We start from the raw sequence: 57,671 nt of genomic DNA, 5'->3' as shown, positions 1-57,671 counted from the left end.
CGCGGCGGCTGGCGAAGCTGGCGAATGCGCCTTTCATCAAAATCGAAGCGACTAAGTTCACCGAAGTTGGCTATGTTGGTAAGGAAGTGGAGTCGATCATCCGCGATCTGACCGATACCGCATTCAAGCAAACCCGTGAGCAGATGATGCAGAAAGTGCGCTTCCGTGCTGAAGAGGCGGCCGAAGACCGCATTCTGGACGCCTTATTACCGCCGGCGCAAACATCGAAAGGCGGCTGGGCTGATACCGATCAGCCGGAACAACGTGAACAGAGTAATACCCGTCAGGCATTCCGCAAGAAGCTGCGCGAAGGCCAGCTGGATGATAAAGAGATTGAAATCGATATCAGCATGCCGCAGATGGGCGTTGAAATCATGGCTCCGCCGGGCATGGAAGAAATGACCTCACAGCTGCAGAGCATGTTCCAGAATATGGGCAGCGGCAAAAGCAAGCCACGCAAGATGAAAATTAAGGATGCCTTTAAGCAACTGGTGGAAGAAGAAGCCGCCAAAATGCTTAACCCCGAAGAAGTGAAAGAAAAGGCGCTGCACTCGGTGGAGCAGAACGGCATCGTGTTTCTGGATGAAATTGACAAGATCTGTAAGCGCGGCGATGTCAGCGGCCCGGACGTGTCACGCGAAGGCGTGCAGCGTGATTTGCTGCCGCTGGTGGAAGGCACGACGGTGTCGACCAAGCATGGCATGGTGAAAACCGATCACATTCTGTTTATTGCCTCGGGTGCGTTCCAGATGTCCAAGCCATCGGATCTGATCCCTGAGTTACAGGGCCGGTTGCCGATCCGGGTGAGCCTTGATGCACTGACCAGCGCTGACTTTATCCGTATTCTGACCGAACCCAATGCCTCACTGACCACCCAGTACAAAGCACTGATGGCCACGGAAGGGGTTACGGTGGAGTTTACTGAGAACGGTATCAAGCGCATCGCGGAAACCGCATTTCATGTGAATGAGACCACCGAGAACATCGGTGCCCGCCGGCTGCATACCGTGCTGGAGCGGCTTATGGAGGAAGTTTCGTTTAAAGCGAGCGACCTGCATGGCGAGACCATTACCATAGATGCAGAGTATGTAGACCAGCATTTAGGTAAGCTGGCCCAGAACGAAGATTTAAGTCGTTTTATTTTATAAAGTGAAGTCTGTCAGGCTTTGCTTTTGCCTTGAGCCGTTACCAGCTATACTCTGCTGGTAACTTTCAGGCAGGGGAACGGCAATGGAATACAATACTTCAGAACTTTGCGATTTATACCCCGACATGGTCGACGTGGTTGAACCCATGTTTATCCATTATGGCGGGCAGGTATCCTTTGGCGGTCAGTTGGTGACGGTCAAGTGTTTTGAAGATAAAGGTCTGATTGAAGAAGTGCTTCAGCAGCCGGGCGTAGGCAAGGTTCTGCTGGTGGACGGGGGCGGTTCTACCCGTCGGGCGCTGATTGATATCGGCATTGCTGAGCAGGCGCTGGATAATGGCTGGGAAGGCATTGTCTGTTATGGCTCTGTACGCGATGTGGATGCCCTGGATGAACTCGAAATCGGCATTATGGCGCTGGCTTCAATTCCGGTTGGTGCCAGTAGCGAAGGCGTTGGTGAAACCGATGTCGCAGTGAACTTCGGCGGTGTGACCTTCCTGCCCGAAGATCATATCTATGCCGATGCCACGGGCGTGATCCTGTCGCCTGAACCCCTTGATATTGAATAATCCGCTATGTATCTGAAACCGATTGATCCGGCCGCCTGGGTTAGCCCTCGCGCCGGAGAAGTCCGGTTGGGACAGACACTCGATTGTCTGCCCGAAACCGCGAATCAGAATAACCTCACCGAAGCACTTGAACGGGCCTGGAAACAGGGCCGGCGGATTGCGCTGCTGGGCGTGCCTGAGTCTATTGGCCCGCGGGGCAACCTGGGCCGGGGCGGTGCTGAGCATGGCTGGAACGCTGCGCTTAAGGGCCTGCTGAATCTGCAGGCCAGCCCGGTGGTGCCGTATCAGAATTTACTCATTTTAGGCGCCGTTGATTGCAGCGATCTCGAAGCCGAAGCTGCTGATCTGGATGTGACCAACAGCGATGAGCTGGCGCGTCTGCGCGAGCTTTGTGGCGAGATCGATAAGCGCGTGAGTCAGGTGGTGAAGCCGGCCTTTCGCGCTGGCTTTGATGTGATTCTGATCGGTGGTGGCCATAACAATGCTTATCCGCTGCTGCGCAGTCTGGCCGAGGCCACGGATAAAGCTGTGGGCGCCGTGAACCTGGATCCCCATGCGGATTTTCGCACCCGCGAAGGCCGCCATAGCGGTAACGGCTTCAGCTATGCCTACATGGATGGTGCGCTGGCGCACTACCATGTGGTGGGCCTGCATGAAGGCAAAAATAACGCCACCAGCTTGCAACAGCTGGCAGCCGCACAGTTTACCTACCGCAGCATTCACCAGCTGTATCGCAATAACTGGGCGAGCGAGCTGTCAGCAATCAGTACGCTCGCCGAGTCCTGGCAGGTGCCGCTGGGCATCGAGATTGATGTGGATGCGCTGCAGGGCGTGCCCGCCAGTGCCATTAATTTCAACGGCTTGTCGGTTGCTCACGGTTATAGCCTGATTGAGCGGCTGGCAGGGCAGTCGGCCACGCGCTATCTGCATCTGGCTGAAGCCGCGCCAGGCCTGCATCCCGCCGGCCGCGAAGCCGGCGACGCCGTCTGTGCGCAGCTACTTAGTGAGTTAGTGCTTGCTTACCTGCACGGCTATCAGCGGCGTACGCCCTGATACCAGCAATCGATTAAGGGATTGGTGCCGAACTGGTAGCTAAGTTCGGCGATCTCCTTGCAACTCCATAAACAGATATCCGCCCGCTGGCCGGCGACCAGCTGTCCCCGATCCGATAAACCAAGTGCCTGTGCCGCGTTGACCGTGGCGCCACGCAAGCAGGCTTCCGGCGTCATCCGGAACAGCGTAGCGGCCATGTGCAGCATCAGCTGCATACTCAGAATTGGCGAGGTGCCGGGATTGGCATCGGTGGCAATGGCGATGGGTACCTGATGCTCACGCAGTAATTCCAGTGGCGGCAATTTGGTCTCGCGCAGAAAATAAAAGGCGCCGGGCAAGAGCACCGCAACGGTACCGCTGGCGGCCATGGCTTTCACGCCGTCTTCATCAAGATACTCCAGATGGTCACAGGATAGCGCCTGATAGCTCGCGGCCAGGGCGCTGCCGTGCTGGTTCGTCAGCTGCTCGGCGTGCAGTTTAACCGGCAGCTCGCGTTGCCGGGCGGCCTTAAACACCCGCTCGGTCTGGGCCGGTGAAAAGCCCACTGACTCACAGAAGGCGTCTACGGCATCAACCAGACCTTCGTCGGCCAGCGTGGGTAAAATACGGTCGACGATTTCGTCAATATAGGCATCGCCGCGGCCTTTAAATTCCGGCGGAATGGCGTGCGCGGCCAGCAAGGTAGTCTGCACGGCTACCGGATTGGCTTCGCCGAGGCGCCGGGCGGCTTGCAGCTGCTTGCGTTCATGTTCCAGTGACAAGCCGTAGCCCGATTTAATCTCCACCGTAGTCACCCCTTCGCGCATCAGGGCATTGAGTCGTGGCTGCGCGGCGGTCACTAACGCGTCTTCGCTGGCCGCGCGGGTGGCGCGTACCGTTGCAGCAATACCACCGCCGGCCGCAGCGATATCGGCGTAACTGACACCATGCAGTCGTTGTGCAAATTCATCGGCGCGGGATCCGGCCCATACCAGATGGGTATGGCAATCAATTAAACCGGGCGTAACCACGCCGCCCTGACCATCAATGACTGTCGCATCCGGGGTTTCGGGCGCGTCGGCGGCGGGTCCGGCAAATTCAATTCCGGCCTCGCTGAAAACCAGTACGCCGTTGGCCACCAGACCGCACTCTAAGCCAGCCATAGTGGCAAGTGTCACGTTTTCGATACGCTGCTGCTGGGCTGTTGACATAAATTCTCCGAAAAATGTTCTTGTATATACAATTAGGGTTTCTTACACTCTAGCACATTATGCACTGAACTCCATCGGTGCCAGGAGGACTTATGGCTAAATTCTCGACCATAAAACAGCATCTTTACAGCAAGATTGCATCTGGTGAATGGCCGGAACATCATCCCGTCAGTTCCGAGAATGCGCTGGCTCAGCAATTTAAAGTCAGCCGTATGACGGCGCGGCGTGCGCTGCAGGAACTCGCTGACGAAGGGCTGGTGATCCGCAGTAAAGGGTCCGGCACTTATGTGGCACCGATAAAGTCCCAGACCTCGTTTATGGCCATTCGTAATATTGCTGATGAAGTGCGCAGCCGTAATCACGATTACCGGGCCCATGTTCATGTTCTGCGTAAAGAAGCTGCCACTGCGCATGTCGCTGAGCTGCTGCAGCTGGACGCGGGTAAGCCGGTTTATCACTCGGTAATTACCCACTTTGAGAATGATCTGCCGGTGCAGGTCGAAGAGCGCTATGTGAACCCTGAATTAGTCAAAGGCTATCTCAGTCAGAACTACGAGGAAATCACGCCCCATGAGTATTTGTGCGAGGTGTCACCGCTTACTGAAGCAAGCCACGAAATTGAAGCTATTACGCCATCTCCGCAATTATGCCAGTGGCTGAAGCTCAGCAAACCTGAGCCATGCTTACGCATTAACCGGCGTACCTGGAGCGCGGCCGGGGTGGTCACCTTTGCGGTGCTCACCCACCCGGGTTCGCGGTTCAGTTTAGGCGGACACCTACATTTCGGTTCGGCAAGGGCTTAAGCCGCAACCCACTACTAACAACTATCGAAAATGACGAATAAGGATGTACCATGACGTTTACCAGACTCGACGAGAACCGCAGTATTCGTGCTGACCATGGCAGTGAATTGACCACCGTTAACTGGCAGGTGGAAGCGGCCAAACGTATGCTGATGAATAACCTTGATGCCGAAGTCGCCGAACATCCGCATGCGCTGGTGGTTTATGGCGGAATTGGCCGGGCAGCCCGCAGCTGGGAAAGTTACGATAAAATTGTTGAAGTACTGGAGCGCTTGCAAGCCGATCAGACGCTGCTTATTCAGTCGGGCAAACCCGTCGGCGTATTCCAGACGCATACCGAAGCGCCGCGCGTACTTATCGCCAACTCAAATCTGGTACCTTGCTGGGCCAACTGGGAACACTTTAACGAGCTCGATAAAAAGGGCCTGATGATGTACGGCCAGATGACGGCCGGCTCGTGGATCTATATTGGTTCACAGGGCATTGTCCAGGGCACGTATGAGACCTTCGTGTCGGTGGCAAAACAGCATTTCTCCGGTAGCACTAAGGGCCGCTGGATTGTGACCGGCGGCCTGGGTGGCATGGGCGGCGCGCAGCCTCTGGCAGCCACCATGGCAGGGTATTCCATGCTGGCGGTAGAAGTGGATGAATCACGCATCGATTTTCGCCTGCGCACCAAATACGTCGACCACAAAGCCACCTCACTGGATGAGGCCCTGCGCCTGATCGAGTCGGCGCGGGCTGAGGGGCGGGCGATTTCAGTCGGGCTGCTGGGCAATGCCGCTGACGTTTTTGCTGAACTTGCCGAGCGCAATATTGTGCCGGATGTGGTCACCGATCAAACGTCAGCCCACGATCCGCTGCACGGCTATGTGCCCCAGGGCTGGTCGCTGCCGAAATACCTCGCCCGTCAGGAGACAGATCCCGAGGCCACTGTGATTGCCGCCAAAGAATCCATGGCGGTGCAGGTAAAAGCCATGCTGAAACTGCAGCAGCTGGGCGCGGCGACGCTGGATTACGGCAACAATATCCGACAGATGGCCAAAGATATGGGGGTGGATAACGCCTTTGATTTCCCCGGCTTCGTACCGGCTTATATCCGCCCGCTATTTTGCGAGGGCATTGGCCCCTTCCGCTGGGTCGCATTATCGGGCGACCCGGAAGATATCTACAAAACCGACGCCAAGGTCAAAGAGCTGATTCCCGACGATAAGCATCTGCATAACTGGCTGGATATGGCCCGTGAGCGCATCAGCTTCCAGGGCCTGCCGGCCCGGATCTGCTGGATTGGCCTGAAAGACCGTGCCCGTATTGCCGTAGCTTTTAACGAGATGGTTAAAAACGGCGAGCTGTCGGCGCCGATCGTTATCGGCCGTGACCATCTGGATTCGGGCTCAGTCGCCAGCCCGAACCGCGAAACCGAAAGTATGCTGGACGGGTCGGATGCGGTATCCGATTGGCCGTTACTGAATGCCCTGCTGAATACCGCTGGCGGCGCTACCTGGGTCAGTCTGCACCATGGCGGTGGGGTGGGCATGGGCTACTCACAGCACAGCGGTGTGGTGATTGTGGCCGATGGCACCGACGAAGCCAAAGCCCGGATCAGCCGGGTGTTATGGAATGACCCGGCTACCGGCGTTATGCGCCATGCCGATGCTGGCTATGAGATTGCGCAAAATTGCGCCCGCGAGCAGAAACTCGATCTACCGATGTTGGAGACCAAATAATGGCAACAAATTTTGTACTGACGCCAGGCGCGCTGGCCTTATCTGATCTACGCAACTGGTGGCAACAGGCCACCCCGCTACAACTGCACGACGATGCCGCAGATAATATCGAACGCTCGGCCGCGACCGTTGCTGACGTATTGAAAAAAGGCAAAGTGGTGTACGGCATCAATACCGGTTTTGGCTTACTGGCCAATACCCGTATTCCCAAAGAAAAGCTCGAAGACTTGCAACGCCGGATTGTCCTCTCGCACGCTGCCGGTACCGGTGACCTGGTGCCTGATGCCGTGGTGCGGCTGATTCTGCTGCTGAAAATTAATTCACTTAGCCGTGGTTTTTCCGGCGTGCGCCGGGTGGTGATTGACCATCTGACCACCATGCTCAATCATGAAGTTTACCCCTGCATTCCGGCCAAAGGTTCAGTCGGCGCCTCGGGCGATCTGGCGCCGCTGGCGCACATGTCGCTGCCACTGCTGGGCGAAGGCGAAGTGCGCTATAAAGGCACCCGCATGCCAGCCACCGAAGGCCTGGCCAAAGCCGGGCTGAAACCCCTCGCACTGGCACCTAAGGAAGGGCTGGCACTACTCAATGGTACCCAGGTATCTACGGCGCTGGCACTGCATGGTCTGTTCGCCATTGAGCGGGTGTTCCACGCCGCGCTGGTGAGTGGCGCTATGGCCGTGGAAGCGGCGATGGGTTCACGCGCGCCTTTTGATGCCCGTATTCATGCGGTACGCGGCCAGCCGGGGCAGATTGCCGTAGCGCAAAGCTTCCGGCTGCTGCTTACCGAGACCTCAGAAATCGCCGCGGCCCACGCCGAATGCGAAAAAGTGCAGGATCCCTATTCGCTGCGCTGTCAGCCCCAGGTTATGGGCGCGGTATTCGACCAGCTTGAGCACGCGGCTAAGATCCTGGTGCGTGAAGCCAATGGCGTTACCGACAATCCGCTGGTATTTACTGATAACGGCGACATTATTTCCGGCGGCAACTTCCACGCTGAGCCGGTGGCCATGGCGGCGGATATCATCGCGATTGCCGCCAGTGAAATTGGTGCGCTTTCCGAGCGTCGCAGTGCGCTGTTGATCGACCATCACCTGAGTAACCTGCCACCCTTCCTGGTTAACGAAGGCGGCGTGAATTCGGGCTTTATGCTGGCCCAGGTGACTGCAGCAGCGCTGGCATCCGAGAACAAAACCTATGCCCATCCGGCCTCCATCGACAGCCTGCCGACCTCCGCGAACCAGGAAGACCATGTATCCATGGCCACCTTCGCTGCCCGGCGGCTGACAGATATTGCTGAGAATATCCGGGATATCGTTGCCATCGAATTACTCGAAGCGGCTCAGGGCCTGGATTTTCGCCGGCCGCTGAAAGCCGCCGCTGCCATTGAGCAGGCACACAGCTGGTTGCGTAAAGACGTGCCGTTTTATGATCAGGATCGCTATTTCGCGCCGGATATTAAAGCGGCGGCAGACTTGATCAGCAGTGGCAAACTTGGGGAATTAATTCAGGAAGGGGCACGGTTAGAGGACGCTTAAGCGTCCTCGTCTTCGTCTTTTAATGCCTGGCAATCAACGCAAAGCGCTACTTCAGGCTTTGCGGCCAGGCGGGCGGCGGAAATCTCGTCGCCACATTCCACACAGTAACCGTATTCACCGGTGCGCAGGCGCTGCAAAGCCGCGGTCGCCTGCTCAGCTTTGCTGGTGCCAGCCTGCTCGGCGGCGATGGTTTCGAGTTTTCCGCGGATACGCAACAACTGCTGGGCGGATAGTGATTCACTCATGATGGCGTCCTTTTAGTCCGGTTTCTCTGCTAATACAACAAACTGCCCAGAAAATTCAGCGACTGGCTTGTGCCCGTCAAATACCTGGGACTTCAGATTCACCCTCGCGTTACGACCCTGCGTCAGTGCCGATAAGTCACCAACCATAGAGGCCAGCTGCGCGACTGCCCGCGGTTCCCGCGAGATGGGCTTGTGGTAGTGAATCGAGCCGTCGGCCAGTACCACCGCACCCTGTAATTTTCGTTCGCGCAATTGTAAATGCAACAGCCCCCAGCATGTCAACGTGGCCAGCGAATAAATACTGCCGGCGAACATGGTGCCGTGCACATTAATATTGCGTGACAGCGTCGCCTGGGTTTCAAACTCACGGCCGGTGTACTGACTGATACGTATGCCCATGGTTTCTGAGATAGGGATGTCGTTATGCCAGGTTTGCTGCAGTTCCTGACACCAGTCGGGGCGGTAAATAATGCGGTTATGGTCGGTCAGGGTTTTACGTAACTGGTGCTCGGCCATCGGATTCTTCAGGGTGTCGGCTTCTTCGATAATGTCGTAACCGCATTTCAGATAAAACCCCAGGGTATTGTCGCGCGAATTGATAATGATATGGGTGGCGCCTTCGCGTCGGGCCAGGGTTTCGAGTTCGTGCACAATGGCCACGCCATGGCCGCCGCCACGATGCTCCGGCGCTGACGCCATAAAGCGGATCTGGCCTTCGTCAGGGCTGTTAAAATGCAACCGCCCCACTGCGATAGCCGCGCCGCTATCGTTAATGACCATACGGTGAAAGCCGACCTGATCGTATTCGTCCTGTTCCGAGCCACGCGGCCGCTGAAAGGGCTCGCGCAACACGCGCCAGCGCAAGTCGTAATAGCGCTTAAACTCGTCGTCTGTAGTTGGCGTGATAACCTGAAACATAATTAGGTTTTACCTGTTGAAGTCAGTAGAAAGGTTACCGGGCCATCGTTGGTCAGGGTCACGGCCATATCGGCGCCAAACGAGCCCGTAGCAACCTCAATTCCGCCCGCCCGTAGCTCGCTTACGAATAGTTCATATAATGGCTCAGCCTGCGTCGGCGGTGCCGCGCTCGAGAAGCTGGGTCGGCGGCCGCTCTGGGTGTCCGCCGCCAGGGTGAACTGCGACACCACCAGGCAGCCCCCGTTAATATCTTTTACGCTCAGGTTCATCTTATCATCGGCGTCGCTGAATACCCGGTAACCGGCAATGCGCGCAGCCAGTTGGCGCGCGTCTCTGACCGTGTCGTCACGCTCGACGCCAAGCAACAACAACAGCCCCTGGCCGATTTGCCCGGCAGGGGCGCCATCAATATCAACCCGGGCGCTGGTAACCCGCTGCAATAAAACCTTCACGCCTTATCCGACTCCTGGTCTGTCTCTTCACCGTCGTCCACCACGCCATCGTCCTCAACTTCGTCGTCCTTGTCGTCAAAGAACTCCTCAATACTGACGGTAAACTCAGCGCCGATCAGCACGATAGTCCACGACAGGAAAATCCAGATCAGCAGAATAGGCAGCGCCGCCAGCGCGCCGTAAATGGCCTGGTAGGTGGTAAAGCTGGCAATGTAATAGCCAAAGCCTGCTTTGCCCAGTTCAAATAACGCCGCTGCCAGCAGCGCGCCCCAGATGGCATGGCGTACCCGTACCAGCCGGTTAGGCATAAGTACGTACAGCAGCAGAAAGGCCAGCACCGACATCACAAAAGGCACCACATTGAATAAGAAGCCGCGGATACCGGAAACATACTCTTCGGCAAAAGCTGTGAGCGAAATCACATAGGAGCTGACCAGCACACCGGAGCCGATGAGCAATGGGCCCAGCGTCAGGATCATCCAGTACACCGCCAGTGCCATCGCCAGCCGCCGGCGTTTTTCAGTACGCCAGATGCGATTAATAGTCGAATCAATGGTCGATACCAGATTAATCGCCACTACAATCACAAAGATCGCCCCCACTGCGGTCATATCGGATACATTGGTGATGAAGCGATTCAGATATTCTTCGATGACTTCGCTGGAAGTGGGCACCAGATTCGAGAACAGGAAGGACTCAATCTGATCGCGTACCTCGCCAAACATCGGGAAGGCTGAGAAAATCGAAAACATCACGACAATCAGGGGAACCAGCGCCAGTAAGCTGACAAACGTCAGGTAGCCGGCGATGGTGGTAATATGATCGGTCCCGCAGCGCTGCACAAAGTAACGAACAAACTCCACGGCGCAGCGCAGTTTGGCCCGCCAGTCTATCGATGTGGCGATCTTCATGAGTACTCCCTCTGCGGTCATTTGCCGCTGGTCTAATCCTAAACAGGTTTTATTGCGTAATTGACTTTAACAAACTTGAATTACAGGGAATATAGCATGATTGTCGTGTTTGGTGGCGGCGGTGGATTAGGGCAGGCGCTTATTGATGCATATATCAGGCGCGGCGAGCAGGTACTTGCGGTAAGCCGGCAACCGCGGCCAGCGGAGGGCGCAGCCAACTGGCTGCAGGTTGCCGGCTATGAGTCGCAGCAGCTCACCGGGCTGAAGGAACAACTTGAAGGGGAACGAATTGATGGCGTCATCAGCACCCTGGGGATTCTGCATAACAGTGAATTTATGCCAGAAAAACGCCTGGAAGATATCAACAAAGCGCAGCTCAGCGAGAATTTCTATGTAAATGCGGTACTGCCAGTGTTGTTGTTACAGACTATGTTCCCGGTACTACCGGTAAAACAGCGCTGCTTCTGGATACAGCTCAGCGCTAAGGTGGGCAGTATCACCGATAACTACCTGGGCGGCTGGTATAGCTACCGCGCCAGTAAAGCGGCACTGAATATGTTGCTGAAAACGGCATCGATTGAAAGCCAGCGTACGCATAAGCAGCTGATTATCGCCGCCGTGCACCCGGGCACTACGGATACCGACTTATCGCAGCCGTTTCAGTTGCGGTTGCCAAAGGGCAAGCTCTATTCGCCGGAGCAGTCCGCTGAGCGCATCGTCAGCGTGGCTGAGCAACTGACTATGGAGCAAAGCGGGCAACTGCTACACTGGGATGGTTCGGTTTTGCCTTATTAATAAATCAGACAATGCGAGGATGGCATGACAATATTAATTTTGGCCGGCAGTAGTCGGAAGGAATCTTTTAATAAAAAACTACAAAAGCGGCTGGCTGAGCGGGCCGAAGAACTGGGCATGAACTGCCATGTGTACCCGCCGGAAGATCTTGATGCGCCCATTTATAACGGCGACGATGAAGTTGAAAAAGGCGTGCCAGCCAGTATTCATAAACTGGCAACGGCCATCCGCGATGCCAATAAGATCATCGTGGTGACCCCTGAGTATAATGGCGGGCCGCCTCCACTGCTGAAGAACGCGGTGGACTGGACCTCGCGGCTGGAGCAAATTCCGTGGGAGAATAAAACCGTGCTGTTGGCCGGCGCCTCGCCCGGACGTTTAGGGGCCATGCGCTCAATGAACCATTTGCGTATTAGTCTGGGCGATCTCAAAGCCTGGGTGGCACCGTTTTTTGGCAGCGTGCCGCATGCCAGTGATGAAACCATCGCCGGGCTGGATAATGATTTTCTGGATGAGTTCTTGCGCCAGGGCGACTAAGCTCTGGCAACAATCAGGACAGACGAATACCGGCCAGGTAACTGTCGATGGATTGCTCGGCGACCTGCTCAATGTCAAAGTAGCTGTTATCCAGTAGCCAGTTGTACATCAGGCCGTCGATGAGGCCGAACATGCCAAGTACCACGGCTCTCGCGTTCAGGTCAGGTTTTACCTGGCCTTGCGACATGGCTTGCAGAATGAGGCGCTCACACTCATCAATACAGGAGTTGCGACCCTGCAGGTGGCGGGTATGGATAGGCTGAGTCTCGGCCACGTATTCGCACTTGTGGAACAGAATATTAAGCAGGGCCTGCATGTGGTCGTCGTACTTGACCTGCTGCACAATGCGCATTGAGCGCAGCCGCAGTTGTTCAAGCGGATTATCGGCATAGCTCTGGGCCAGTTTGTCACGCATTTCGTCAACCGGCAGGCGCACGCGTTCGACCAGTGAATCGATAAGATCGAGCTTGTTGTCGAAGTGATGATAAATGGCGCCACGGGTTACCCCGGCGGCTTCGGCCACCTGCATCATGGACGTATTAGCGACTCCCAGGCTACTGAACAGGCGTTCGGCGGCATCGAGTAATGCGGATTTGGTTGTCAGGGCATCTGCTTTGGTACGGCGAACCACAATCGACCTCGTGTTATAATCAGAGGGTACGATTATAAACCAAATCCTATAAACATGCATGCATGTATGTATATGGACAGGATTCTAGTCAATCAGCAAAAAAGGATGAATTTATGGCGCAAGATATTGACCAGCGTATGGTACTTGATGCGTATGAGAAAATTCATGAGCATGGCGAAGCCAAACAAGGCAAACATGTGCTTAACGACATCACCGCGTCGACCGATCACGATGGCTACCGGGTTTATCTGGAGGGTTGTAATGTGAAGCTGACGGTTAATTTCCATAGCTCCTACAATCTGGATTATAAAACAGAGCATGACCTGGATCGCTTCCTGCGTCGCCTGGAAGATATCAGTAAGGACTACCATAAGCCTGGCCGTAACGAATGAAGCACATCAAAGTCTACAGTGCGGCGGAAGAAGTCGCCCACGCCCTGACTCACGGTATTGGCGCCATCGCCAGTATCGTGGGTCTGGTATTTATGATCATATGGGCGAACGCCTATGGTGACACCTGGCACCTGGTCAGCGTCTGTATCTACGGTGGCAGTCTGATCCTGCTGTATTTAGCCTCAACCCTTTATCACGCGTTTCCCTGGCCGCGGGTGAAAGCCTTTTTCCAGCAGATGGACCATGCCGCCATCTATGTGCTGATTGCCGGCACTTATACCCCTTTCGCGCTGGGTAATTTGCGCGGTCCCTGGGGCTGGTCGCTGCTGGCCGTGGCCTGGACCATTGCTATCGTCGGCGTAATTGTTGAGTTAAGCGGCAGTAAACGCAAAGAATGGTTGTCGCTAACCCTGTATCTGGGGATGGGCTGGATGGCGGTCGTGGTGATTAAACCCATGCTGGGTACCGTTGAATTGTCGGGCTTATTGTTATTGCTCGCCGGCGGCCTGGCCTATACTTTCGGCGTTATTTTTTATGTCTGGAAGTCGCTGAAATACCACCACGCCATCTGGCACCTGTTTGTGCTTGCCGGTAGTGTATTGCACTTCTTTTCCGTGTTCTTTTATGTACTGCCGCAACCGGATCTACTCTGATGCTGGTACCCGCCAATCTGAAATTTCGCTGGTTCTTAATCAGTGCCGGCGTCGGGGTCATCCTGACCATAATCATTAGCGCCATCCTTACTCAGGTAGCTACTTCCCGCCTTGAACATCAGGTCGGCAGCGGCCTTGGTGAGGTCGCTTATCAGATGTCAGATAAGCTTGAGCGGGGCATGTTTGAGCGCTACCGCGATATGCAGGTGGCGGCTACCCTGATTGAGCAGATGAGCGTGCGGGAAGATTACCTCAGTGAAATTGACGCCATGCTGTCGATGCTGCAGCAGTCGTATCCCTATTATGCCTGGATTGGCGTGACCGATACAGAAGGCGTGGTAAAAGTCAGCACGGGTGGCTTGCTCGAGGGGGAAGATGTCAGCGCCAGGCCTTGGTTCAGGCAAGCCCGTGATAACTATTTTATCGGCGATGTGCATGGCGCCTTGTTGCTTGAGCAAAAGCTCAATCCTGACAGCGAGCAGCCGCTACGCTTTGTTGATGTGGCGATGCCGCTGCATAACAAGCAAGGCGAGTATATCGGTGTAATTGGCAGCCATCTCGACTGGACCTGGGCCGAAGAAATGCGTGCCTCAATTGCGCCATCGCTGGAAAACTACGATGACGCTGAATTACTGATTGTGAGTTCCGAAAGGCTGGTATTGCTGGGGCCGCCAGAGCTTCGTGAAAAACCGCTACCGCTAAATCTGAGCGAGCAGCTGAGAACCAATAATTATGCTGTTGAGACGTGGCCGGATGGTAATCAGTACGTAACCGGTTATGCGGAAACCACGGGTTACCGCGAATATGAAGGACCGCGCTGGCAGATTCTGGTACGGATCCCGGTATCCAGTGCCTTCGAACCCATTGAAGCATTGCGGGTACAGGTACTGTGGATTGGGTCGGGTATCGCGTTAGTACTGGCACTAGTGGGCTGGCTTAGTGCGGAACGCATGGCGCGGCCACTGGCTAATATCAATAAGCGACTTGAACGTGAAATGCAGGAGCGCACGGCAGAACTGCAAACCACCAATGCCCGGCTGGAGCAACTGGCCACCACCGACTCACTGACCCGGCTGGCGAACCGGCGGGCCTTACTGGTCGGTGCTGAAGCCATGATGGAGCGCGCAGCCCGCAAAGACATGCCGCTGGCAGTGCTGATGCTGGACCTGGACTACTTCAAGAAAATTAACGACAAATACGGCCATGCCGCGGGTGATGAGGTACTGGAGAGCGTCGGCCAGCTGTTATCCAGCACCGTACGACAAATTGATATCGCGGCCCGTACCGGTGGTGAAGAATTTACCATCTTGCTGGAAGACAGTACCCTGGAGGGCGCAGTACTGGTCGCCGAGCGGCTGGTGCAGCGAATGCAGCAGCTATATTTTGGTGCCGATGGTGAAAGCTTTAACGTGACGATGAGTATCGGCGTGACCATGTGGGAGCCGGGTGAGCGTATCGATAAAACCTTTGCGCGGGCAGACGCCGCTTTATATGAAGCCAAACAAAAAGGCCGTAATCGGGTGATTACGGCCTAATCAGTTTCTTACCTTTCAGTGACCCGTGTCAGTGGCAGCTTAGCTGCGGCTGGCGCGCTTACGGTCGTTTTCAGTCAGCAGACGCTTACGGATACGAATCGACTTCGGCGTTACTTCTACCAGCTCGTCATCATCGATAAATTCCAGTGCCTGTTCCAGAGTCAGGCGAATCGGCGGTGACAGCGTCAGCGCATCATCGGTACCAGACGCACGGACGTTGGTCAGCTGCTTACCTTTCAGACAGTTTACCGTCAGGTCGTTGCCACGGTTATGCACGCCGATGATCTGGCCTTCATAAACTTCATCACCGTGAGAAGCCATCAGTTTACCGCGCTCCTGCAGGTTAAACAGGGCGTAGGTCAGCGCTTTACCGGTGGCGTTTGAAATCAATACGCCGTTCATGCGCTGGCCAATACGGCCGCCTTTGTGCGGACCATAATGGTCAAAGGTTTTGTACATCAGGCCAGAGCCAGACGTCAGTGTCATGAACTCAGTCTGGAAGCCAATCAAACCACGGCTTGGTACGGTAAAGTCAACGCGTACGCGGCCTTTACCATCTGGGGTCATGTTGGTCATTTCCGCTTTACGGATACCAAGCTTCTCCATGACCGAGCCCTGATGTTGCTCTTCGATATCCACAGTCAGGTTTTCGAACGGCTCTAAGGTAACGCCATTTTCTTCCTTCAGGATAACTTCCGGGCGTGATACGGCTAATTCGAAGCCTTCACGACGCATGTTTTCAATCAGGATACCTAAGTGCAATTCACCACGACCTGATACACGGAAGCGATCCGGGTTGTCGGTTTCATCAACACGCAAGGCTACGTTGTGCTTGAGTTCGTTTTGCAGGCGCTCAAGGATCTGCCGTGAGGTCACGAACTTACCTTCTTTACCCGCGAACGGTGAGGTATTGACCTGGAAGGTCATGGTTACTGTCGGCTCATCAACGGTCAGTGGCGGCAGCGCTTCAACGGCGGTGGTAGCACAGAGGGTGTCAGAGATTTTCAGCTCACCTAAACCGGTTACCGCGATAATGTCGCCGGCGCTGGCTTTGTCGGTCTCAATCCGGTTCAGACCCAGGTAACCAAATACCTGCGCGACTTTGCCGTTACGCTTGCTGCCGTCAGCACCAATGATAGTGACCTGCTGGCCAACTTTAATTGAGCCACGCTTGATGCGGCCGATACCGATGAGGCCCACGTAGCTGGAGTAATCCAGCTGCGAGATCTGCATCTGTAACGGACCGTCACGGTCAGCGTCAGGTGAGGCAACTTTCTCAATAATGGTATCAAACAGCGGGGTCATATCGCCGCCCTGGTTCTCATGTTCCAGCGTCGCGAAACCGTTCAGCGCTGAGGCGAACACAATCGGGAAGTCCAGCTGTTCATCAGTGGCGTTCAGGTTAACGAACAGGTCAAATACCTGATCGACAACCCAGTCAGGGCGTGCGCCCGGACGGTCAATCTTGTTGATAACCACAATCGGCTTCAGGCCGTGCGAGAACGCTTTCTGGGTAACGAAGCGCGTTTGCGGCATCGGGCCGTCAACAGCGTCAACCAACAGCAGTACCGAATCGGCCATCGACAGAACCCGCTCAACTTCACCGCCGAAATCGGCGTGGCCCGGAGTGTCCAGGATGTTGATGCGGTAGTCTTTGTAATTCAGCGCAGTGTTTTTCGCCAGAATCGTGATACCACGTTCTTTTTCGATATCGTTCGAATCCATGATGCGTTCTTCCGCATCACCACGACTTTCCAGCGTGCCGGATTGTTGCAGTAGTTTATCAACCAGGGTGGTCTTACCGTGGTCAACGTGAGCAATGATCGCAATGTTGCGAAGCTTGGAAAGTTCAGTAGCTGGGATAGTCATTAATTAAAAAGCCTGTAAAACGCGAGAGGGAACCAAGATTGGTTAAAATAGCGGCGCATTATACTCTTTCTGGCGGAGATAAGAAAGCATTATCCATTTAGCCCCTCCAGTCGCCAATAATTGCACTATACTGGTGCGTAAGATGCGCTATAATGGTGCAATAAGCGGGTGCCGATACGGCCCCAAATCGCGGGCAAATAACTAAGCCCATAAAAACTAAGCGTATTAGCGATCTGGCACAGCCTTTGCTTTAAGTCGGTGCAGCAACTACATTTAGCTAAGCTAACAAAATTCATCGACAGCTCGATCGTGGAGGATCACATGTCAACACCACAAGAAGTAATGGAATTTATTAAAGAACATGAAGTTAAATTCGTTGATTTGCGCTTTACCGATACCCAGGGTAAAGAGCAACACGTGACGATCCCACTGTCGCAGATTAACGAAGAGTTCTTTGAAGAAGGCAAAATGTTTGACGGCTCGTCCATCGGCGGCTGGAAAGGCATTAACGAATCCGACATGGTGCTGATGCCTGACTGTGATTCGATTGTGCTTGACCCCTTCACTGACGAACTGACCCTGAACGTGCGTTGCGACATCCTTGAGCCAGATACCATGCAAGGCTACGACCGCGACCCGCGTTCAATCGCCCGTCGCGCCGAAGAATACCTGCAAAGCGCCAACATCGCTGACGCCGCCTTCTTTGGTCCGGAGCCAGAATTCTTCCTGTTCAATGATGTGCGTTTCCACACTGACATGAGCGGTTCGTTCTACAAAATCGAAGCCGAAGAAGCTAAGTGGAGCTCAGGTAAAGAATACGCCGAAGGTAACCTGGGTCACCGTCCAAGTGTGAAAGGCGGCTACTTCCCGGTACCACCAGTTGATTCCGCGCACGACATCCGCAGCACTATGTCCACAGTAATGGAAGACATGGGCCTGGTAGTTGAAGCCCATCACCACGAAGTGGCGACTGCAGGCCAGAACGAAGTGGCCACGCGCTTTAACACCCTGGTGAAAAAAGCCGACGAAATTCAGGTCTACAAGTATGTGGTGCACAACGTTGCCCATTCATACGGCATGACCGCGACCTTTATGCCGAAGCCTCTGGTTGGCGATAACGGTTCAGGCATGCACGTGCATATGTCACTGATCAAAGACGGCAAGAACCTATTTGCCGGCGACCAGTACGGTGGCCTGAGCGAAATGGCGCTGTTCTACATCGGCGGTATCATCAAACACGCCCGTGCCATTAACGCCTTCTCAAACCCGGCCACCAACTCGTACAAGCGTCTGGTGCCAGGTTTTGAAGCCCCGGTGATGCTGGCTTATTCAGCCCGTAACCGCTCAGCCTCAATCCGTATCCCGATTGTCGCCAGCGCCAAAGGTCGTCGTATCGAAGTACGCTTCCCGGACCCGGCCGCTAACCCGTACCTGTGCTTTACCGCCCTGTTAATGGCTGGCCTGGACGGTATCAAGAACAAGATCCACCCTGGCGATGCCATGGATAAAGACCTGTACGATCTGCCGGCGGAAGAAGCCAAAGAGATCCCAACGGTCTGTCATTCACTGGAAATGGCGCTGGAAGCACTGGATAAAGACCGTGAATTCCTGACCCGTGGCGGTGTCATGAGTGATGAGATGATCGATGCCTACATCAATCTGAAGATGAAGGAAGTCATGAAACTGAAAATGACCACGCATCCGATCGAATTTGATCTCTACTACAGTGTCTAATCTGGTATAAACCGGGTTAAACGCTTATAAACGAAAGAAGGAGTGACCATGAGTAAGCCAGCTACATATTCTGTCTTGCTCTGGTCAGCTCTGCTGCTGACCGGAGCCTCAGTTCTGTTGACTGCGCCCGCCGACAGCCAGCAAGTGTATAAAAAACGCAAAGCCGACGGCACCGTGGTGTACACGGATAAACCGACGGCTGACGCCGAAGCTATCACCGTGGATCCCATGGTGACCGAATTTGATATTCCCCCCCAGTTATTGCAAAGCCGCCCAACGGAAACCGAAGACGCTGAAACCTATGAGGGTGTCGAAGTGGATGTGCGCATTCTCACCCCTGAGCCGCAGGCAGCCATCCGCGCCAATGATGGCGAGATCCGCGTAAGCTGGGAGGCAGACGTGCGTAACCTCGACGGTTACCCCATCTATCAGCTGCGGCTGGATGCCGAGCCGGTGTATGAAGGCCCGGCCACCGAAGTGCTGCTGCGTGACGTCGCCCGTGGCGAACGGCGGTTGCAGGTAAGGGTGCTGGCGCCGAACCGCGAAGAACTGGCGCAGACCGACACCATTGAAGTCTATGTGCTGCGCGCCTCGATCCTGTCGCCGGCGCTGAATAACAATAACCAGGGTACTGGTGGTACCAATTAATGGGGCAGGCAACGAGTTGCACCAATTTGGTGCATCCGCATCTGGATACCCTGATGACCGGCGTGGTCACGCTGGACCAGCATTTGCATATCAGCTATATGAACGCCAGCGCCGAAAGTATTCTCGACGGCAGCCTGCGCCGGCTGAACGGCGTGCCCTTTTTCAGTCTGTTCAGTTACACCAGCCTGGACCCGGCCATTCTGCGCCACGCCCTGCAGGACGAACAAAGCGTATCGGACAGCGACGTCAGCCTGATTTTTCATGATGGCCATCGCATCACCATTGAGTTTGTGGCCCAGCCACTGCGCGGGCAGGATGGCGATCTTCAGATTTTGCTGGAGCTGCGGCAGGTGGATCAGATCCGCCGCATTAACCAGGAAAACTCTCAGCAACAGCAGCTGCACGCTGCCCACAGCATGATCCGCGGCCTGGCCCACGAAATCAAAAATCCGTTAGGCGGCTTGCGTGGTGCCGCCCAGTTGCTGGCCGGTGAACTGCAAGACGCTGGCTTGCACGAATATACCGATCTTATTATCAGCCAGGCCGACCGGCTGCGGAATCTGGTGGACCGGATGCTGGGTTCACACCAGTTGCCCGAGCGCAAACCCCATAACCTGCACGCGATACTGGAACGGGTGGTGCAGGTGGCGCAGCTCAGTACCGGCAAGGCGATTAACTGGCAGCGCGATTATGACCCCAGTCTGCCGGATCTGACCGCCGCCGGCGAAGGCCTGGAGCAGGCGTTTCTGAATATCGTGATGAATGCCTGCGAAGCCATGGATAATTGCGGCGCGCAACAGGGCACATTAACCATCCGTACCCGCATTATTCATCAGCAGACGATTTATGGTAATCGCTACCGGCATTGTGCGCTGGTGGTGGTGGAAGATACCGGCTGCGGCATCCCCGAGCCAATCCGCGATACGCTGTTTTATCCGATGGTCAGTGGCCGCGCCGGCGGCACCGGGCTGGGTCTGTCGATTGCCCAGAACATCATTCACCAGCATGCCGGCAAAATCGAAGTGCAGTCGGAACCGGGCCATACCCAGTTTCTGCTGTATCTGCCTTATGCCGAAACCCTAAGTTCCGGAGGGCAGCATGGCGCTGAGTGATGACAGCATCTGGATCCTTGATGACGACAGCTCTATCCGCTGGGTGCTTGAGCGGGCCCTGCAACGCGCCGGGCTGACCAACCGCAGTTTTGCCAGCGCCGCGGAACTGTACGAGGCACTGAAAACCGCGCAGCCCCGGGTGCTGCTGACGGATATCCGCATGCCCGGCGATGATGGCCTCAAAGTGCTGGAATTTGTGAAGCGCGAACACCCGCAACTGACGGTGATCGTAATGACCGCCCATTCGGACCTCGACTCAGCAGTCAACGCGTTTCAGGGCGGCGCCTTTGAATACCTGGCCAAGCCCTTTGATCTGGACGATGTGATTCACACCCTCAGCCGTGCCCTACAGCGTACCCCGGCCCCCGCCGACGAGCCGGTAGCGGCGGTGGATCAGGTCAGCGGTATTATCGGCAACGCGCCGGCGATGCAGGACGTATTCCGTGCCATCGGCCGGTTGTCGCACTCCAGCGTTACCGTATTGATTAACGGTGCCTCGGGTACGGGTAAAGAGCTGGTGGCGCGGGCGCTGCATGACCACAGCCCGCGCGCGCGCAAACCTTTTATCGCGCTCAATATGGCGGCGATTCCGTCGGATCTGGTCGAATCCGAGCTGTTCGGCCATGAAAAAGGCGCTTTCACCGGTGCCACCCACCGCCGTCATGGTCGCTTTGAACAGGCCCATGGCGGAACCCTGTTCCTGGATGAAATTGGCGACATGCCGCTGGCGGTGCAAACCCGCTTGCTGCGGGTGCTGGCCGAAGGGCAGTTTTACCCGGTGGGCAGCTACCAGCCCGTCAAAGTGGATGTGCGGATCATCGCCGCCACCCATCAGAACCTCACCGAGCGTGTGGCGCAGGGGCTTTTCCGCGAAGATCTATTGCATCGCCTGAATGTGATCCGCCTGCAACTGCCGACACTGGCCGAGCGCCGCAGCGACATTCCGCAGCTGGCGCGGCACTTTCTCAGGCGCGCTGCTGATGAATTAGGAGGCGCGCCTAAACGCCTGAGCCCGGCCGCAGAAGCGCGGCTGAGTGCCGCGCCCTGGCCGGGCAACGTGCGGCAACTGGAAAACATGTGTCGCTGGCTGACGGTGATGGCACCCGGCGACGTAGTGGATGTCAGTGATTTGCCAGACGAACTTGGCGAACCTCTGGGCGAACCTCTGGCCAAGGGCGCGGTCGAAGAATATGACTGGCAGCAGGCATTAAAACGAGCGCTCAGCCGGCAGTTGGCGAACGGCGAGCAGGATATCCTGCAGGAGCTGGTGCCCGAGGTGGAACGGCTGGCACTTGAGTTAGCGCTGGAAGCTACCGGCGGCCATAAACAGCAGGCCGCCCACCTACTTGGCTGGGGCCGCAACACCCTGACCAGAAAGCTGAAAGAGTACGTAAAAGTTAAGTAAACCCGCTATCTATTCGCTGCGCTCTTTACATAATGCTTAAGCTGTAAATGACAAATACCAGGATTTTAGGATGAGCAAATTACTACTTGTTGATGATGATGCTGAGCTAAGCGCCATGTTGGAGCAGATACTCACCAAAGAAGGTTACCAGCTGACCCTGGCGGCAGACGGCGAGATTGGTCTGCGCCGCGCCCTGAGCGGCTCCTATGATTTGATTTTGCTGGACGTGATGTTGCCCGGTATTGACGGCTTTCAGCTATTGCAGCATCTGCGGCAGCAAGCCCGCAGTACGCCGGTGATCATGCTTACCGCCCGTGGCGATGACGATGATCGCGTTGCCGGCCTCGAACTGGGCGCCGATGATTACCTGCCTAAGCCTTTTAATCCCAAAGAACTGCTGGCGCGCATCAAAGCTCTGTTACGGCGCACCCCGAATACTTCGGTAACGCCCGAGTTGATAGACTATGCCGGCTTTTTTATTAACCCGGTCGATAACGAAGTGCGGGTTGATGAAACCCCGCTGGATTTAACGCCAACCGAATTCGATATCCTGCGCACCCTGGTGCAGGCCGCCGGCCACGTGGTTAGCAAGAATCAGCTATCGGTAGCGGCACTGGGCCGGCAACTGGCGCCATTTGACCGCAGCCTGGATGTGCATATCAGTAATATCCGCAAAAAAATCGCGGTAGATCCGGAACGTATCCAGACCGTCCGTGGTCGTGGTTATCGCCTGCTGAAGCTGGCTTAGGCTGACAATGGGCACCCGCTGGTATCAGTCTCTGTCGCTGCGGCTGCTGCTCATGTTCTGGGCGCTGCTGTTTGCGGTGGCCAGCTCGGGTTATGTGCTGGGCTTATGGTTCAGTAAGCCCGCCGAACCCACCCCGGTACCCGAAGACGTCTACAATAGCCTGACCCCGTTACTCTCCGATTCTGCCACCTTTCAGTCGCTCAGCCCGGGCCGGCTGCTGGCTGGCAACTACCGGGTGGCCGCCACCGTGGCGCCGACCGGGCCAGAACGCCTGCAACTGGATGCCACCCTTGCCACTCGGCACCAGCGCCTGCTGATCCGGCAGCTCGAAGCCGAAAGCGCACAACAGCTACCGGTCAGTAATTTTATGTTGCTCGGGCCGTTCCGGCAGGGCGATGCCAGTATTCTGCTGACCCGGCCACTTAATGACGCCGAGCGTCAGCAACAGGTGCTTTCTGAACAGCAAGCCCAGGAAGCTCAGACGCTGGCACTGTTAATCGGTAGCGGGCTTATCGCGATTCTGCTTGGTGTATGGCTGGTGCGACCGCTGCGTCAGCTCACCTACGCCATGCGCGATATTGCCCGGGGCGGCGATGTACCGGATTTAAAACGCCTGCCCCAGCGCAACGACGAACTGGGCGAGCTGGCCCGGGCAATGCATACCACTGCCCACGATCTGACGGTATCCCGTGATGCCCAGCGCCGCTTACTCAGTGACGTATCGCACGAATTACGCTCACCGCTGGCGCGCATGCAGGTGGCGTTGATGCTCAGCCATGATGAAGACGAACAGGCCAATAACCCCCATGTGGCGCAGCTGAACCGTGATCTGGACCGGCTCGGCGCCATTATTGAACGCATCCTGTCGTTGTCACGGCTGGAAAACGGTCTCGTGCATTTATCTACCACCGAGCTGGATACCCGTGAACTGGCGGAACAGCTGGTGGCTGACTTAACCTACGTTGACGCGGGCCATGGCAGTCGCGTTAAGGTGCTGCCCGAAGCGCCGGCACGCGGTGACTGGCCGGTTATTTACTCCGATGCCGAGCTGCTGCGGCTGGTGCTCGAGAACCTGGTGCGCAACGCGCTGCAATACAGCGGCGGCCCGGTAGAGCTCAGCTGCCAGCGGCAGGACCATGAATATATTATCGCCATTCGCGACCATGGTGAGGGCGTGCCGAAAGAGCAACTGAAAAAACTCTTTATGCCGTTCTTCCGCGGTGACCCGTCGCGCCATCATAAAGCTGGCGTGGGCCTGGGGCTGGCCCTGAGTCTGCGCGCCGCCAAAGTGCTGGGCGGCAGCGTCGAGGCACGCAATCACCCTGATGGCGGGCTGGAAGTCTGTGTTAAACTTCCTGTAGAAGAACCAACCGAATCCGACTAACAGAGAGAGAGAGCTGAAGGTGTATCCCGGCGATGATGATGCCCAGTGGCGTCAGTTTCACGAGACCACAGTAGCGCCGTTCTGGCACGAACACGTCCAGCCCAGACAGCTGCAATGCGAAGACGATATCTCCGTGCACTGGTATCTGTATGTACCTGACAGTGCCCGCGGATTAATCCTGATTAGTCCCGGCCGGCTTGAAGCCGCGCTGAAATATCAGGAATTACTCTGGCAACTGGCGCAGCAAGGATATGCCGTCGCGATTCTTGATCACCGCGGGCAGGGGCGTTCTGATCGGCTGAGCGACCACAGCCACCACGGCCATGTGCACCATTTTGATGATTTTGTGAATGATTTCGCGAAGTTTGCCGAAGCGGCCGGCAATGAATGCCCCGAACTGCGGCAGTACCTGCTGGCGCACTCCATGGGCGGCGCCATCGGCGCACTGTATCTTGCCCGGCACCGGCACCACATCCACCGCGCTGTGCTCAGCGCCCCCATGTTCGGCATCTATACACCCGGCCGGCCGCGCTGGCTGGTTAGTCTGATCGCCCGCACCGGAACCCTGCTCAATCGCCTGCTGCAGCCCAGCCGGCCCTGGTATTTCTGGGGCATGTCGGATTACCGGGAAGTCCCTTTTGCGGAGAATGATCTCACCCAAAGCCCGTCGCGTTACCAGCTGTTCCGCGATCAGTACGCCAAATACCCGGAGCTGCAACTCGGCGGACCCACCTACAACTGGGTCGATCAGGCCCTCAACGCCACGCGCCGCGCCCTCACCGAAGCCCCCAAAATCAAGATCCCGGTGTTATTACTTCAGGCGGGGGCTGACACCGTCGTGTGCCAGGCGGCACAAGAGCAAATCATGGAGCGGTTCCCGCATCCCGACAGCCGCATCTTACGGATTAAAGGCGCCCGGCACGAACTGCTTATTGAGCAGGATCGCTATCGTCAGCCGGCTGTGAAGGCGATGCTGGAGTGGTTTCAGACGGATTGACTATTTATCCCGAACTACAGAAGCCGGATCCATATGGATAATCACGTCGGTATCTTCGAAGAGGTCCCGCACCCGGCGCTCGGCATGATCGGCAATATCATGAGCGGCGCGCAGCGATAGATCGTCATCCAGCTCCACATGGCACTGAATGAAGCGGGTTGGCCCGGCACCGCGGGTACGCAGGTTATGCAGTCCGAGAATACCGGGGGTTTCCTTGATGGTCTTCACGATGCGCTCTTTTTCGTCATCGGGCAGCTCACGGTCCATCAGCGACTGAAAGGCACCCCAGCCGATGCGCACCGCGCCCACGCCCAGATAGATGGCAATCAGCACCGCGAACAAACTATCCACCCAGTACCAGCCGTAGGCACTCAGCAGCAGCGCCGCGATAACCGACGAATTAAGCAGTAAATCCGATTTAAAGTGCAGGGCATCAGCAGCAATGGCCGATGACTGGGTATGCTTGACGGCGATCCGCTGCAGCAGTACCAGCGCCAGCGTCAGGGCAATGGCGAAAATCGACACATAGATACCGATTTCCGGCTGCTGCACCGCCTCGCCTTCTACCCACTGCTCAGCACTGTGAAACAGCAGCAGCGTTGCCGAGCCGATAATCAGCGCCGATTGCATCAGCGCCGCCATGCATTCGGCTTTGCCATGCCCGAAACGATGCTCTTTATCGGCAGGCACCACTGCATAGCGCACCGCGAAGAAAGTGAAGAGCGACGCCACGCTGTCGAGCAAGGAATCCGTCAGCGATGCCAGCATACTGGCCGAGTTGGTCATAAACCAGGCGCCCAGCTTCACCAGGATCAGCGTTAGCGCCACCGACACCGAAGCGCGGGTAGCCAGCTTCACCCAGAACGCATAGTCGCGGTTCTGGTAGTTCTTACTCTGAAGTTTGGCTAAAGCTTTACGCATGAATTAATCCGTCTGGTTAGGATGATCCACTGAAATTATGCTGGCGCCAGGCCTCGTAGCTGATGATAGCCACGGCGTTAGCCAGATTTAACGAGCGATTATTCGGCATCATCGGGATGCGGACGCGCCGGGCCGGATCAATCTGATCCATCACCTCAGGCGGCAGCCCCGCGGTCTCGGAGCCAAACAGCAACACATCATCAGCGGCATAATTGACATCAGTGTAGGATACCTTGCCTTTGGTGGTGCAGGCAAAAATCCGTCGCCCCGCCATCGCCTCAGCAAAAGCGGCAAAATCAGGATAGCGGGTGACGCGGCTTAGATCATGGTAGTCCAGTCCGGCCCGGCGGAGTTTCTTCTCCTCAAAATCGAAACCCAGCGGCTCGATCAGATGCAGATGGCAACCGTTATTGGCAGCCAACCGAATGACATTGCCGGTGTTAGCGGCCATCACCGGCGTGTGCAGAGCAATATGAAACATAGTCGTGGTCGAACTCGCCATCAGGGATCAGGTTGCACTTCAGCGCGGACTTCAGGCGGCAGGCTGAACAGGAATTTGGAGCGCTCCAGTTCCACCGCGTTATAAATCTCGGCGATCTCGCCCGAGGCCACCATTTTGCGCATGCGTAGATCAAACCAGGCTTTCATGTCGCGACCACGCGGGGTGTCCTGAAAGGCCATGTGAATGGGCAGGCTGCCGTGCAGCGGCAACTGTTTGTAGGGGTAATCCATCCAGTCCGGCATGTTCTCGCGATAATTCACCACCGCGCCAATGCGGGTGCCTTTATCCAGCATGGCAAAGCAGTCCAGGCTGTTGTTGGCATGGTAGTAGGACAATCCTTTGGGCAGAAACTCATGGTAACCGTAACCGGCCACATGGCAGACCGGGCGTTTCAGAATCCCGGCTTTCAGGCGCTCCATGGCTTCATCATCCAGTGTGAAGGCATACAGCGGGCGGTCATAATCAAAGTGCACTTCGGACACAATGGCGTTCGAGGGCTGGTGGCCGGCGTATGAGCCAACCAGAATATCAAAACGCTGTTCGCTCAGGCCCAGAATAGCGCGCTGATAGGTGTTGGCATTGAGTTCAAGTTCATCAGAGACCGGGCCAAAAATGCGTTTGATGATTTCCCAGTACGCACCGGAGCCATTGAGGTTGGTGTAACGGCGCCAGTAACCGGCAGTGGCAGACACCTCACCAAATTCAGGTGGTGCTTTAAAATGCGGGCCTGGCAGCGAACTGGCATCGTGTTCGCGCATCAGCTCAACCGTACGGCCTTCTTCGTGCATGCGGTTGAGGATAGCCTCCAGCTGCGGAATCAGGTCAGCATAGTTCTTATGCAGATAGTGGTAGGCGATGTCGCTGTTAAACGGCACTTCAATCAGGTGCCGGTTTTCGGTTAAGCCCAGTTGCTGCGCTTCAAAGTTATTGAGGATAATGGCTTTAACGCGTTTGTTCTCAAACAGTAAGTAAAGCTGTTCCAGATCCACCGCCTGCACGGTCGGGCGCTGATAGTCGTGCTTTTTCAGCAGATTCTCGATGCCCTGCATGCCGCGGATATAGGCCAGGTTCTCAATATCATCCAGCGAGCAGACCCCGCACTCACGGCGATCGGCAATCAGCACCAGCTGGAAAGCGAACAGCGGAAATTCGACCCGGCGCAGATTGGTGTATTTTTCCTCCAGTCCGTGCAGGCGACCTAACTCACCGGCGATGCGGCCATTGTTGGCTTCAACCAGGCTGCGGGAGCGGGGCATTTCGACATATTTCAGCGGGATCCCGAGTTCGGCGTAAGCTTCTTCGAGTACCGCAAGAACGTAATTGGTCAGCGGGCTGGGTTCAGGGGCGCGGAACACCAGTTCTTCAGGTGCCACCAGCGGCGGCTGCGCACGAGCGGACTGGGTTGCTGCAAGTGTCAGCACCAGTAATGTAGCTAAGCCTGCAAGCGATGTAAGTCGTTTCAAAGCGCGTTATCCGGAATCAATAGTAGCTAAAGTATAGCAGTTCGCGGTACGAAAATAACCAGCTAAACTTTATGGCATCTGCGTACTCTAACATTGACTGAAGCTAGCTTTGGCATTAGGTTGGGGCGCGTCAAATCAGGAGTAACGACATGCGGACACAAATTTTATCTGTTTTAGCGGCAGCTGTGAGCCTTGCCTTCAGTGGCCCGGTAGCTGCACAGGCATCAACAACAGAAGCATCCGGTAGCCATCAGCTGGTGCTGATTGGCGGCGAATTGCAAGCCTGCTCGAGCATGGCCTCAGACCGCTGTGATGAAACCGGCTGGATCGATACCAGCACCATGCGCACCGACCGTTTTCTGAACCTCACCGACAAGTACGTGCATCCATTGTTGCATGACGACTTATGGCCGGCGCACCGCCGCGAGATTCGTGATGAGCTCGACGCCGCGCTGGATACTATTAAAAACCGTATTAAAGAAGATGTGCTGCCAGAGCGGGTGTTCCAGGACGAGTTTACCCGGCGGGTCACCAAGCATTTATACGATAGCCTGTCGAACCGCGAATGGGACATGATCATCGACCATCTGGAAATGCCGGTGCAGCCAAACCGCCGCATCGCCGTAAACCTGGAAGAGAGCCTGAACAAAGCCGCGCCGGCGCTGATGAAAGCCTTTATAGCTGAGGCGCAGCGCGTCAGTGACGGCAAGCCGAACGTGCTGGTCGTCACCGCTGCTGCCCGCGACTCGCTGAATGCCGCCGGTTACTACACCAGCCTGCTGGCCGATGCTGGCGCCAACGCCAGCTGGTTGCCGATTGACGCCGCGGTGAACGCCGCCCAGCGTGGCAAGCGCTGCGACGAGCTCGACAAGCTGCGGGCAGAGCACCACAATGCCTTCCAGCGCGCCCGGGTGCACGGTGAACGCCATAACGAGCAAGTGGAATTCTGTAAGAACCCGCAAGCCGGTGTGCAGATGGTCGCTAATGCCGACGCCATCTTCTTCGCCGACGGTGACCAGCACCGCCTGCGTAGCGCGCTGCTAAATCCGTTGAGCCAGCCGACTGATCTGCTGACCGCCATCTATCAGCGCATGCTGGATGATGAACTGGTGGTGGGTGGTGAAAACGCCGGCGCTATCGCGATGACCGGCCGGCCGCTTATTACCAACGGTACCAGCCGCATGGCTATGAAAGAAGGCGCGCGTTCGGCGCAGCCGCCGGCACCGGCCTGTAACCTGGATGAGACTTGCCCGCGGGACTTAAACCCCGACAGCCTGACCTACCATCCGCTCGGTGGCCTGGGTCTGTTCCCCTATGCCACTCTGGATGCTGAATTTGCGGATAAAGGCCGTCATGCCCGCCTGATGCGCCTGACGGCAGCCACGCAAACCCAGTTGGGCGTCGGTATCGATGATGAAACCCTGCTGCTGGTGGATGTGTTGAATAACAAGTTTAAAGTCAAAGGTAAGCGCGGCGTCAGCTTTATCGTTGGTGCCCAGGATGCCGCAACCGCGGCGGCCTCGACCTTCCATTACGTGACCGATGGGGCCTACGGCGATATTTCGGATCAGGACATCACCAACGTGACTCTGCCCACCGAGGGCGGCATCGTGACGGAAGACCCGACCACCCGCTTTATGGGTAAGCGCGGCGCCATTGATTCACTGCGTCTGATTTGCCGCGAGCGGGATTCGTTCACGCTGGTCGAGGATGCGTTTGAGATGACGGTGCTGGCTGATGAAGGCACCATCCGGCAGAGCGCCGGTGGTGAGTGTCAGGTATTAAATGCCCGGATGGGCGTGGCCTGGAAGCCAGCGCAAAACATGTAAGCACTTATGAGACGCCGTAGGCTTCCCGATAGGCGGCCACGGCGTCAAGATAAGCTTCCATATCCGGGTTGTGCTGTAAGTAAGTGATTACTTCGTCCAACCCGACAATGCTAATAACAGGCGCGTTAAAGTCACGTTCCACTTCCTGAATCGCGCTCAGTTCGCCCTTGCCTTTCTCCTGGCGATCCAGTGCAATCAGCACCCCGGCCAGTTCCGCACCGTTGGCTTTGACAATCTCCATGGACTCGCGAATGGCGGTGCCGGCGGTGATCACATCATCCACCAGCATGATCCGGCCCTTGAGCGGCGAACCGACCAGGTTGCCGCCTTCGCCGTGGGTCTTGGCTTCTTTGCGGTTAAAGCAATAAGGCACATCTTTCTGATAGGTATCAAAGAGCGCGATGGCTGCGGCCGTAGCGATAGGAATGCCTTTGTAAGCAGGGCCGAACAGTACGTCGTAATCGACGTTCGAATCTTCCAGCGCGGCAGCATAGAAGCGGCCGAGCCGGGCCAGGTCCGCGCCTTTATTAAACAGGCCGGCGTTGAAAAAGTAAGGGCTTACGCGCCCGCTCTTCAGCGTGAATTCGCCAAACTTCAGCACGCCGCGGTTAATGGCAAATTCAATAAACTCACGTTGATAGGCTTTCATCGGTTGTTCCTGGTTTCAAGTTCTGACGCTTAATTTAAGGCCGCTTTCTGGATATCCATCAGCTCGCGAATCGAGTGACGGGCCAGCTCCAGCATTTCCTGCATTTCTTCAATCGAGAAGGCTTCGCCCTCGGCAGTACCCTGCACTTCGATAAACTTGCCGGCTTCGGTCATGACCACATTCATGTCGGTTTCAGCGGTGGAATCTTCAGCGTAATCCAGATCAGCCACCGGTACGCCATTAACGATACCGACAGAAATCGCTGCGACCAGGCCTTTCAGCGGGTTCGACTTGACCATGTTGAGCTTGCGCATCCAGTTCAGCGCATCGACCAGCGCCACGCAGGCACCGGTGATGGACGCGGTGCGGGTGCCGCCGTCGGCCTGAATCACGTCGCAGTCGATGGTGATGCTGTTCTCGCCCAGCGCGGATAAATCCACACAGGCGCGCAGCGAGCGTCCGATCAGGCGCTGAATTTCAACGGTACGGCCGCCTTGCTTGCCGCGGGCAGCTTCACGGTCTGAGCGGGTGTGGGTAGCGCGTGGCAGCATGCCGTATTCAGCGGTAACCCAGCCCTGGCCTTTGCCTTTTAAGAAACGGGGCACGCCACGTTCAACGCTGGCGGTACAAAGCACCTTGGTTTCGCCAAACTCCACCAGCACCGAACCCTCGGCGTGACGGGTGTAATTACGGGTAATAGTGACGGGGCGAATTTGTTGGGCAGTACGACCGCTTGGGCGCATAGGGCATTCCTCTTGACTGATAGCTGGCATCATAAATTTATGGTCGCAGATTATAGCAGTTCACGGGGGCGCTGTCGTCGGCTGGCTGCCAGTGCGCAAATGGTGATAAACTTAGCGGCTATGTGAGGTTTGCAACAACAGGGATTTAATATGAGCCAGAGTAAGATTCAGAGCATGACAGGCTATGCGCGCCACGAGCTAAAGGCCGGGTGGGGCAGCGCGGTATGGGAGCTGCGTTCAGTCAATCAGCGCTATCTGGAGACTTACTTCCGGCTGCCCGACGCCATGCGCGGCATCGAAAACACCCTGCGTGAGCGTCTGCGCAAGCAACTGCAGCGCGGCAAAGTGGAATGCAACCTGCGCCTGCACATGGAGCAGGCCGAGCAAACCGCCCTGAATCTGAACGAGGAACTGGCCAAAAGCGTGATCTCCAGCGCCAACTGGATCGCCAACCAGAGCTCCAGCTCGTACCTGAACCCCATCGACGTGCTGCGCTGGCCCGGCGTAGTGGCTCAGCAGGAAGAGAACCTGGATGCCGTACAGTCCGACGTGCTCAAAGCCTTTGAAACCGCCCTGGCCGAATTTATTGAAAACCGCGAAAGCGAAGGCACCGCCCTGAAGAACCTGCTGGAAGAGCGCCTGAGCGGCATCTCCGAACAAGCCAGCTTCGTGCGCAGCCGCATGCCCGAAGTGCTGCAGTGGCAGCGCGAGCGCCTGCAGACCCGCTTCGCCGAAGCCCAGGTCGAACTCGACCCCCAGCGCGTCGAGCAAGAGCTCATCATGCTCGCCCAGAAAGTTGATGTTGCCGAAGAACTCGACCGCCTGGATGCTCACGTAGCAGAAACCACCAAGATCCTGCGCAAAGGCGGAGCCTGCGGCCGCCGCTTAGATTTTATGATGCAAGAATTTAATCGCGAAGCGAACACCCTGGCCTCAAAATCCATCAACGCCGAAATCACCGCCGCCGCCGTCGAACTAAAGGTCCTAATCGAGCAAATGCGAGAACAGATCCAGAACATCGAATGATGATGTAGCCCGTGGTTCTACCACGGGCAAAACCTCCCCCACCATCTCATGTCGATAAAATCAATAAAAATCGACATATAATGTTGTAATGTCGATTCGATCGACATAAACTGACATTAAATGACAACGTGTCGAAATTTCGGGGAAATTTAAACATGAACTGGCAAGCCGAGCAGCCCTACAATCAACTGCCTCTCCTTCCACCTGACGCTGACGTGCTTGAAACACGGAAGGTCCTGAAGGCTTGTATTTCGGCGCGCGCTGCGTTGGCTGAGTTAAAAAAGGCTGGAGAGCTAATTCCTAACCAGAGTATGTTGATCAATTTGCTGCCACTTCTTGAGGCGAAAGACAGTTCTGAAATTGAAAACATCGTAACAACAACGGATCAGCTATTTCAGCACGCTCAGGAAGATAAAGGGGCTGATCATGCAACAAAAGAGGCGCTACGTTACAGAACTGCGCTCTATCAGGGCTTTGTACAGTTAGATAAGAAACCTTTGTGCACTGCCACAGCGATTGAGGTATGCAGCACACTTAAGCATACCCAAATGGATATCCGTAAAGTTCCCGGCACCATTATTGGTAATCAAACGACAGGTGAAACAATCTATACGCCGCCAGTCGGAGAGGAAGTGATTCGTAACCTCTTGTCCAACTGGGAGCGCTTCCTTCACGAGGAAGATGATCTTGATCCACTCATTAAAATGGCTGTTAGCCATTACCAGTTTGAAGCTATTCATCCGTTCCATGACGGAAATGGCCGAACCGGCCGTATCCTCAATGTTCTATATCTGATTGAGCAGGATTTATTAACCTTGCCGATTCTCTACCTGAGTCGCTATATCGTGCAAAACAAGCAAGATTATTATCGCCTGCTTAACCAAGTTACCCGTGAACAAAACTGGGAAGAATGGCTTCTGTTCATGCTTAAAGGTGTCGAACAAACGGCGATATGGACCGTCGAAAAAATCGCAGCCATTAAAGAGCTTATGGAAAGCACGACGGACTATATCCGGACAGAACTGCCTAAAATATATAGCTATGAGCTGGTACAGCTTATCTTTGAACAGCCGTATTGTCGTATCAGCAATCTGGTTGAACGAGGAATCGCCAAACGACAAACGGCTTCGACGTATCTGAAAGATCTTGTCGATATCGGTGTTTTAGAGGAAGTACCATCAGGAAAGGAAAAACTCTTCGTTCACCCCAAATTAATGCAGCTAATGACCCAGTAGCCCGTGGTTCCACCACGGGTAAAGCCCTCCCCCACGCGCAATCTCACTACCTCAACCGCCGCCACCCCGCTTCGCCCGATACATCGCCTGGTCGGCATGATGCAGCAACTCTTCCACCGTTTCGCCATGCTCGGGCGAAAGCGCGAGGCCAATGCTCAGGGACATCACGACTTCGCCATCGGGTAGCTTAAACGGGTGACGCATGGCCTCGTCGATTTTGTCGGCGACGCCCTTTACCGATGCCATATCGTTGACGCCATCCACCAGCACCACAAACTCATCGCCGCCGAGGCGGGCGAGGGTATCGGTGGCGCGCACCGCGTGCTTAATGCGCTGCCCGACGCTGCTTAACAGCGCATCACCGGTGGCATGGCCGTATTCATCATTCACTTCTTTGAACTTATCCAGATCCAGATACAAGAGGCCAAGCCCGACGCCATCGCGTTTTGCCCGCGCCCGTGCGGAATTAACCCGGTCATAGAACAGCGCGCGGTTGGGCAGACCGGTTAACGGGTCCATCAGTGCCATCTGCTCAAGCCGCTTGATGAGCTGCTCGCGCTCCTGTTCCATGTGCTTGTGTTCGGATACATCGCGGGCCACACCCACACGCATCTCGTCACGCTCAGACCAGCGCGCCGACCATAAGATATGTGCAACAGAGCCATCCTTACGGATATAGCGGTTTTCAAAGTGATAGACCTGCTCACCCGTGTTGACGCCGGTGGCGGTGTTGCGTGTGGCCTGACGGTCGTCGGGATGAATGAAATCAAACATATAGCGGCCGACCATCTCTTCAGGGCTATAGCCAAACACCCGGCGGGCGCCCGGGCTCAGATAAGTGAAATAATGGTCCTCGTCGACCACGCAGATGCAGTCGAGCAGCAAGTCCATATATTCAGCAAGTTGAGCGAATGCGGCTTTGTTCATAGGGGTATAGCGTTGGCCCGGAGTCCTTTCGTTGTATTTGTAGCCTAACACGGGTGCGCGTGCGGGTCCTCTGAATTAAAAAATGTCCCCACCATCGACGATATCCGATTAAATAACCGGGCCTGATTGAATCATCTGTCCTCATTCTCCGCTTTCTGCGAATAATTTTTTCTGCACCTTCTGAAATTTATCCTGAATCCGCATAAACTTTCTCGCTATCCTGCTTAGAATGTCTGAATAGCAAAAAAATAAAAAGCAGGGAGCTCGCATGTTGTGTGCGCAAACGAAAGAGTCATCATTAAAATCCGCATGCGGCATCGCGCTGGCGCTGCTTATCAGCACAGTCACGGCAAACGCGGCGGGGCTGCCCCACAGCAAAGAAGGCGAAGCGCTCACCAAGTCTGGGCCGGTAAAATACACTGCCACCATTGAACAAGTGCGCACCTTTGATACAGATGGCGTCCACAGCGCGGATATGGTGGTCACCTCGTACACCACCGAAGCCGCGCATGACAAGCCGGTGATTTTCCTGTTCAACGGCGGCCCTATTGTGCCGTCGGTGTACCTGCATATGGGTTTATTGTCGCCCTATCGCGTGGCTTTCCCGGACAGCACCGAACTGGCAGCCGATAATTCCGTAGCCTGGCAAATCGAGAAAAACCCCTACTCTGTGCTGGATATCGCCGATCTGGTCTATGTGGATCCACCTGAGACCGGTTATAGCAGAGTGGCCGAAGGCCGCGCTACCAATGAGTTTTACAGCGTAACCGCTGATGCACAGCAGGTTGCTGACTTCATCACCAACTGGCTGAAGCAGCATCACCGCGAGCAGGCGCCGGTATTCTTATTTGGTGAAAGCTACGGCACCATGCGCGCTACGTCTGCCGCGCGGCAGCTAGTCAATAATTACCAGCAGACGAATCTGCAGGGCGTGCTGCTGTTCGGTCAGGCCGTGAATATGGTTGAGTATTCCCAGCGTCCGAACAACGTCATCAGCTACGTGGCTTCACTGCCAACCCTGGCTCTTACTGCCGCCTATCATGGCAAATCGGCTTACGGTGATTTAACTGAAGAGCAGCTGTTCGATAAAGCCTGGCAGTTTGCGCAAAACCAGTATCTCAGTGCCCTCGTTAAGGGCCGCGCCATCAGCGAGCACCAGTTGCATCAGGTAGCTAAAGAGCTGGAACGGTTCACGGGGATATCCCACCAGTTCTACATAGAAAACCGGTTAAAGATCAGCAAAGTGCAGTTTCGTACCGCTTTGCTGCCGGGCAAAATTCTCGGCTATTACGATGCGCGTTATGTCGCAGACTATGATCCGGAACAAGCTGTTGATGCCTCGCGTGCTTTAAGTGAAGGATTTCAGAAAGGTCATGCAGACTACCTGAAAAACAAACTGGGTTATGCTTCTCCCGAAGACTATATCTTGTCGGCGCCGGGCATCACTTCTCTGGCTGACTGGGAATGGGGCGGTAACAGCCCGTTCAGCCATTTCAATTACGCTGCGCACCTGGACGAAGTGTTCGCAGAAGTGTCCGACTTCCACCTTTTTGTGGGCTCGGGGCACTATGACCTGACCACTACGTCGGGCGCCGCCACCTATCTGGTGCAGCAAAGCAGCTGGCCGGAACAGCAGGTTATGCTGCGCAACTACGTTGGCGGGCACATGGCTTACACCGTCGATAAAAGTGCCAGAGAACTGACCGACGATATTCGCAGTTTTATTAAAAGTGCCACTCAAGGCGAAGAATAAACGCAGCAGGCGGAGACGTAATGACAACTGATGTAACCACATCGCAACTGAAGAAAACCATGGGGCTGACCAGTGTCGTGGTGTTCGGCACCGGGACCGCGATCGGTGTATCCATATTCTCGGTGTTTCAGCCGGCTGCACTGCAAGCCGGATCCGGCTTACTGCTTGCCATCCTGCTCGCCGCCATTCCGATGGTCTTCTTTGGCATGTCCTACGCCTATCTGGCGTCGGCAGATCCGCGCACTGGTGCTTCTTATGAATGGCCGCGTCGCTATTTAAGTCCTATTGTCGGCTTCCTGGTGGTCTGGCTGCGCCTGCTCACCAACGTTGGCGCCATCACCGTGCTCGGCCTGGTGCTGGTGAACTACTTATCGATGGTCACCGCGTTACCCCTAAAACCCACCATGGCACTGATTTTCACCGTCGTATTCGGGGTGAATCTGCTTGGTGGCAAAAGCGCCGCGCGGGCGCAGCTGGCGATGATGGTTCTGCTGGTGATCATGCTGGGCATTTTCGTCACCACTGGCTTTACCAAGGGCGACATTGCAATGGTCGGGCCAATTTTCGATAACTCCTGGTGGGCCATCCTGGGCGCAGTACCGCTGTTGATCAGCTTGTTTTTAGGTATCGAAACGGCGGTCGAGATGGGCGGCGAAATCAAGGATGCCGAGCGCACCATTCCCAAAGGCATTGTGCTGGCAATCGCGCTCACCGCTGTAATTTACTCCGCGGTGGCCTACGTGGCCTTGGCGCTGATTGGCCCTGAAGCATTAGCCACCAGCAGCGCGCCGCTGTTCGATGCCGGTCAGGTGGCCATGGGCGACTGGGCGTTACTGGTGATTGTAGGTGCGGCAACGGTATCCATTCTGACTACGGTGAATTCACTTGCGCTGGTGTTCTCGCGCACCTTGTTTGCGCTGGGTCGCAGTCAGGCATTGCCGGCGGCTTTAGGCAAGGTTTCGGGCGTCAACCAAACCCCGCGGATAGCCATTCTTACGGCCTATGCGCTGGTGATGTGCGGCTTGTTCCTGCCGCCCAGCCTGACCTTCTTGTTGCTGGCAGTAAACATTCCGACCATGTTCAAGTACATGGCCTGTTCAGCCGCAGCGGTGCAGGTGGTGCGTAAGTTCCCGGTCATCCGGAAGCGCGCCAGACTTAAATTCTCGCCAGGCTTTGTCAAAGTGACCTCGTGCATCAGCGTAGTGCTGGCGGTGGCGGTTATTTTGCTGGGGCTGTCCGCCGACTGGCGGCCGTACATATTGATTGGCGGCTGGCTTATTGCAGGCTGGATATTCTGGCTGCTTTATTCACGCCAACGGGTTATCCCGGTGGTGGCAGACGCAGAGGAGAATGCCCATGGCTAGATCGCAGACCCAGGCTGAGGCGAACCTCACGAGCAAACAGGCCGCCAACTACGCCAACAGCTATGCGCAGTGGATCCGCAGCGTGATGACCTCAAACAACACCAAGGACTATGCGCTGATCGGCAGCTCGTTTAACGAGCCGCTCGACCTGTTAAAAGAGACTTTAAAAACCAACTTCTGCGATAATTTTACCGATTATTACCAGAGTGTTTTCGTGAACGGCAATCCGCGGGTGGTGGATTTTCTCAGTCGCCACTACGATGTGCCGTCGTCGCAGTTATTGTGTACTACCGGCGCCACTACCGCGCTGTCGCTGATCTACCGTACCTTCACGCAACCGGGGGATCATGTGCTTATTGAATCGCCGGCGCTGGATGTTTTCCGCATCCTCGCCGAAGAGCGGGCCCTCAACATCGACTGGATTGAACGTCGGCCGGAGCTTGATTTCGCGCCGGACCTGGACCAACTGACGGCGAAAATCACCGATCAGACCAAGTTAATCGTGCTCTCGAATTTGCACAACCCGTCGGGCGCCCGGCTGAATGACGATATGATCCGCAAAGTCGCCGGCATCGCCGCGCAGCACGGCTGCCTGGTGGTCATGGATGAGGTCTACCTGGGCTACGCTGAAGCCAGCAGTTCGTCGCGCACTGCCGCGCATCTGGGCGATAACATCATCGCCATTAATAGCCTCACCAAAACCCATGGGTTAAGCTCGTTGCGCTGCGGCTGGATTATCGCTGCCGAACAGTGGCTTGATCCGCTGCGCCGCTTCAGTGACCTGCATGAATATGGTATCTCGAAGATTGGCCATGCCATCGCCGGGCTGGTGCTTGAGCAGCGCGCGCTATACAGCGATTACCGCGAGCAGCAAATGGCGGCGATGAAACCCGTCATTGACGCCCATCTGCGCGAACTTATTAAAGAAGGTCTGATTAACGACTACTTACCTGAATACGGCTGCATGTATTTTCCGGTACTTAAGGGCGTGACAGACACCAAGCATTTTGCCGACTGGCTGTTTAAGCGCTCTGAGGTGGTGATAACACCCGGCGAGTACTTTGGTTTTGCCGGTGCTATCCGGGTCGGCGTGCCAGAAACGATAGATAACTTACATGTGGCGCTGGAGCGGTTAACCGCCGGTATCCGCGCCTACATACGCCAGCCATAAGCTGGCAGGCAACAAACAGGGAGCTTTGACATGGGTCGAATGATAAGCCGCGGACTCTGCGCGCTGGCACTGACGTATACAGTAGCGGCAGCCGCGCAGACACAGCCGGTTGCGGTCACCGTCAGTTATGCGCCAGTGATCGGGGACGACCGCGTGCAGGCCCTTGAAGTCACTCTGGAAGTTGACGGCAGGCACTTTGCTGCAAACGAGACCGTATTCAGCCTGCCGCAGGTTATTACTAACGTGGGCAGCGTCGCGCAAACGCTTGGCGATTTGCCTGCCGCCGACGCTGATGGTCCTTTCACCCTTAAAGCCAGCTTAAACCCGACTGAAAACCCGACTGAAAACCAAAGCACCGACCAGGCTATCAAGCAGTGGCAAGCCAGCCGCGCCACTACGGGGCCTATAACAGTTCGCTATCAGGCCGAAGTACCGGAACAAGCCGGTGCCCTGGGTGTTGCACCACCTATTGAGCTGCGTGCTACCGGCGAATCTGTTTCCGCCGGTACCGGTATTGTGGTGCTGGAGCCTGCTATTGAGGGCGAATTGCAGTACCGCGTGCGCTGGCCGCGAGCCGCAACCACCGGCAAAAACAACAAAACCGGGGTCAGCACCCTGGGTGTAGGCGATACCGGTTTTCAGACCTTCAGCAGCCCGGCTGAATTCAGCGCTACCTACTTTATGTACGGCGATATCGGCCACTACAGTTCAGAGCGGGGTGAATTTGTAACCGCCTGGCAAGGTCAGCCGCCCTTTGATGCCCTGGAACTGATGCAATGGGCCGAGCAGCTCTATGCGTATTACAATGACTTTTTTGAAGTGGACGAGGCCGCGCAGTATGTGGTGTTCATGCGCAGCAACGACATCAACCCGGGCGGCGGCATGGCGCGCGGCAGCTCTTTTATTCTCACCTACGATGAGCACACCGATGCCGAGAAGCTGAAAGGCACGTTGTCGCACGAAATGTTTCATACCTTTTTGGGCGGTTTAGCTAAACCCGGCGGGCTTGAGTCGTCGTGGTTCAGCGAAGGCCTGGCGGTTTATTATCAGTGGCTGATCCCGCTGCAGGGCGGTATGGCCAGCGACGAACAGTATCTGTCCAGTTTCAATTCGACCGCTGTCCGCTACTACACCAATATCATGAACGACACCCCGAACAGCGAGGTGCCGGAAGGCTTCTGGCTGGATACCCGTATCCGGGTGCTGCCGTACGATAGGGGCTCACTCTATTTTGCCGCGCTCAATCACCGCCTGCAGCAGGCTTCTGACGGTGAGCTATCGTTAAATGATCTGCTGGTTTATCTGCGTGAGCAGGAACAGGCCGGTGAGTTGCTTACCGAAGATCTGTGGCTGCAGGCACTGGAGAAATTTGCCGGTGTCGCGGAAGTTACGCGTTTTCAGCAGGTACAACAGGGCGCACTGGTGGAACTGCCTGATGCGGCACTGGGGCCACGCTTTGAACGCTACACCGATACCTTCCGCCGTTACGAGCTGGGCTTTGCGCCGGCGGCACTGACAGAACAACCGCGCCGGGTTCGAGGCTTAATTGAAGGCTCAAACGCGGCAAAAGCTGGGCTTAAAGAGGGCGATATCATCGTCGACCCGGTACCGCAGGACTCCATTCAGGGTAACCAGCAGGCCACCCTGACGCTTAAAATTCAGCGCGGCGACGAGATATTCGACGTGACCTATCTGCCGCGCGGCGAGCAGGTCAGGGCACCGCAATGGCGGCTGAAAGATGACGAATAAGGACTAAATTTATCAACAAATTGTTACATGTTAGATGGTTTATTTACTTCGCAGCGCGTATGAGGCATGTTAATGCTGAAATGCCCCGTTAATTAGAAGCTAAACAGAGGCCATTATGCAGGTACAACTGGATAAATTTGATTTGATGATACTCACCGAGCTGCAGCGCGACTGTTCTATTTCAACCAGCGAGCTCGCCGACCGGGTCGGGTTGTCACAGTCACCATGCTGGCGCCGTATTCAGCGGCTCAAAGACGACGGTTTTATCAAACGTAATGTGGCGGTGCTGGATAAATCCAAGCTCGGCCATCTGAATTATATTTACGCATTTTTGCGTATGGCAACGCTGAAAGATCATGAGCGTGATGAGTTTATCCGGCACATTGAAAGTACGCCGGAAATTCTGGAATGCCACACGGTGTTCGGCGATATGGATATTCTGCTGAAAGTGATCGCGCCATCGGTGGAATGGTACCAGACCTTTGTATTTAAAAAGCTCAGCCAGCTGCCGGGCGTACTCAATGTGCAGTCGACTATTACCCTGCAAGAAATAAAATTTACCACCGAGCTCCCCGTTCAACGCATTATTAATCTCACCAATACCAATCAATAAATGAGAGGAAACAATGACCAGCTTTACCCCCCTGCAAGGCGACGATGTTGCAAAATGGCTCGACTATCCTGGCTGTATTGAGGCGGTACGCGCCGCCATGCAACAGTTTTCAACCAGCGATGCCAAGCAGCCACTGCGCGAAATCTACCGGGTGGGAGATGAAAGCGTGTTTGCCATGATGCCGGGTATTTTTGACGAGGACATCGGCTTTGGCAGTAAGATTATCAGCGTCTATGACGACCCCGAACTGAAAAAGTCCATTCACAGTGGTGTGGTGGTGTTGTTCGACCGTAAAGTCGGCAAGGTAACCCATGTTGCGGACGCCCACGAAGTGACCAAAATCCGCACCGGCGCGGCGAGCGCCGTAGCCACCGACGTGCTGGCGCGCGCTGACGCCAAAACCCTGTTGATTGTGGGCACCGGCACGCAGGCCGAATCGCACCTGCTGGCGCTACGCGAAGTGCGGGATTTCGAACGCGTGCTGGTGGTGGGCCGCAATTCGGAGCGCGCGCAGCACTTTGTCGATAACATGCAGGAACAGACCGGCCTGGCGATCGAAATTGCCGATAACGTGCAGGCGGGTGCCGCCGAAGCCGATGTGATCTGTACCTGACTACCTCGCCAGAACCTATTCTGCTGCATGCCTGGGTGCGCCCCGGCACCCATATCAATGTGGTTGGTTCGAGCTACGATGGGCCGTACGAAATTGATATTGAGCTGGTTAAGCACAGCCAGTTTGTGGTGGACAGCCGCGCCTCGGCACTGGCCGCCGGCGCCGAGCTAAAACGGGCTATAGCCGCTGGTGCAGTGGACGAAAGCCATATTCACGCCGAAATTGGTGAAATTCTGGCCGGGCGCCAATCCGGACGCGAATCGGAGCAGGCAATCACCGTCTATAAATCACTCGGGCATATCTGTCAGGACCTCGCTGCGGTCAATTATATTAAGCATCGGATGCTTAATGAATAGATAACGCTCTGTGGACAGTTTTTGCGCAATATTTTTTCTAAATCCGCCAAAAATACCCGTACAAACGCATAAACTCCTTTCGCGATCTTCGCTAGATTCGATAGCAGAGTAGTCTTTTAAACTTTCTGCCACTTGTGACGGTGAATAACTATGAAAATAACAAAATTAAGCGCACTCATTCATATCGCTCTGTTTGGAGCACTTGCAATGGGCAACGCCACGGCTCAAGAACAAGAACCTCAAGCTAGCGAAGAGAACAACGAAGAAGTAACCCAGCCTGATGAACGCATTCAGGTAACCGGCTCACGTATCCGCCGCGTTGATATGGAAACCTCAACCCCGGTTTCGGTGATCGGTGAACAAGAGATGGAAGCGCGTGGTTACACCAACGTAGCGCAGGCCATGCTCGATTCGCCGCTGACCATGGGATCGAATGTTCCCGAGAACGATTTCAGTGGCAGCTCGGTGGGTAGCGGCCAGTACTTTATCAACCTCTCAAACTTAGGTAGCCAGCGCACCCTGAGCCTGGTCAATGGCCGGCGTATGGTCAGCACCAACTCGGCCGGCAATGGCGCCGGCGGTAATCAGATGGACGCCAGCATTATTCCGGTGGGCCTGGTTGAACGGGTCGAGGTGATTCAGGTTGGTGGCGCCGCCGTGTACGGCAGTGATGCCATCGCCGGCGTAGTGAACTACATTCTCAAAGATGATTTTGAAGGCGCCAATTTCGACGTGCAATACGGCGATACCGAGCGTGGTGATTTTGGTAATACCAGCTTGCGCGCCACCTTAGGCCGCAACTTTGATAACAACAGCGGCAACCTGGCGCTGAACGTGGAATACACCGACAGCCCGGCGCTGTTCGGCGTCGACCGGCCATGGACCGAGAACGCTTACTCAACCGTGGCGAACCCTAACTACGGCGGCCCCGGCAGCGGCACATCAGCGCGCCTGCCAGTAAACGACCACCGCTTTATGGAACACAACCAGCATGGTGTGCTGTTCAGTATTCCGGCGCCGCTGCCGATGTTCCTGGTCAGCAACGACGGTAATCCGCTGCGCTTTGACAGCGACGGCAACCTGGTGCCTTACGACATTGGCACCTACTATCAGCCAGCATTCTCGGACGGCGGCGAAGGCTATAGCCGGGCGCAGATGATGTCACTGCGTTCAGCCATTGAGCGCCTGAACGTGAACCTGCTGGGGCATAAATACCTGGATAACGGCATTAAAGTCAGCACCGAAATGCTGTACTCCAAGGTTGAGCGCGATGACCCGCAGGGTACGCAGTTGTACAACTCAACCTTATTGCGCGGCGATGCCGGGGCCATTGGTTTTACCCCTGGCAACCCCTTCCTGACCGATCAGGCACGCGACGTACTACTTAACTCCAATTACTTCCTGCCTGGTGCAGGCACCCTGCCGTACGTGGGCCAGCCCATTTATGTATCAAAAGCATGGGAAGACCTGGTACCAACCCGCAATATTGCCAATGACACCGAAACCTGGCGCGTCCTGTTTGGGCTGGATGGTGACTTTGATTACAACAACCGATTCTATTACTGGTCGGTATCGGCATCAGCCGCTGGCAGCGAAGGGTCTACCCAACGCTGGGGTGTGCACACCGCGAACTTCGCCAATGCCATTCAGGCCACCCGTAATGCCAACGGTGAAATTGTCTGCGCCGACCCGTCAGCGACTGGTTGCGCGCCGCTGAATCCGTTCGGTAATGGCAACGTATCCCAGGCCGCCCGCGATTATGTGTCGGTCGAACTTGAAGATACCTACAAGAACACGCAGAACAACTTCCTGGCCACCCTCGGTGGTACGCTGGCGGAAATCAGCGGCGGTGAAGTGATGTTCTCGGTCGCTTATGAATACCGTCAGGAAGAAGCGGAGTTCTCAGGCAACGAAGCGTCATTGCAGGGCGTTAGCCGTAATCAGCCGATCACACCAATATCCGGCGACTACGATACCCATGAGTTTGCTTTCGAGGTTGATGTCCCCCTGATTGGTTCGCATCAGAACATTGCCTTTGTGGAGTCGCTCGACTGGAATGTGGCGCTACGTCAGGTCAGTAACAGCCTGGCCGACAGCGAACTGGTCTGGAACACAGGTATCAACTGGCGTCTGAATGAGAACTTACTGGTTCGCAGCACCATTGGCCGCAGCTTCAGAACCCCAAGCTTAACCGAACTGCTGTTACCTGAGCGCACCCAGAACATGTCCGCTGGCTTAGATCCTTGTGATCAGCGCAACATCGATGCCGGTGCGGCACCGGGCGTGCGTCGTGCCAACTGCGAAGAAATGTTCAATGAACTGGGTATTGATGGCAGCGATTTTACCTCGCAAGCCCAGAATATTCTGTTCCCGGGCGTACAGTCGGGTAACCCTGATCTGCAAAGTGAAACAGCTGACAGCTTCTCAGTCGGTTTTGTCTGGCAGCCAGCGTTCGTTGAGAACCTGACCTTCAGCTTAGATCACATCGATATTGAAATTGAAAACGCCATCGAAGCCTTTACCTTAGAAAACGCCTTACAGGTTTGTTATGACTCAACGGTGCAACCGACGGAGATCTGTAACCTGTTTGAACGTGATGACGAGGCGCAGATCGTTGATGCGCGCAGCAGCTTCGTAAACGCCGGCTACAAGAAATATCGCGGACAAAACGTCGCGGTCTTCTATGGCCATCAGTTTGAAGAATCGCGTCTGGACGTGAATCTGCAAGCGACTCACGTGTCACTGTACGAGCAAAGCGTGTCTGGTTTTGAAGTAACCCGTTACGAAGGCACGCTGGAGCAGCCCGACTGGCGTACGCAGCTAACCCTGCAATACCATCGTGGTCCGGTTAGCGTGGGCTGGTTCATTGATTACCTGCCACGAGTGAAGCAAGACTACAACGCGACCATCGAAACCAGCCCGAACCCGGAAGTGGCTTCAAATACCCGCCACAGCATGTCGGTGAATTATGACGCGAGTCAGAATCTGTCGGTACGCTTTGGGGTGCAGAACGCATTTGACCGCGAGCCGTCGTATCCGACTGTGGGTTATGGCGACATCCTGGGACGGCGTTATTACGTTGGCCTGAACTACAGCTTCTGAACCATTACTCATAAAAAGAGCTAAATCGTTATGAAACAGATTGTAATGGCACTAGCAGGAGTCTGGTTACTGGCCGGTTGCGGCCAGAACCTGCCGGCAGACGGCCCGGGTTTATCTGTACTGTTAGCTCCGTACGGCGAAAGCGAAGTTGAGGGCATGGACGTGACCTTGCGGCTGTCCGAACCCGGTGCGGCTGCTGGCGATGCACTGCTGAGCATGCCGGTAGTGCTGGTGGGTACGCCCACCGCCGCCTATTCAGCTGAGCAGGTGCAGGCAGCGGATGAACAGGGTGAACTGGTACTCACCGCGCGGGATGAAGATCCCACGTCGTCGGGTCAGTACCGCAGTTACCTTGTGCCGCGCGATACCGTCGGTGATGTGACCGTAAGTTACCGCGCTGAACCGCGGCAGGTGGACAAAAACACCCGCAACGGCCCGCTGTTTGATGTACGTCCGCAAGACGGTGGCATCATGGGCGCCGGCGTGTACTTCATGCTGCTGCCCAGTGACGAACAGGCGAAGTACGATGTCGGCATGGACTGGGATTTCAGTAACGCTCCGGCCGGCACCTCAGGCGCCTGGAGCTTAGGTGAAGGCGAGCAGGAACTGACCCTGACGGTGAGTAACCTGCGCTTTGCCTATTACGCCGCCGGCGAGGTAAAGCGAGCGGTAGATGACCCTGACGCGGCTTTTAACCTGTACTGGATCACCGAGCCGCCGTTTAATATCGAAAAGCTTGCCGCCAATATCACCCGCCTGTTTAAAACCATGGCAGAATTCCACGGCCAGCCGGATGCCTCGTATCGGGTATTTATCCGCTCGAACCCCCACGCGGGTGGTGGCGGTACCGGCTTTATCGATTCGTTCGCGTTCTCGTGGGGCATCGATGAAGATGCCTCTGAAGATGGCCCGCTGATGTTGTTGTCGCATGAGATTGCACATAACTGGACCGGCCTGAATGGCAAAGACGAACCACACGCCTTAACCGCCTGGTATTCCGAAGGCACCGCCGAGTATTACAAAGTGGTGATGGCCCACCGGGCCGGGCTGATGAGCCGCGCCGAAGTACTCGAAACCATCAATGACATGGCCGAGGGCTATTACAGCAATCCCTACGTGGCAGCGAGCAATGAAGCGGCCGGTGAGATGTTCTGGAAAGATGGCTTAGCCCAACGGGTGCCTTATGGTCGCGGCTTTATGTATCTGACCAATGCCGACGCGAAAATCATCGCGGCGAGCGATGGCGAAGCCACTTTAGATACCCTGGTGCTGCAGATCAACGCGCTGCAGGACGAAGGTGAGAATATTGGCAATGAGCGCTGGCAGCAACTGTTAGCAGGCTATATTGGCAATGAAGCCTTTACTGATCATCAGGCCATGGTAAGCGGCGAGCTGATTGTGCCGCATCCGCAGGCCTGGGGACCGTGCTTTGCGCCCTATCAGACGCAAGTGCGCGGCTTTGAGCTGGGCTTTGACCGGATGAACTTAGGCCAGGTAACCAACTTAACCGCCGATTCAAATGCCGCTATTGCCGGGCTGCTGGAAGGCGACAAGATTGTCAGCTTCACCCCGTTGCGCACCCTGCGTGATGACGTTGAAGCGAAGATGACGATCATTGTTGAGCGCGATGGTGAAACCTTCGATTACACCTACCTGCCGCGGGGCGACTCCTTACCTGCCTGGTTATGGCGCGACGTAGCCCCTGAAGTTGACGACTGCCAGATCTAAACGTGATCCCTGAGGGTTCTGAGTAAATGCTCAGTATCTTCAGGGGTATTAAACACCGATACCGACACCCTGAAACTATTCCTCGATACCGTTAAATTCAGCCCCCGTTCTTTAAACAGCGGCGCGAGCTTCTTGCGTGCGTCTTTATAAATACAGGTGACCAGCGGCGCCTCTGAGCCCTCCGGTGTATAGAGTTCGAAACCAAGCTTTGGCAGTTGCTGCTTCAGATGGCGGGTATGCAGCTGGGCATGCTGCTGCACTTTATCCACGCCGATATCCAGCAACTGCTGCAGCGAATAGCTCAGCTGCGCAATCACCGCATGCTGGCGCGTGCCCAGCGCGAATAAGCCGCGCGCATCGTCAGCAAAGGCGTACTCGACCACATGCTCGCCGGGCGGGTCGTGGGGCTGATTATGGCTGCTGTACTCCGAGATACCATAGTAGCCGTAGTTACCCTGCCGTAGCTTATCGTGGGTGTGCTTAGCGGCATAAATAAAGCCCAGGCCAAAGTCACCCATCAGCCACTTGTAGCTGGCGGTGGCCGCGAAATCCACGCCACTGTGGTGCAGATCCAACGGCATGCAGCCAGCGGCGTGGATGATATCGGCGTATACATAAACACCTTTCTGGTGAGCGTAATCGCAGATGGTTTTTAAATCATGGGTAAAGCCGTTGACGGTGGACACCAGTGACAGCGCGATCAGTTTGGTGTCGGGGCGAATCGCATCGCGGATGGCTTCGGGGGATATCTGGCCGTTCTCGTCACGGATGAAGGTAACCTCCATGCCCTGGCGTTCAAGCTCGCGGTACATCGGCAGTGAGCCAAAAAAGTGCAGGGTGTCGGTAATAATATGGCCGCCGGAGTGCGGAATATTCAGCGCCCGCAGCACCATCTGCTCGCCGGTGGTGGTGCTTTGCACGTACGTCAGTTCGCTGGGGTCCGCGTTCACTAACTGCGCGAACTGTTCGATGGGCTGCGAAGCCGGAAGCTTGTACCCCTCAGCCTGCGGCAGATGGGCGCGGCTGTTGAAGTAATCCTGCACGGTTTGCAGCGCCCCCAGGCTAAGTGGATGGCTGCTGCCGGCGTTAAAGTTCACCTCGTCGCCCTGCACAAACTGCAGCGGGCCGAACTCGCGCAACTGCTCTGGTTTTAGCCCCGCGGTTTCGGAAGCGCCAGGGTTCAGCAACTTGTTCATCGGGTGGGCCGCGGCATAACCAAAGGCGGTGGCCACCGGCACGGCAGCGGCCATAGTCAGAAATTGCCGGCGCGTGAATTTGTTTTGCGGTTTCATAACAGGTCCCGTTGGCGTGTTCGGCTTTTATTTATCATGAGTTATGAATCTACCACACGCTGGTTAAATCCTAATGCAAATTGCGCTTGAGATGCGGGGCTTTGAGCATAAACTTTGCGGGTTTTTGGCATCACTGCATAAATATTTCGTTCTGTGGAAATTAGCGGGTGAATTAGCACAAAAATATCTGTGCCGGGCGGTACACTGATAGCAGTTAAGAATTTTATAAGCGGACCAATATATGCCAATGCCTATACGTAAGCCTGTATGTAAGAAAAATACCATTCTAGCCGGATTCATGCTGAGCCTGGCCGTGTTACTGAGCGGCTGTGTGCAAACCGCCGACACGTCGGATGCGGGCGGCGCCGACGCCGTGGCTGCCACTGTGCCTGAGGCGGCCAGCAAACAGCACTCGGTGGTGATTGGCGGCGAAAGCCTGAACTATACCGCCAGCTGGACGCCTTTGTTGCTGCGCGACGATGACGGCCAGGTGATCGCCAGCATTTCAGGAACATCCTACGTGGTGGAAAGCGACGCGCTGCGTCCACGCCCGGTGATTTTCTTCTTTAATGGCGGGCCAGGGGCGTCGTCATCGCCCATGCATTCAACCTTAGGCCCGCACCTGCAGGATGAATTTGAGACCCACGTGCTTGCCGAGGCCGACATGGTGTTTGTGGATCCTGTTGGTACCGGGTTCAGTCGTAATCTATCTGATGAAACGCCGTACTGGAGCCGTGAAGGCGACGCCAGCGCCGCCCGTGATTTCATCGAGCACTGGCTGAGCGAACATGATCGGGTGTCAGCCCCCTTCTATGTGGCGGGGGCCAGTTATGGCAGTTTCCGCCTGGCGATGATGATGCCAGAGCTGCAGAAACTGGGTGTAGATGGCGCGATCTTTATCTCGCCCGCTATTGATTTCAGTGGCGGCGCCGGTGAAGCCACCAACAACCGCACCTTTGTGCACCAGCTGCCGACGATGGCGGTAGGTGCCTGGCATCATAAGGTAGCGAATCAGGAATTTGATTCCGTCGAAGCCGTTTATGAACATGCCCGCAAGTTTGCGGAAAACGACTATTTTGATCTGCTGCTGGCCGGTACCCGCGCCTCAGTTGAAGAACGCCAGAGCGTGGCGGAGCGCATGAGCAAGCTGACAGGCATCGAAGAAGAGCTGCTGCTGAAGCACGACCTGCGCCTGCCCAAGCAGGTGTTTCTGGAAAATGCCGTGCCCGATTTATTGCTGGGCCGGTTAGATATGCGGGTAACGCGTCCCGCCGCGCAGCCACCGGCTAATCCGGATCGTCCGGCGGCGGCCAACGACCCTTCGCTGGGGCTGGGCAAGAGCAACAAGATCATCTCCAAAGACTGGAAGCAGTACTTAAGCGAAGAAATTGGTGTGCAGACCGAACTGGATTACTACGCCCTTAACCTGGACTTAAACTTCGCCTGGGAATGGCGCGCCGCCGAGAATTCGCCGCGGTTTGTGGTGAACCCGCTGCATCGCGTACAAGAGGTGATGCAGGCCGACCCTAAATTCCGCGCTTTTGTGATTGGCGGTTATTACGACCTGACCACGCCAGTGGCCGGCACCGAGTACTTATTTACCCGCACCGGCTTTGATCCGGAGCGTATAGAGTTTGCCTTCCTGCCAGTGCCCCATGCGCCCTTTGACGATGATGCGCACCGCAATCAACTGATCAACCAGGTGCAGGAATTTATCGCCGTCAGTGCCCAGCCGGATACCGAATTCGCCGTGGTGCAAAACGGCGAAGTGGTCGGCTCGATGGATGTGTTTGACACCGCCGCTGATTCAGTGGAAGTGATTTACCAGGTAGACCAGAACGGCCGCGGCGCCAAATTACGGGCGCTGATCGATATGAATGCTGATGGTTTTCCGGTTGACTGGCGCATTCATGGCACCTCGCTGATGGGCGGCGGTGTGACCGAGCACTATACCCTGAGCGATGGCGTGGCAGAGTGGACCAGCCAGGCCGATGCAGGCAGCGAAGAAACTGAAACCCCGTTGCTGTACGCCACTAATGATGGCACACCGTGGGAGCTTGGCCTGTATGCACGCCAACTGCTGGCCAGTGAAGATAACAGCCTGGCCGTATTGCCAGCCGGGCAGATGCGCATTGAAGAAGTGGCATCGTTGTCGGTTCCTGCGGTTGATTCTGATTCTCACGGGCAGGTGCCGCTGACAATTTATAAAATCTCCGGCCTGAACCGGGAGCCCGATTACATCATGCTGGACGACCACCATGAGTTGTTCGCCGTATTCAGCGGCGCGGAGTCGCTGATTGTGCGAGCGGGCTACCGTGATCTGACGCCACAGCTGTTGCAGCATTTTTCTACCGCCCACGACCGCAACATCGCGCAGATGCAGCAGGGGCTGGCTCATGTGCCGGAGCAACCGGTGCACATAGTCAACGTGCGGGTACTGAACGTAGATGACGGCACCTTGTCCGAGCCATCCGTGGTGATCGTTGAAGGCGAAACCATTCACGCCATTACCCCGCTGGCGCAGTATCAGGCCACTGACGGCGTGGTACGCGTAGACGGCGAGGGCGGCACCCTGGTGCCCGGTTTGTTTGATATGCACGCGCATACCAAGGACACCTCAGGTATGTACTATCTGGCGGCCGGGGTAACCGGCACCCGTGACATGGGCAACAACAACAGCTGGCTGCTGGAGCATCTGCAACAGCAGGAACGCGGTGAAGTGGTTGGCCCGCACATCTATCGCTCGGGCTTTATCGAAGGCCGCAGCCCTTACAATGCCGAACTGGGCATAGTTGCCGGCACCCTGGAAGAAGCGCTGGCGGCGGTGGACTGGTATGCCGATCATGACTACCCGGCAATCAAACTCTACAACTCGATTCACCCGGAGTGGCTGGAAGCAACGGTGGCACATGCTAAGCAGCGCGGTATGCATGTGTCCGGCCATGTGCCGGCCTTTGTCAGCCCCGATGAAGCCATCCAGTGGGGTTACGACGACATTGCCCATATTAACCAGCTGGTACTCGGCTGGCTGCTGGAAGAAGGCGAAGACACCCGTACTACCTTACGGCTGACAGCGATGCAACGCACCCACTCGCTGGATCTGGAATCCGAACCCGTACAGAACACCGTCGCCCTGATGAAAGAGCATGACGTAGCGCTTGAGACCACCATGGTGATTCTGGAGCGGCTGATGGCCAGCCGTGCGGGCGTGGTACCGCCAGGCGATGTGGACTATCTGGGTCACATGCCAATCGGTTATCAGCGCTATCGCAAACGTACCTTCGTGCGCCTGCCCGACGCCGAAACCGATCAGGCCTATCTGGACAGCGTGGCGCGACTGCTCGACATCACCAAGATGCTGCACGACAGCGGCGTAACCATATTGCCGGGCACCGATGCCCAGGACGGCTTCACCCTGCACCGCGAAATCGAACTCTACACCCTGGCCGGCATCTCCAACGCCGACGCCCTGCGCCTGGCAACCCTAGGCCCAGCCGAATACCTAGCCTGGGGCGATAAAACCGGCAGCATCGAAACCGGCAAGCGCGCTGACTTTTTCTTAGTTGCTGGCAACCCGCTGGCGGATATTAAAGCCATTAAGCAGCCACGGTTGGTGTTGAAGTCTGGTGAGCTGTATTACCCTGAGGAAATCTATACCGCGTTGGGGATTCTTCCTTTCGCTTCACCGCCGCCGGTTCTTCCGTAACCTGTAGCCCGTGGTTCTACCACGGGCCAAACCTCCCCCACAACCGATCTCTACCATCGCGCTTCGCATAATGTTAGTTAGGAAGAATGAAACCGGACAAATATATCAATATCTATGACTGCAAGGAATCTGGCAAATCAGTGACGATTCCAGTTGGCTTGATTTTTTTGTAGGAAACTGAAAGCTGCGAACGGATTTTGTCATTTCGGGCGTTCTAGTTTTCGGAACCAGTCGTCGCTGCGAAGATTCACATCAGACCATCGCTTAATTGTGGCTGCGTCAATTCCTACTAATTCTGCGAAGTGGGTGTACATCAAATCAGTAAAGCTGCTATAGATAATCCAGCTCGCATCTTGTCGGTGAGACAAAGCTTGAAGCATGGGAGTAATTTTACATTGGCTATGTTGCTGCTTTTCCTCTTGTAAAATATCCAGCGCCCCTCTTATTCCTACTCCATAATGAAAAATCTTGTGCCGAATCTGGACAAAAAAATCGGCCGTTGCTTGAGAGACCTTCAATCGCTTACTCAATTTGTCAGCTTGTAATGTTCGATTGGGAAACAAAGCTTCGAGCGCAATGAACCCATTTAACAAACGGTCATCGATAACGCCGCTATTTCCCGCGAGTTCAATAAGAAATCGCAGATACGTGCGCGACTCAGGCTTCGCTTCAATGAACGCTTTAATCTGAATGAGCGAAGAGCTGGGGTTTCTGTTTAACGCGCCATAGCTTACGGTCGAATGATCTATGAGATTCAGAACGGCCCGCTTCTCGCTTAGTTTTGCCAGAAAGCTAATTTTTTGACGAAGGTATAGCGCTAAAGCCAGGCGCAGTGTTTCTTCATCTTTGCTGAAAATTTCATCTTTAGCGTTAACGACGATTATTCCGGCCAACGACGGGTGTGTTTGGCCGTACGATTGAATTTTGACGATCTGGCTTCCTAGGGCAAGACTGGTCTTGAAGGCCTTTATGCTTTGGGCTGCACCAATAAACATCAATTGGCAGCCATTCATAGGATCAGACTGTTCGAAGTCGAATGCTAAATTTGAGCTGGGAAAGGTAAGATAACCAGCTTCCAATGTTAAAGTGTGCCGCTTGCCGGGTTTGTGTGCGAGCTGAGTGATTAATAATGGCTCATTTTCGTTATAAGACGAGAGGTAGTTTAAATTTACGTTGGCCAAGTGTTTAGCTGACAATATTCCGGCAGCGCTCTCAATTTTTATATTCTTTAGTGCCAGGCTATCGGCGCCTATAGATAGCATTTCCAATTCAAAAGGCTTGTCCGAACTGATCGGTGAACAATGAATACGCGTTCGGCCATTAACTGCTTGAATCGCCAGTTGGACTTCAACGACCCGACCTGTATTATCGCAGTGAAGCTCTCCGGTTCCGGTTAAATCGAAGAAGGACATCCTTTTCACCTTATCAGTAAGTTGGTTGGTGGTTTTGGGGGATACTCACCGATGTTTTATGCCATTCAAAAACGAAACGATCTTCCTGTAATCCCCCCGAAAAATCGGCGCATTTATAAGTAGAAAGCTCTGTTAAACTAAAATGAAGGACTGTAAATGCGCAAATCACGAGTCCTCTTCTAAACGGCGAAACGCCAATGTCTGCCAATTAACCCGTGACCTTTTAAGCTGATCCTTGTCATGAGTCGACTGCAATAGTTCGAGGCCGCATTGCTGTGCCTGCTTGATGAGTTGTTCATCACGCTGTGGGTGACTTTCGCGGATATCATCAAAGCCCCCGTGGCGGAGGCTAACAATCCATAGGCCGTTGGGCTTCAGAAGCTGCGCAATACGGACTAGAGCTTGGTGCTGCTGCGCTGGAGTCAGGTGCATCCACACTGCACTAATGAGAATTAGATCGTAACCCCCTGAGATATGGGAAAGTGTCGGCAGCATGTCATTAATCCAGGTAACCTTCTCAGATTTAGCCTCACCAATAGTACGAAGTTTTTCTGCCGGCTCTACCGCTGTTACTTGCATCCCGCGCTTGGCTAACGCCAAAGCATCGCGGCCAGAGCCTGCACCTATATCTAATACTAAGGCACCAGCGGGAAGTTGTTCTAACCAGCTCAAGCAATCAGCATGGACCTGTTCAAAGGTCAGGCTATCATATTGCTCAGCCAGCCTAAGCGCATTGGCGCTGTAAAAATCGATGTTGCGGCTTTTCGTCATCAACTATGTTGTCCTGTGCGTTAGCTTATAAAACCTGAAGCTCGAAAACATTACTGATGGGTTGAGTCTGATTGCAGCTCCCAGACCACATTCATCGGTTTACTTCCCTCGTGCTTCAGGTACCTTACTTCGCCATAGTAATGAAAGGGAGCAGCCACCCCATTTTGCAACTTGTGTTCGCGCACAAACAAAAATACTCGGCTACCTAATTTTTCGTGGTAAATAATATCCTTGCCTCTCTTGTTCTCAGGGCTAGTACTATTTTGTGATTGCCAATGGAAGTGTGCATTATCGATGAAGTGATCATGGTATTGATGCGCAGCGGCGCGGCCTTGCTTGTTCAATGTAACCAGCAGTACCTGCGCTTTTTGATCGGCCAGAACAACATGCCCGGACTGCCAATTTCCCGGATTAAACTCGACGCCAAACAGTGGCGGGATCTCTTCCCGTTTGAAATTTCTTCCTACAAAGAGTGACATCGGATCGACTTTTTCTTTGAAGCGGGCGAATGTCATCATGCTCTCGTCAGCAGGTAAATCCTCATACTCGGGGTTATTCGCCTTGAGGGTATAACTACCATCTGGATTTTTAAGTACTTTACGTAATAGGTACTGGTTATCACCTGCCTCGTCCTGCCGCTCAATCGCTATAATCTGGTTACTTATACTGCCAGCACTCGTTGGTGTGACCTGTTCAAATAAAAGATAATCACCATCATAAATCGGATTCTTTCCACCATTCATTGAGTTTCCGGAGGCCTGAGCTATGAAGTTTTTCTCCGTCAACAAACGACCCAAACCTGCCGGGGCCGCTACGTACTCTTGAACTTCGGCATTACCTGTTTTGAAATGGCCACACGCGATTTTGATATTGGGAAAAAACGGAAGCTGATCTGATCGTTCTTCAGGGAGTATGGGATCGGTTGCACTGGCTTCTGGCCGCTCAACTGGCAATGAATTTTGCGCATACTGCGACAAACGCCAGGCTAGGATTTCTTCGGTCATTGCGTTAAACGTTGGTAGTTCCTCAGCGTCGAGTGACTGCAGGAAACCAAACTGCATTCCCTCCTGAGAAAACCACTCGATCTTAGACGCTTGCTCCGCAGTAGACCAATATTTTATTGGCATATTACGCCAATGCGATAACCAAGTGCGCGCGTTGATCGACTCTAAAGGTCGAAGACTTTGAGGTAAGTCTTCGATCCAGGTGGGGTGGGCTAAATACCACTGCTTACCCCACTCAGCTAGATCCTGTATAGCAACAGATTGATTTATTGCGCGGTGTTCCAGCAAGGTTTGAAGCAAAACGAGTTTATAAGACTTTGAAGTTCTGGTGATGGTCAAATCGCGAAACCACTGTGCATGCCGTTCCAATGCTTGCACTTCCTCGTGCCCAGCATCTCCTTGTTGGTCAATAAACTCCCACCAACTTCCGTAATTCGCCCGCAGCCTTGTTAAATTGGCTCCACTAAGCCAAAACTCCTTTAACGTTGGACGTCGGTTTAGGCTACCGTTGAGCGCGGCGTACTGTTCATCCAGTCGGTCGCTGGCAAGCTCTTCTAAAAACGCTATAAAGCTTAGGTCATAATTTACATAGCAGCCGTCGGGCAAGAGCGCAGCCGGTCTTTTTGCAGCCTCAACCAGTTGCTTGCGGGTAGGTTTACCAGTGAAGCTTGAGCCAAACAACATTTCAGGGCGGTTCAGGAAGCTGTGATGGTTACCGACAAAGTCCAATACAACCAGGTTATCCTTTTCACCCGAAATACGCAGGCCGCGGCCGAACTGTTGCAAGAAAAGAATTTTAGACTCCGTTGGGCGCAGCATCATGACGGTATCGAGCTCGGGCAGATCAACACCCTCGTTAAATAAGTCTACCGAGAAAAGTATCTGTAATTTCTTGCTGCTAAGTAGCTCAAGAGCTTCTGAACGCGTTAGATTCGATTCAGTGTGAACACTTGCAGCTCGAATGCCAGAATTCATGAAAAACTCAGCCATGTAATCGGCATGTAGGCGTGAGGCGCAAAACGCTAAGGTGCGTTCCTGAGATTTTTCCTGCCATTCTCGCAATATATGGCGGGCGCGGCTGCGCGTCGCGAGCTGAGTGGACAGCTTCGTAGGGTCGAATCGACCGTTTCGCCATGGAATATGTTCGTAATCTACCTCACTATCAAAGATACCAAAGTAGCTAAATGTACAAAGCTGTTTATCCTTAATGCCAGCAAATAAGTCTCTGCGGTAAACCAGATTGTGATCACAGAGTCGTAAAATATCTGAGCCATCCGTTCTATCAGGTGTTGCAGTTAGCCCCAACATAAATTTTGGCTGAAAATACTCGAGCAATCTAAGATAACTACCCGCTGCAGCATGGTGAAATTCGTCGACAACAATATAATCGAAGTAATCTGGTGCGAAAGTTTTCAGATGCGCGGCGCGCCCTAATGTCTGGACGGACGCAAAGAGCAGCGCTGCTTTTCTATCTTTTTGCTGACCTGTGAAACGGCCGACGCGTTTATGCGGCATTATATTCAGGAAGCTCTCTTCAGCTTGCAGCAAAATTTCTTCGCGATGAGCCACAAATAGTACGCGATTTGCGTTAATCTGATGCGCGTCAAAAGCAGCCAGATAAGTTTTACCCATCCCCGTTGCTAATACGACAAGCCCCTTTTTCCAGCCTTCGGCTCGAGTCTTGGCCAAGGCTTGAAGTGCATCTTTTTGGTGTGGCTTAGGTGTTGGTATTTCAGGCTCGGGCTCTTCTTGATCAATAACTGGTATAAGGGTGAGCGGTGCCTGACGGGCTTTTTCATACCGATGCTGATAGCGCTCTATCCAGTCGAAACTCAGCTCTTTAACTTGTGGCTCCGACAGCAGGCTCAGGAACTTCTGGCGCAACTCATCCAGTCGCTGTGACGCCAACGAGTCAGCTTCATTCGGGAAATCTAGATGGTAGTTCCATTCCAGACCGTCAGTGAGCGCCTTAGCACTAATATTGCTTGAGCCTACAAAGGCGTCAGCGGTTTTCATCTGTCCATCTTCAGAGGCAAAAAAAATGTAGGCTTTTAGGTGAAAGCTCTCTCTTGCGCCAGCCTCAAAGACGCGGATGTCTGCTCCTCTCTCAGCTAAAAGCATTAGCTTCTTCAGCGCTTTGGGATCCGTGATGCACATATAATCACTGGTAAGTATCGTAAGGCGAACGTTTCGAGTTTCAGAGAGTAGCTTGGCTTCGAGGTCACCAAAAATAAGATTCAACCCTGTTGAACGGATAAATGAAACGGCAATCTCAATCTCGGTGGCATGAGCCAGGGCGCGGCGCAGGGCGGGCAGCAGTTGGCGTCCGTTACCACCGGTCAGAAGATATTGTTGATTCATGCCCAGATATCCTTGTTAGCTGCCAGTAAACTTCTCCAGTGCGGAATAAAATAGAATGTCTGGCTTCTGTGTAATCTCAGAGCTCAATGAGTTGTGCGACATCACCTTATTTTTGCTTTGACTACATTGCCAGGTTTTACTCAAAGCAACAAGGGAATAACATTTACCAGCGGAAAAGATCACTACTAACCCACTGATTGATTCAAGGCGCTTAAAAGGTGTGGGAAGTCCAATCCAGCGAAGTTTACTGGCAGTGTAATCCCCTCATTTTAAGCAGCAGTTATTTACCAACATGGCTCGCAAAGCTTATGAGCAGAAAATGTTGAACAATTTTATTACTGTTTTAATTGATGGGATCTAAAGGTATTGTTTATCTATAGCCCCAAGC

At 54.9% G+C, this 57,671-nt stretch carries 48 protein-coding genes (1 of these 48 running past the window's edge); 31 read left to right on the top strand and 17 right to left on the bottom strand.

Annotated elements, in window-relative coordinates; all coding sequences use genetic code 11:
- The 3 genes from hslU to IDSA_RS08670 all read left to right on the top strand — a co-directional run.
- Nucleotides 1–1,148, top strand: the 3' portion of a protein-coding gene (hslU, locus tag IDSA_RS08680) for an HslU--HslV peptidase ATPase subunit (protein WP_034776039.1). 199 nt of this gene lie to the left of the window's left edge; 1,148 of the gene's 1,347 nt are visible here — the last part of the coding sequence; its start codon lies off the left edge, out of view; the stop codon is at nt 1,146–1,148.
- A gap of 82 nt (nt 1,149–1,230) precedes the next feature.
- On the top strand, nt 1,231–1,716 hold the full coding sequence (gene rraA / locus IDSA_RS08675; RefSeq protein ID WP_034776037.1) for a ribonuclease E activity regulator RraA: 486 nt from the start codon (nt 1,231–1,233) through the stop codon (nt 1,714–1,716).
- Between the two features lie 6 nt (nt 1,717–1,722).
- Entirely contained in the window at nt 1,723–2,769 is a 1,047-nt protein-coding gene (locus tag IDSA_RS08670) for a formimidoylglutamase (protein WP_034776036.1), read from the top strand.
- On the opposite strand, the gene hutI is transcribed toward IDSA_RS08670, so the two are convergent.
- A complete protein-coding gene (gene hutI / locus IDSA_RS08665; RefSeq protein ID WP_034776035.1) occupies nt 2,751–3,959 on the bottom strand; it encodes an imidazolonepropionase in 1,209 nt (402 codons plus the stop codon). The genes IDSA_RS08670 and hutI overlap by 19 nt on opposite strands.
- 92 nt (nt 3,960–4,051) lie before the next feature.
- Here hutI and hutC point away from each other — a divergent pair, with 92 nt between their 5' ends.
- The 3 genes from hutC to hutH are packed head-to-tail and all read left to right on the top strand — an operon-like array spanning nt 4,052 to nt 8,027.
- Nucleotides 4,052–4,762 (top strand): histidine utilization repressor, encoded by a 711-nt coding sequence (gene hutC / locus IDSA_RS08660; protein ID WP_034776033.1) that lies wholly within the window; start codon nt 4,052–4,054, stop codon nt 4,760–4,762.
- A gap of 50 nt (nt 4,763–4,812) precedes the next feature.
- Nucleotides 4,813–6,489 carry a urocanate hydratase gene (hutU, locus tag IDSA_RS08655; RefSeq protein WP_034776031.1) on the top strand — a complete coding sequence of 559 codons (1,677 nt, stop codon included), beginning with the start codon at nt 4,813–4,815 and terminating at the stop codon, nt 6,487–6,489.
- On the top strand, nt 6,489–8,027 hold the full coding sequence (gene hutH, locus IDSA_RS08650) for a histidine ammonia-lyase (RefSeq protein WP_034776029.1): 1,539 nt from the start codon (nt 6,489–6,491) through the stop codon (nt 8,025–8,027). Before hutU ends, hutH begins: the two co-directional genes overlap by 1 nt.
- Here hutH and IDSA_RS08645 read toward each other — a convergent pair.
- Genes IDSA_RS08645 through IDSA_RS08630 form a run of 4 tightly spaced genes read right to left on the bottom strand, consistent with a single transcriptional unit; the run spans nt 8,024 to nt 10,553 of the window.
- The gene (locus IDSA_RS08645) at nt 8,024–8,272 is read right to left on the bottom strand and encodes a TraR/DksA family transcriptional regulator (RefSeq protein WP_034776026.1); all 249 of its coding nucleotides are present in this window, start codon (nt 8,270–8,272) and stop codon (nt 8,024–8,026) included. The genes hutH and IDSA_RS08645 overlap by 4 nt on opposite strands.
- Before the next feature lie 12 nt (nt 8,273–8,284).
- The gene (locus tag IDSA_RS08640; RefSeq protein ID WP_034776024.1) at nt 8,285–9,190 is read right to left on the bottom strand and encodes a bifunctional GNAT family N-acetyltransferase/hotdog fold thioesterase; all 906 of its coding nucleotides are present in this window, start codon (nt 9,188–9,190) and stop codon (nt 8,285–8,287) included.
- A 2-nt stretch (nt 9,191–9,192) separates the two neighbouring features.
- Nucleotides 9,193–9,642, bottom strand: coding sequence for a D-aminoacyl-tRNA deacylase (gene dtd / locus IDSA_RS08635; RefSeq protein WP_034776021.1), 450 nt, complete (start codon nt 9,640–9,642; stop codon nt 9,193–9,195).
- Nucleotides 9,639–10,553: a virulence factor BrkB family protein gene (locus IDSA_RS08630; protein WP_034776018.1), complete on the bottom strand. Its 915-nt coding sequence runs from the start codon at nt 10,551–10,553 to the stop codon at nt 9,639–9,641. Before IDSA_RS08630 ends, dtd begins: the two co-directional genes overlap by 4 nt.
- A gap of 96 nt (nt 10,554–10,649) precedes the next feature.
- Between IDSA_RS08630 and IDSA_RS08625 the strand changes: the two genes are divergently transcribed.
- Together IDSA_RS08625 and IDSA_RS08620 are read left to right on the top strand one after the other, a co-directional pair.
- Nucleotides 10,650–11,348 (top strand): SDR family NAD(P)-dependent oxidoreductase, encoded by a 699-nt coding sequence (locus IDSA_RS08625; RefSeq protein WP_034776015.1) that lies wholly within the window; start codon nt 10,650–10,652, stop codon nt 11,346–11,348.
- Between the two features lie 24 nt (nt 11,349–11,372).
- Complete coding sequence (locus IDSA_RS08620) at nt 11,373–11,885, top strand: NADPH-dependent FMN reductase (RefSeq protein WP_034776012.1); 513 nt, start codon at nt 11,373–11,375, stop codon at nt 11,883–11,885.
- 13 nt (nt 11,886–11,898) lie between these two features.
- Here IDSA_RS08620 and IDSA_RS08615 read toward each other — a convergent pair whose 3' ends face one another.
- A complete protein-coding gene (locus IDSA_RS08615; RefSeq protein ID WP_034776009.1) occupies nt 11,899–12,516 on the bottom strand; it encodes a TetR family transcriptional regulator in 618 nt (205 codons plus the stop codon).
- A gap of 113 nt (nt 12,517–12,629) precedes the next feature.
- Here IDSA_RS08615 and IDSA_RS08610 point away from each other — a divergent pair, with 113 nt between their 5' ends.
- Genes IDSA_RS08610 through IDSA_RS08600 form a run of 3 tightly spaced genes read left to right on the top strand, consistent with a single transcriptional unit; the run spans nt 12,630 to nt 15,096 of the window.
- Nucleotides 12,630–12,908, top strand: coding sequence for a DUF3081 family protein (locus tag IDSA_RS08610; protein WP_034776007.1), 279 nt, complete (start codon nt 12,630–12,632; stop codon nt 12,906–12,908).
- Nucleotides 12,905–13,561, top strand: a complete 657-nt coding sequence (gene trhA / locus IDSA_RS08605) for a PAQR family membrane homeostasis protein TrhA (protein ID WP_034776004.1) — start codon at nt 12,905–12,907, stop codon at nt 13,559–13,561. The genes IDSA_RS08610 and trhA overlap by 4 nt, the downstream gene beginning before the upstream one ends.
- Entirely contained in the window at nt 13,561–15,096 is a 1,536-nt protein-coding gene (locus IDSA_RS08600; protein WP_034776002.1) for a sensor domain-containing diguanylate cyclase, read from the top strand. The genes trhA and IDSA_RS08600 overlap by 1 nt, the downstream gene beginning before the upstream one ends.
- A gap of 39 nt (nt 15,097–15,135) precedes the next feature.
- Here IDSA_RS08600 and typA read toward each other — a convergent pair whose 3' ends face one another.
- Entirely contained in the window at nt 15,136–16,965 is a 1,830-nt protein-coding gene (gene typA, locus IDSA_RS08595) for a translational GTPase TypA (RefSeq protein ID WP_034776001.1), read from the bottom strand.
- A 321-nt stretch (nt 16,966–17,286) separates the two neighbouring features.
- Here typA and glnA point away from each other — a divergent pair, with 321 nt between their 5' ends.
- The 7 genes from glnA to IDSA_RS08560 all read left to right on the top strand — a co-directional run bounded on the left by glnA (nt 17,287) and on the right by IDSA_RS08560 (nt 24,993).
- Entirely contained in the window at nt 17,287–18,699 is a 1,413-nt protein-coding gene (gene glnA, locus IDSA_RS08590; RefSeq protein WP_034775999.1) for a glutamate--ammonia ligase, read from the top strand.
- 48 nt (nt 18,700–18,747) lie between these two features.
- Complete coding sequence (locus IDSA_RS08585) at nt 18,748–19,347, top strand: DUF4124 domain-containing protein (protein ID WP_034775996.1); 600 nt, start codon at nt 18,748–18,750, stop codon at nt 19,345–19,347.
- Nucleotides 19,347–20,459, top strand: a complete 1,113-nt coding sequence (gene glnL / locus IDSA_RS08580) for a nitrogen regulation protein NR(II) (protein ID WP_051986194.1) — start codon at nt 19,347–19,349, stop codon at nt 20,457–20,459. Before IDSA_RS08585 ends, glnL begins: the two co-directional genes overlap by 1 nt.
- Entirely contained in the window at nt 20,446–21,864 is a 1,419-nt protein-coding gene (gene ntrC, locus IDSA_RS08575) for a nitrogen regulation protein NR(I) (RefSeq protein ID WP_034775994.1), read from the top strand. Before glnL ends, ntrC begins: the two co-directional genes overlap by 14 nt.
- Before the next feature lie 70 nt (nt 21,865–21,934).
- Nucleotides 21,935–22,612 carry a response regulator transcription factor gene (locus tag IDSA_RS08570; RefSeq protein WP_034775991.1) on the top strand — a complete coding sequence of 226 codons (678 nt, stop codon included), beginning with the start codon at nt 21,935–21,937 and terminating at the stop codon, nt 22,610–22,612.
- A gap of 7 nt (nt 22,613–22,619) precedes the next feature.
- Entirely contained in the window at nt 22,620–23,996 is a 1,377-nt protein-coding gene (locus IDSA_RS08565; RefSeq protein ID WP_034775989.1) for a sensor histidine kinase, read from the top strand.
- A 19-nt stretch (nt 23,997–24,015) separates the two neighbouring features.
- Nucleotides 24,016–24,993 (top strand): alpha/beta fold hydrolase, encoded by a 978-nt coding sequence (locus IDSA_RS08560; protein ID WP_051986193.1) that lies wholly within the window; start codon nt 24,016–24,018, stop codon nt 24,991–24,993.
- On the opposite strand, the gene fieF is transcribed toward IDSA_RS08560, so the two are convergent.
- The 3 genes from fieF to IDSA_RS08545 are packed head-to-tail and all read right to left on the bottom strand — an operon-like array spanning nt 24,994 to nt 27,879.
- Nucleotides 24,994–25,914, bottom strand: coding sequence for a cation efflux pump FieF (gene fieF / locus IDSA_RS08555; RefSeq protein ID WP_051986192.1), 921 nt, complete (start codon nt 25,912–25,914; stop codon nt 24,994–24,996).
- Between the two features lie 16 nt (nt 25,915–25,930).
- The gene (locus IDSA_RS08550; RefSeq protein ID WP_034776223.1) at nt 25,931–26,395 is read right to left on the bottom strand and encodes a tRNA (cytidine(34)-2'-O)-methyltransferase; all 465 of its coding nucleotides are present in this window, start codon (nt 26,393–26,395) and stop codon (nt 25,931–25,933) included.
- Nucleotides 26,396–26,415: 20 nt separating this feature from the next.
- Nucleotides 26,416–27,879 (bottom strand): type 2 periplasmic-binding domain-containing protein, encoded by a 1,464-nt coding sequence (locus IDSA_RS08545; RefSeq protein ID WP_034775987.1) that lies wholly within the window; start codon nt 27,877–27,879, stop codon nt 26,416–26,418.
- A 149-nt stretch (nt 27,880–28,028) separates the two neighbouring features.
- Between IDSA_RS08545 and IDSA_RS08540 the strand changes: the two genes are divergently transcribed.
- The gene (locus IDSA_RS08540; protein WP_034775985.1) at nt 28,029–29,708 is read left to right on the top strand and encodes a cyanophycinase; all 1,680 of its coding nucleotides are present in this window, start codon (nt 28,029–28,031) and stop codon (nt 29,706–29,708) included.
- 4 nt (nt 29,709–29,712) lie between these two features.
- Here IDSA_RS08540 and pyrE read toward each other — a convergent pair whose 3' ends face one another.
- On the bottom strand, nt 29,713–30,357 hold the full coding sequence (gene pyrE / locus IDSA_RS08535; RefSeq protein WP_034775983.1) for an orotate phosphoribosyltransferase: 645 nt from the start codon (nt 30,355–30,357) through the stop codon (nt 29,713–29,715).
- Between the two features lie 29 nt (nt 30,358–30,386).
- A complete protein-coding gene (rph, locus tag IDSA_RS08530; RefSeq protein ID WP_034775980.1) occupies nt 30,387–31,100 on the bottom strand; it encodes a ribonuclease PH in 714 nt (237 codons plus the stop codon).
- 150 nt (nt 31,101–31,250) lie between these two features.
- Between rph and IDSA_RS08525 the strand changes: the two genes are divergently transcribed.
- A complete protein-coding gene (locus tag IDSA_RS08525) occupies nt 31,251–32,126 on the top strand; it encodes a YicC/YloC family endoribonuclease (protein ID WP_034775978.1) in 876 nt (291 codons plus the stop codon).
- A 155-nt stretch (nt 32,127–32,281) separates the two neighbouring features.
- Nucleotides 32,282–33,361, top strand: coding sequence for a protein adenylyltransferase Fic (gene fic, locus IDSA_RS08520; protein ID WP_034775976.1), 1,080 nt, complete (start codon nt 32,282–32,284; stop codon nt 33,359–33,361).
- 51 nt (nt 33,362–33,412) lie between these two features.
- Here fic and IDSA_RS08515 read toward each other — a convergent pair whose 3' ends face one another.
- Nucleotides 33,413–34,288 carry a sensor domain-containing diguanylate cyclase gene (locus IDSA_RS08515; protein ID WP_034775973.1) on the bottom strand — a complete coding sequence of 292 codons (876 nt, stop codon included), beginning with the start codon at nt 34,286–34,288 and terminating at the stop codon, nt 33,413–33,415.
- Between the two features lie 268 nt (nt 34,289–34,556).
- Between IDSA_RS08515 and IDSA_RS08510 the strand changes: the two genes are divergently transcribed.
- The 9 genes from IDSA_RS08510 (at nt 34,557) to IDSA_RS08475 (ending at nt 46,737) form a co-directional block, all read left to right on the top strand.
- A complete protein-coding gene (locus IDSA_RS08510) occupies nt 34,557–36,041 on the top strand; it encodes a S10 family serine carboxypeptidase-like protein (RefSeq protein ID WP_051986191.1) in 1,485 nt (494 codons plus the stop codon).
- Nucleotides 36,042–36,061: 20 nt separating this feature from the next.
- Complete coding sequence (locus IDSA_RS08505) at nt 36,062–37,405, top strand: APC family permease (RefSeq protein ID WP_051986190.1); 1,344 nt, start codon at nt 36,062–36,064, stop codon at nt 37,403–37,405.
- The gene (locus IDSA_RS08500) at nt 37,398–38,576 is read left to right on the top strand and encodes a pyridoxal phosphate-dependent aminotransferase (protein ID WP_051986189.1); all 1,179 of its coding nucleotides are present in this window, start codon (nt 37,398–37,400) and stop codon (nt 38,574–38,576) included. Before IDSA_RS08505 ends, IDSA_RS08500 begins: the two co-directional genes overlap by 8 nt.
- 30 nt (nt 38,577–38,606) lie before the next feature.
- Nucleotides 38,607–40,325, top strand: coding sequence for a M61 family metallopeptidase (locus tag IDSA_RS08495; RefSeq protein WP_051986188.1), 1,719 nt, complete (start codon nt 38,607–38,609; stop codon nt 40,323–40,325).
- Nucleotides 40,326–40,440: 115 nt separating this feature from the next.
- Complete coding sequence (locus tag IDSA_RS08490; protein ID WP_034775971.1) at nt 40,441–40,938, top strand: Lrp/AsnC family transcriptional regulator; 498 nt, start codon at nt 40,441–40,443, stop codon at nt 40,936–40,938.
- 13 nt (nt 40,939–40,951) lie between these two features.
- The gene (locus IDSA_RS12250; protein ID WP_051986187.1) at nt 40,952–41,551 is read left to right on the top strand and encodes an ornithine cyclodeaminase family protein; all 600 of its coding nucleotides are present in this window, start codon (nt 40,952–40,954) and stop codon (nt 41,549–41,551) included.
- Nucleotides 41,542–41,907 (top strand): hypothetical protein, encoded by a 366-nt coding sequence (locus IDSA_RS12245; protein WP_084694090.1) that lies wholly within the window; start codon nt 41,542–41,544, stop codon nt 41,905–41,907. Before IDSA_RS12250 ends, IDSA_RS12245 begins: the two co-directional genes overlap by 10 nt.
- Before the next feature lie 150 nt (nt 41,908–42,057).
- Nucleotides 42,058–45,009 (top strand): TonB-dependent receptor domain-containing protein, encoded by a 2,952-nt coding sequence (locus IDSA_RS08480; RefSeq protein ID WP_084694089.1) that lies wholly within the window; start codon nt 42,058–42,060, stop codon nt 45,007–45,009.
- Nucleotides 45,010–45,039: 30 nt separating this feature from the next.
- Complete coding sequence (locus tag IDSA_RS08475) at nt 45,040–46,737, top strand: M61 family metallopeptidase (RefSeq protein ID WP_034775969.1); 1,698 nt, start codon at nt 45,040–45,042, stop codon at nt 46,735–46,737.
- On the opposite strand, the gene IDSA_RS08470 is transcribed toward IDSA_RS08475, so the two are convergent.
- A complete protein-coding gene (locus IDSA_RS08470) occupies nt 46,734–48,029 on the bottom strand; it encodes an aminotransferase class V-fold PLP-dependent enzyme (protein ID WP_034775967.1) in 1,296 nt (431 codons plus the stop codon). The two genes, IDSA_RS08475 and IDSA_RS08470, sit on opposite strands and share 4 nt — an antisense overlap.
- A 241-nt stretch (nt 48,030–48,270) precedes the next feature.
- Here IDSA_RS08470 and IDSA_RS12035 point away from each other — a divergent pair, with 241 nt between their 5' ends.
- Nucleotides 48,271–51,735 (top strand): amidohydrolase family protein, encoded by a 3,465-nt coding sequence (locus IDSA_RS12035; protein WP_084694088.1) that lies wholly within the window; start codon nt 48,271–48,273, stop codon nt 51,733–51,735.
- 200 nt (nt 51,736–51,935) lie between these two features.
- Here the strand turns inward: IDSA_RS12035 and IDSA_RS08460 are convergent, their stop codons facing one another.
- The 3 genes from IDSA_RS08460 to IDSA_RS08450 all read right to left on the bottom strand — a co-directional run bounded on the left by IDSA_RS08460 (nt 51,936) and on the right by IDSA_RS08450 (nt 57,283).
- Nucleotides 51,936–53,147: a hypothetical protein gene (locus IDSA_RS08460; protein ID WP_034775965.1), complete on the bottom strand. Its 1,212-nt coding sequence runs from the start codon at nt 53,145–53,147 to the stop codon at nt 51,936–51,938.
- 165 nt (nt 53,148–53,312) lie between these two features.
- On the bottom strand, nt 53,313–53,918 hold the full coding sequence (locus tag IDSA_RS08455) for a class I SAM-dependent methyltransferase (RefSeq protein WP_034775962.1): 606 nt from the start codon (nt 53,916–53,918) through the stop codon (nt 53,313–53,315).
- 50 nt (nt 53,919–53,968) lie between these two features.
- Entirely contained in the window at nt 53,969–57,283 is a 3,315-nt protein-coding gene (locus IDSA_RS08450; RefSeq protein WP_034775955.1) for a DUF3427 domain-containing protein, read from the bottom strand.
- Between the last annotated feature and the right edge of the window lie 388 nt (nt 57,284–57,671).

This window comes from Pseudidiomarina salinarum, from assembly GCF_000753715.1.
Lineage (GTDB): Bacteria > Pseudomonadota > Gammaproteobacteria > Enterobacterales > Alteromonadaceae > Pseudidiomarina > Pseudidiomarina salinarum.
This window is presented reverse-complemented; position numbering and strand designations above follow the sequence as displayed.

Coding starts and splice junctions, on each gene's coding strand:
- rraA (WP_034776037.1), top strand. CDS start 1,231: ATGGAATACAATACTTCAGAACTTTGCGATTTATACCCCGACATGGTC.
- IDSA_RS08670 (WP_034776036.1), top strand. CDS start 1,723: ATGTATCTGAAACCGATTGATCCGGCCGCCTGGGTTAGCCCTCGCGCC.
- hutI (WP_034776035.1), bottom strand. CDS start 3,959: ATGTCAACAGCCCAGCAGCAGCGTATCGAAAACGTGACACTTGCCACT.
- hutC (WP_034776033.1), top strand. CDS start 4,052: ATGGCTAAATTCTCGACCATAAAACAGCATCTTTACAGCAAGATTGCA.
- hutU (WP_034776031.1), top strand. CDS start 4,813: ATGACGTTTACCAGACTCGACGAGAACCGCAGTATTCGTGCTGACCAT.
- hutH (WP_034776029.1), top strand. CDS start 6,489: ATGGCAACAAATTTTGTACTGACGCCAGGCGCGCTGGCCTTATCTGAT.
- IDSA_RS08645 (WP_034776026.1), bottom strand. CDS start 8,272: ATGAGTGAATCACTATCCGCCCAGCAGTTGTTGCGTATCCGCGGAAAA.
- IDSA_RS08640 (WP_034776024.1), bottom strand. CDS start 9,190: ATGTTTCAGGTTATCACGCCAACTACAGACGACGAGTTTAAGCGCTAT.
- IDSA_RS08630 (WP_034776018.1), bottom strand. CDS start 10,553: ATGAAGATCGCCACATCGATAGACTGGCGGGCCAAACTGCGCTGCGCC.
- IDSA_RS08625 (WP_034776015.1), top strand. CDS start 10,650: ATGATTGTCGTGTTTGGTGGCGGCGGTGGATTAGGGCAGGCGCTTATT.
- IDSA_RS08620 (WP_034776012.1), top strand. CDS start 11,373: ATGACAATATTAATTTTGGCCGGCAGTAGTCGGAAGGAATCTTTTAAT.
- IDSA_RS08610 (WP_034776007.1), top strand. CDS start 12,630: ATGGCGCAAGATATTGACCAGCGTATGGTACTTGATGCGTATGAGAAA.
- trhA (WP_034776004.1), top strand. CDS start 12,905: ATGAAGCACATCAAAGTCTACAGTGCGGCGGAAGAAGTCGCCCACGCC.
- IDSA_RS08600 (WP_034776002.1), top strand. CDS start 13,561: ATGCTGGTACCCGCCAATCTGAAATTTCGCTGGTTCTTAATCAGTGCC.
- typA (WP_034776001.1), bottom strand. CDS start 16,965: ATGACTATCCCAGCTACTGAACTTTCCAAGCTTCGCAACATTGCGATC.
- glnA (WP_034775999.1), top strand. CDS start 17,287: ATGTCAACACCACAAGAAGTAATGGAATTTATTAAAGAACATGAAGTT.
- IDSA_RS08585 (WP_034775996.1), top strand. CDS start 18,748: ATGAGTAAGCCAGCTACATATTCTGTCTTGCTCTGGTCAGCTCTGCTG.
- glnL (WP_051986194.1), top strand. CDS start 19,347: ATGGGGCAGGCAACGAGTTGCACCAATTTGGTGCATCCGCATCTGGAT.
- ntrC (WP_034775994.1), top strand. CDS start 20,446: ATGGCGCTGAGTGATGACAGCATCTGGATCCTTGATGACGACAGCTCT.
- IDSA_RS08570 (WP_034775991.1), top strand. CDS start 21,935: ATGAGCAAATTACTACTTGTTGATGATGATGCTGAGCTAAGCGCCATG.
- IDSA_RS08565 (WP_034775989.1), top strand. CDS start 22,620: ATGGGCACCCGCTGGTATCAGTCTCTGTCGCTGCGGCTGCTGCTCATG.
- fieF (WP_051986192.1), bottom strand. CDS start 25,914: ATGCGTAAAGCTTTAGCCAAACTTCAGAGTAAGAACTACCAGAACCGC.
- IDSA_RS08550 (WP_034776223.1), bottom strand. CDS start 26,395: ATGTTTCATATTGCTCTGCACACGCCGGTGATGGCCGCTAACACCGGC.
- IDSA_RS08540 (WP_034775985.1), top strand. CDS start 28,029: ATGCGGACACAAATTTTATCTGTTTTAGCGGCAGCTGTGAGCCTTGCC.
- pyrE (WP_034775983.1), bottom strand. CDS start 30,357: ATGAAAGCCTATCAACGTGAGTTTATTGAATTTGCCATTAACCGCGGC.
- rph (WP_034775980.1), bottom strand. CDS start 31,100: ATGCGCCCAAGCGGTCGTACTGCCCAACAAATTCGCCCCGTCACTATT.
- IDSA_RS08525 (WP_034775978.1), top strand. CDS start 31,251: ATGAGCCAGAGTAAGATTCAGAGCATGACAGGCTATGCGCGCCACGAG.
- fic (WP_034775976.1), top strand. CDS start 32,282: ATGAACTGGCAAGCCGAGCAGCCCTACAATCAACTGCCTCTCCTTCCA.
- IDSA_RS08515 (WP_034775973.1), bottom strand. CDS start 34,288: ATGAACAAAGCCGCATTCGCTCAACTTGCTGAATATATGGACTTGCTG.
- IDSA_RS08510 (WP_051986191.1), top strand. CDS start 34,557: ATGTTGTGTGCGCAAACGAAAGAGTCATCATTAAAATCCGCATGCGGC.
- IDSA_RS08505 (WP_051986190.1), top strand. CDS start 36,062: ATGACAACTGATGTAACCACATCGCAACTGAAGAAAACCATGGGGCTG.
- IDSA_RS08500 (WP_051986189.1), top strand. CDS start 37,398: ATGGCTAGATCGCAGACCCAGGCTGAGGCGAACCTCACGAGCAAACAG.
- IDSA_RS08495 (WP_051986188.1), top strand. CDS start 38,607: ATGGGTCGAATGATAAGCCGCGGACTCTGCGCGCTGGCACTGACGTAT.
- IDSA_RS08490 (WP_034775971.1), top strand. CDS start 40,441: ATGCAGGTACAACTGGATAAATTTGATTTGATGATACTCACCGAGCTG.
- IDSA_RS12250 (WP_051986187.1), top strand. CDS start 40,952: ATGACCAGCTTTACCCCCCTGCAAGGCGACGATGTTGCAAAATGGCTC.
- IDSA_RS08480 (WP_084694089.1), top strand. CDS start 42,058: ATGAAAATAACAAAATTAAGCGCACTCATTCATATCGCTCTGTTTGGA.
- IDSA_RS08475 (WP_034775969.1), top strand. CDS start 45,040: ATGAAACAGATTGTAATGGCACTAGCAGGAGTCTGGTTACTGGCCGGT.
- IDSA_RS08470 (WP_034775967.1), bottom strand. CDS start 48,029: ATGAAACCGCAAAACAAATTCACGCGCCGGCAATTTCTGACTATGGCC.
- IDSA_RS12035 (WP_084694088.1), top strand. CDS start 48,271: ATGCCAATGCCTATACGTAAGCCTGTATGTAAGAAAAATACCATTCTA.
- IDSA_RS08460 (WP_034775965.1), bottom strand. CDS start 53,147: ATGTCCTTCTTCGATTTAACCGGAACCGGAGAGCTTCACTGCGATAAT.
- IDSA_RS08455 (WP_034775962.1), bottom strand. CDS start 53,918: ATGACGAAAAGCCGCAACATCGATTTTTACAGCGCCAATGCGCTTAGG.
- IDSA_RS08450 (WP_034775955.1), bottom strand. CDS start 57,283: ATGAATCAACAATATCTTCTGACCGGTGGTAACGGACGCCAACTGCTG.